At 65.0% G+C, this 57,671-nt stretch carries 46 protein-coding genes and 1 pseudogene (1 of these 47 running past the window's edge); 30 read left to right on the forward strand and 17 right to left on the reverse strand.

Annotation, left to right across the window (positions count from 1 at the left end):
* From QMA10_RS14470 to QMA10_RS14500, 7 genes and pseudogenes are all read left to right on the forward strand, one after another.
* Positions 1-868: pseudogene (locus QMA10_RS14470) on the forward strand (bifunctional glutamine-synthetase adenylyltransferase/deadenyltransferase); the annotation flags it as partial.
* Between the two features lie 145 nt (positions 869-1,013).
* Complete coding sequence (locus QMA10_RS14475) at positions 1,014-2,483, forward strand: amino acid ABC transporter substrate-binding protein/permease (RefSeq protein ID WP_290169424.1); 1,470 nt, start codon at positions 1,014-1,016, stop codon at positions 2,481-2,483.
* Complete coding sequence (locus tag QMA10_RS14480) at positions 2,480-3,208, forward strand: amino acid ABC transporter ATP-binding protein (protein ID WP_290169427.1); 729 nt, start codon at positions 2,480-2,482, stop codon at positions 3,206-3,208. Before QMA10_RS14475 ends, QMA10_RS14480 begins: the two co-directional genes overlap by 4 nt.
* A 740-nt stretch (positions 3,209-3,948) precedes the next feature.
* Positions 3,949-4,305 carry a PadR family transcriptional regulator gene (locus QMA10_RS14485; protein WP_290169429.1) on the forward strand — a complete coding sequence of 119 codons (357 nt, stop codon included), beginning with the start codon at positions 3,949-3,951 and terminating at the stop codon, positions 4,303-4,305.
* On the forward strand, positions 4,302-4,664 hold the full coding sequence (locus QMA10_RS14490) for a DUF1048 domain-containing protein (RefSeq protein ID WP_290169430.1): 363 nt from the start codon (positions 4,302-4,304) through the stop codon (positions 4,662-4,664). The genes QMA10_RS14485 and QMA10_RS14490 overlap by 4 nt, the downstream gene beginning before the upstream one ends.
* 21 nt (positions 4,665-4,685) lie before the next feature.
* Positions 4,686-5,471, forward strand: a complete 786-nt coding sequence (locus QMA10_RS14495) for an ATP-binding cassette domain-containing protein (protein WP_290169431.1) — start codon at positions 4,686-4,688, stop codon at positions 5,469-5,471.
* Positions 5,468-6,232, forward strand: coding sequence for an ABC transporter permease (locus QMA10_RS14500; RefSeq protein WP_290169432.1), 765 nt, complete (start codon positions 5,468-5,470; stop codon positions 6,230-6,232). The genes QMA10_RS14495 and QMA10_RS14500 overlap by 4 nt, the downstream gene beginning before the upstream one ends.
* 100 nt (positions 6,233-6,332) lie before the next feature.
* Here QMA10_RS14500 and glnA read toward each other — a convergent pair whose 3' ends face one another.
* Entirely contained in the window at positions 6,333-7,757 is a 1,425-nt protein-coding gene (glnA, locus tag QMA10_RS14505) for a type I glutamate--ammonia ligase (protein WP_290169434.1), read from the reverse strand.
* 249 nt (positions 7,758-8,006) lie between these two features.
* Between glnA and QMA10_RS14510 the strand changes: the two genes are divergently transcribed.
* A complete protein-coding gene (locus QMA10_RS14510) occupies positions 8,007-8,447 on the forward strand; it encodes an RDD family protein (protein WP_290169436.1) in 441 nt (146 codons plus the stop codon).
* Positions 8,448-8,546: 99 nt separating this feature from the next.
* Here the strand turns inward: QMA10_RS14510 and QMA10_RS14515 are convergent, their stop codons facing one another.
* From QMA10_RS14515 to lipB, 3 genes are all read right to left on the reverse strand, one after another.
* The gene (locus QMA10_RS14515) at positions 8,547-9,299 is read right to left on the reverse strand and encodes a DUF4191 domain-containing protein (RefSeq protein ID WP_290169439.1); all 753 of its coding nucleotides are present in this window, start codon (positions 9,297-9,299) and stop codon (positions 8,547-8,549) included.
* Positions 9,300-9,409: 110 nt separating this feature from the next.
* A complete protein-coding gene (gene lipA / locus QMA10_RS14520) occupies positions 9,410-10,414 on the reverse strand; it encodes a lipoyl synthase (protein ID WP_290169441.1) in 1,005 nt (334 codons plus the stop codon).
* Positions 10,411-11,133 carry a lipoyl(octanoyl) transferase LipB gene (lipB, locus tag QMA10_RS14525; RefSeq protein WP_290169444.1) on the reverse strand — a complete coding sequence of 241 codons (723 nt, stop codon included), beginning with the start codon at positions 11,131-11,133 and terminating at the stop codon, positions 10,411-10,413. Before lipB ends, lipA begins: the two co-directional genes overlap by 4 nt.
* Before the next feature lie 131 nt (positions 11,134-11,264).
* Between lipB and QMA10_RS14530 the strand changes: the two genes are divergently transcribed.
* The 4 genes from QMA10_RS14530 (at position 11,265) to crcB (ending at position 17,521) form a co-directional block, all read left to right on the forward strand.
* Positions 11,265-12,890 (forward strand): protein kinase, encoded by a 1,626-nt coding sequence (locus QMA10_RS14530; RefSeq protein WP_290169445.1) that lies wholly within the window; start codon positions 11,265-11,267, stop codon positions 12,888-12,890.
* Positions 12,891-12,927: 37 nt separating this feature from the next.
* Complete coding sequence (locus tag QMA10_RS14535; RefSeq protein WP_290169447.1) at positions 12,928-16,500, forward strand: S41 family peptidase; 3,573 nt, start codon at positions 12,928-12,930, stop codon at positions 16,498-16,500.
* 197 nt (positions 16,501-16,697) lie between these two features.
* A complete protein-coding gene (locus QMA10_RS14540; protein ID WP_290169449.1) occupies positions 16,698-17,147 on the forward strand; it encodes a CrcB family protein in 450 nt (149 codons plus the stop codon).
* On the forward strand, positions 17,144-17,521 hold the full coding sequence (gene crcB / locus QMA10_RS14545; RefSeq protein WP_290169451.1) for a fluoride efflux transporter CrcB: 378 nt from the start codon (positions 17,144-17,146) through the stop codon (positions 17,519-17,521). Before QMA10_RS14540 ends, crcB begins: the two co-directional genes overlap by 4 nt.
* Before the next feature lie 36 nt (positions 17,522-17,557).
* On the opposite strand, the gene QMA10_RS14550 is transcribed toward crcB, so the two are convergent.
* A complete protein-coding gene (locus QMA10_RS14550) occupies positions 17,558-18,574 on the reverse strand; it encodes a LacI family DNA-binding transcriptional regulator (protein WP_290169452.1) in 1,017 nt (338 codons plus the stop codon).
* Positions 18,575-18,719: 145 nt separating this feature from the next.
* Here QMA10_RS14550 and QMA10_RS14555 point away from each other — a divergent pair, with 145 nt between their 5' ends.
* The 5 genes from QMA10_RS14555 to QMA10_RS14575 are packed head-to-tail and all read left to right on the forward strand — an operon-like array spanning position 18,720 to position 25,529.
* Positions 18,720-19,991, forward strand: a complete 1,272-nt coding sequence (locus QMA10_RS14555; protein WP_290169453.1) for an extracellular solute-binding protein — start codon at positions 18,720-18,722, stop codon at positions 19,989-19,991.
* Positions 19,992-20,000: 9 nt separating this feature from the next.
* Positions 20,001-21,026, forward strand: coding sequence for a sugar ABC transporter permease (locus tag QMA10_RS14560; protein WP_290169455.1), 1,026 nt, complete (start codon positions 20,001-20,003; stop codon positions 21,024-21,026).
* The gene (locus QMA10_RS14565; protein ID WP_290169456.1) at positions 21,026-21,898 is read left to right on the forward strand and encodes a carbohydrate ABC transporter permease; all 873 of its coding nucleotides are present in this window, start codon (positions 21,026-21,028) and stop codon (positions 21,896-21,898) included. Before QMA10_RS14560 ends, QMA10_RS14565 begins: the two co-directional genes overlap by 1 nt.
* 8 nt (positions 21,899-21,906) lie before the next feature.
* A complete protein-coding gene (locus tag QMA10_RS14570; RefSeq protein ID WP_290169458.1) occupies positions 21,907-24,279 on the forward strand; it encodes a glycoside hydrolase family 3 N-terminal domain-containing protein in 2,373 nt (790 codons plus the stop codon).
* Positions 24,276-25,529, forward strand: coding sequence for an endo-1,4-beta-xylanase (locus QMA10_RS14575; protein WP_290169460.1), 1,254 nt, complete (start codon positions 24,276-24,278; stop codon positions 25,527-25,529). Before QMA10_RS14570 ends, QMA10_RS14575 begins: the two co-directional genes overlap by 4 nt.
* Positions 25,530-25,652: 123 nt before the next feature.
* Here QMA10_RS14575 and QMA10_RS14580 read toward each other — a convergent pair whose 3' ends face one another.
* The 5 genes from QMA10_RS14580 to QMA10_RS14600 all read right to left on the reverse strand — a co-directional run bounded on the left by QMA10_RS14580 (position 25,653) and on the right by QMA10_RS14600 (position 31,665).
* Positions 25,653-26,081: an OsmC family protein gene (locus QMA10_RS14580; RefSeq protein ID WP_104054652.1), complete on the reverse strand. Its 429-nt coding sequence runs from the start codon at positions 26,079-26,081 to the stop codon at positions 25,653-25,655.
* 93 nt (positions 26,082-26,174) lie between these two features.
* On the reverse strand, positions 26,175-26,522 hold the full coding sequence (locus tag QMA10_RS14585) for a hypothetical protein (RefSeq protein WP_290169462.1): 348 nt from the start codon (positions 26,520-26,522) through the stop codon (positions 26,175-26,177).
* Between the two features lie 133 nt (positions 26,523-26,655).
* Positions 26,656-28,428 (reverse strand): 2-oxoglutarate dehydrogenase, E2 component, dihydrolipoamide succinyltransferase, encoded by a 1,773-nt coding sequence (gene sucB, locus QMA10_RS14590; protein WP_290169464.1) that lies wholly within the window; start codon positions 28,426-28,428, stop codon positions 26,656-26,658.
* Between the two features lie 120 nt (positions 28,429-28,548).
* Complete coding sequence (lpdA, locus tag QMA10_RS14595) at positions 28,549-29,931, reverse strand: dihydrolipoyl dehydrogenase (RefSeq protein WP_290169465.1); 1,383 nt, start codon at positions 29,929-29,931, stop codon at positions 28,549-28,551.
* A gap of 204 nt (positions 29,932-30,135) precedes the next feature.
* Positions 30,136-31,665 (reverse strand): leucyl aminopeptidase, encoded by a 1,530-nt coding sequence (locus QMA10_RS14600; protein WP_290169466.1) that lies wholly within the window; start codon positions 31,663-31,665, stop codon positions 30,136-30,138.
* Between the two features lie 341 nt (positions 31,666-32,006).
* Here QMA10_RS14600 and QMA10_RS14605 point away from each other — a divergent pair, with 341 nt between their 5' ends.
* The 4 genes from QMA10_RS14605 to QMA10_RS14620 all read left to right on the forward strand — a co-directional run bounded on the left by QMA10_RS14605 (position 32,007) and on the right by QMA10_RS14620 (position 37,534).
* A complete protein-coding gene (locus QMA10_RS14605; protein WP_290169467.1) occupies positions 32,007-33,068 on the forward strand; it encodes a PAC2 family protein in 1,062 nt (353 codons plus the stop codon).
* Between the two features lie 15 nt (positions 33,069-33,083).
* Positions 33,084-34,469, forward strand: a complete 1,386-nt coding sequence (locus QMA10_RS14610) for an MFS transporter (RefSeq protein WP_290169468.1) — start codon at positions 33,084-33,086, stop codon at positions 34,467-34,469.
* Between the two features lie 117 nt (positions 34,470-34,586).
* Positions 34,587-35,900 carry a DUF4192 domain-containing protein gene (locus tag QMA10_RS14615; RefSeq protein WP_290169469.1) on the forward strand — a complete coding sequence of 438 codons (1,314 nt, stop codon included), beginning with the start codon at positions 34,587-34,589 and terminating at the stop codon, positions 35,898-35,900.
* Between the two features lie 344 nt (positions 35,901-36,244).
* Positions 36,245-37,534, forward strand: a complete 1,290-nt coding sequence (locus tag QMA10_RS14620; RefSeq protein WP_290169470.1) for an RNA polymerase sigma factor — start codon at positions 36,245-36,247, stop codon at positions 37,532-37,534.
* 181 nt (positions 37,535-37,715) lie between these two features.
* Here the strand turns inward: QMA10_RS14620 and QMA10_RS14625 are convergent, their stop codons facing one another.
* Entirely contained in the window at positions 37,716-37,940 is a 225-nt protein-coding gene (locus QMA10_RS14625) for a hypothetical protein (RefSeq protein ID WP_104054643.1), read from the reverse strand.
* Between the two features lie 252 nt (positions 37,941-38,192).
* On the opposite strand from QMA10_RS14625, the gene QMA10_RS14630 reads away from it, so the two are divergent.
* Positions 38,193-40,304, forward strand: coding sequence for a DNA topoisomerase IV subunit B (locus QMA10_RS14630; RefSeq protein WP_290169473.1), 2,112 nt, complete (start codon positions 38,193-38,195; stop codon positions 40,302-40,304).
* Positions 40,305-40,367: 63 nt separating this feature from the next.
* Here QMA10_RS14630 and QMA10_RS14635 read toward each other — a convergent pair whose 3' ends face one another.
* Positions 40,368-41,336 (reverse strand): M56 family metallopeptidase, encoded by a 969-nt coding sequence (locus QMA10_RS14635; RefSeq protein ID WP_290169474.1) that lies wholly within the window; start codon positions 41,334-41,336, stop codon positions 40,368-40,370.
* 29 nt (positions 41,337-41,365) lie between these two features.
* Positions 41,366-41,743: a BlaI/MecI/CopY family transcriptional regulator gene (locus QMA10_RS14640; RefSeq protein WP_290169475.1), complete on the reverse strand. Its 378-nt coding sequence runs from the start codon at positions 41,741-41,743 to the stop codon at positions 41,366-41,368.
* A 220-nt stretch (positions 41,744-41,963) separates the two neighbouring features.
* On the opposite strand from QMA10_RS14640, the gene QMA10_RS14645 reads away from it, so the two are divergent.
* The 4 genes from QMA10_RS14645 to QMA10_RS14660 are packed head-to-tail and all read left to right on the forward strand — an operon-like array spanning position 41,964 to position 49,115.
* Positions 41,964-43,604 carry a cytochrome ubiquinol oxidase subunit I gene (locus QMA10_RS14645; protein WP_290169478.1) on the forward strand — a complete coding sequence of 547 codons (1,641 nt, stop codon included), beginning with the start codon at positions 41,964-41,966 and terminating at the stop codon, positions 43,602-43,604.
* A gap of 18 nt (positions 43,605-43,622) precedes the next feature.
* A complete protein-coding gene (gene cydB / locus QMA10_RS14650) occupies positions 43,623-44,642 on the forward strand; it encodes a cytochrome d ubiquinol oxidase subunit II (RefSeq protein WP_290169479.1) in 1,020 nt (339 codons plus the stop codon).
* The gene (gene cydD, locus QMA10_RS14655) at positions 44,639-48,085 is read left to right on the forward strand and encodes a thiol reductant ABC exporter subunit CydD (protein WP_290169482.1); all 3,447 of its coding nucleotides are present in this window, start codon (positions 44,639-44,641) and stop codon (positions 48,083-48,085) included. Before cydB ends, cydD begins: the two co-directional genes overlap by 4 nt.
* A 34-nt stretch (positions 48,086-48,119) precedes the next feature.
* Positions 48,120-49,115, forward strand: a complete 996-nt coding sequence (locus QMA10_RS14660) for a GNAT family N-acetyltransferase (protein WP_290169483.1) — start codon at positions 48,120-48,122, stop codon at positions 49,113-49,115.
* Positions 49,116-49,154: 39 nt separating this feature from the next.
* Here QMA10_RS14660 and QMA10_RS14665 read toward each other — a convergent pair whose 3' ends face one another.
* From QMA10_RS14665 to QMA10_RS14675, 3 genes are read right to left on the reverse strand one after another with little or no spacing between them, the layout of a single operon-like run.
* Complete coding sequence (locus QMA10_RS14665; RefSeq protein WP_290169486.1) at positions 49,155-49,850, reverse strand: metal-dependent transcriptional regulator; 696 nt, start codon at positions 49,848-49,850, stop codon at positions 49,155-49,157.
* A gap of 51 nt (positions 49,851-49,901) precedes the next feature.
* Positions 49,902-50,384: an SRPBCC domain-containing protein gene (locus QMA10_RS14670; RefSeq protein WP_290169487.1), complete on the reverse strand. Its 483-nt coding sequence runs from the start codon at positions 50,382-50,384 to the stop codon at positions 49,902-49,904.
* 10 nt (positions 50,385-50,394) lie between these two features.
* Positions 50,395-51,483 carry a hypothetical protein gene (locus QMA10_RS14675; protein WP_290169489.1) on the reverse strand — a complete coding sequence of 363 codons (1,089 nt, stop codon included), beginning with the start codon at positions 51,481-51,483 and terminating at the stop codon, positions 50,395-50,397.
* A gap of 35 nt (positions 51,484-51,518) precedes the next feature.
* Here QMA10_RS14675 and QMA10_RS14680 point away from each other — a divergent pair, with 35 nt between their 5' ends.
* The 4 genes from QMA10_RS14680 to QMA10_RS14695 all read left to right on the forward strand — a co-directional run bounded on the left by QMA10_RS14680 (position 51,519) and on the right by QMA10_RS14695 (position 55,152).
* Positions 51,519-51,905: a VOC family protein gene (locus tag QMA10_RS14680; RefSeq protein WP_290169491.1), complete on the forward strand. Its 387-nt coding sequence runs from the start codon at positions 51,519-51,521 to the stop codon at positions 51,903-51,905.
* Between the two features lie 104 nt (positions 51,906-52,009).
* Positions 52,010-52,414, forward strand: a complete 405-nt coding sequence (locus QMA10_RS14685) for a metal-sensitive transcriptional regulator (protein WP_356835231.1) — start codon at positions 52,010-52,012, stop codon at positions 52,412-52,414.
* 60 nt (positions 52,415-52,474) lie between these two features.
* Positions 52,475-52,696 (forward strand): heavy-metal-associated domain-containing protein, encoded by a 222-nt coding sequence (locus tag QMA10_RS14690; RefSeq protein ID WP_290169493.1) that lies wholly within the window; start codon positions 52,475-52,477, stop codon positions 52,694-52,696.
* A gap of 65 nt (positions 52,697-52,761) precedes the next feature.
* Positions 52,762-55,152 (forward strand): heavy metal translocating P-type ATPase, encoded by a 2,391-nt coding sequence (locus QMA10_RS14695; RefSeq protein ID WP_290169495.1) that lies wholly within the window; start codon positions 52,762-52,764, stop codon positions 55,150-55,152.
* A 314-nt stretch (positions 55,153-55,466) separates the two neighbouring features.
* Here the strand turns inward: QMA10_RS14695 and QMA10_RS14700 are convergent, their stop codons facing one another.
* Positions 55,467-57,671, reverse strand: partial view of a DNA topoisomerase IV subunit A gene (locus tag QMA10_RS14700; protein ID WP_290169498.1) — the 3' portion only. It continues 321 nt past the right edge of the window; the window shows 2,205 of its 2,526 coding nt (coding positions 322-2,526); its start codon lies off the right edge, out of view; it ends in the stop codon at positions 55,467-55,469.

Below are 57,671 nucleotides of genomic sequence, written 5' to 3' on the forward strand. Positions count from 1 at the left end.
GGTGGCCATGGGCCGGCAGGGCGGGCGGGAAATCGGCTACGGATCCGATGCGGATGTGCTCTACGTCCACCGGGCGCTGCCGGGCGCCGAGCCGGGTGCTGCACAGTCCCAGGCCGAGCGGATTGTCGGCCAGCTCTCAGCCCTGCTGCAGCAGCCGTGCACCCCTGCCATCCTGGCTGAAAAAGTACTGGTCCTGGATGCAGGCCTGCGCCCTGAGGGGCGCAACGGGCCGCTGGTCCGCAGCCTGGGTTCCTACCGCGAGTACTACAGCCGCTGGTCGCTGATCTGGGAAGCGCAGGCACTGCTGCGGGCCCGGCCCATGGCCGGCAGCGATAACCTCGCCGCCGACTTCATCGCCCTGATCGATCCGATCCGCTATTCGGCGGGTGTCAGTGAGCAGGACATCGTTGAGGTCCGGCGGATCAAAGCACGCGTCGAAAATGAACGCCTGCCCCGCGGCGCCGATCCCTCGCGGCAGCTCAAACTTGGCCGGGGAGCGCTGAGCGACGTCGAGTGGCTGGTGCAGCTGCTGCAGCTGGAACACGCCGGAGCCCATCCTGAACTGCGCACCACATCCACGCTGCCGGCCCTGGACGCTCTGGCGGCGGCAGGCCTGCTGCCCGAGGCGGATGCGGGAATCCTGCGCGAGGCGTGGCTGCTGGCAAGCAGGATCCGCAGTGCCAATGTCATCCGCGGCGGAAGGTACCCGGACGTGTTGCCTTCGTCACGCCAGGAGCTGGAAGCGGTAGCCCGCTGGTGCGGTTACGGTTCCGGCCAGGGCGGCGACCTGGAGGAGGACTACCTGCGGATTACCCGCCGATCCAGGGCTGTTTTCGAACGTTGGTTCTACGGCTACAACACCCACTGACTCTGTTTCCGGCGCGGTTCCGACAGCAGGCTGTCAGATTCCCGGCGGTCTCCCGGTTAGTTCCTGAGCCTGACGCTGGGTAGGCTCTATGAGGCATTATCGGCATTTCTTTGCCGATTCGGAACTTCTAGGAGACGTTTTCACCTTGCACACTGGCAAACGGGCCCCCAGGGGCCGGGCTAGGTTCGCCGCGCCCTTCATCGCGGTGACCGCGGCCCTCGCACTGCTCCTTGGCGTCCCCGCAACCGGGGCATTTGCAGCAGAAGCCCCCAAGACCGCGGAGGGCGAGAGCTACTCCGTCGGCACCGATACCACCTTTGCCCCCTTTGAATTCCGCCAGGACGGCGAACTGGTGGGCATCGACATGGACCTGATCAACGCCATCGCCGAGGAGGAGGGTTTCAGCGTAGACATCCGCTCCCTCGGCTTTGACGCGGCACTGCAGGCACTGCAGTCCAACCAGGTGGACGGCGTCATCGCCGGCATGTCCATCACTGAGGAACGCCGGAAGGTGTTCGACTTCTCCGACCCGTACTTCGAGTCCGGCATCCAGATGGCTGTCGCCGAGAGCAACAATGACGTGTCCGGCTACGAGGACCTGGCCGGCCAGCGTGTGGCGGTCAAGACCGGCACCGAGGGCCAGACCTTCGCGGAGTCGATCAAGGATCAGTACGGCTTCACCGTTGTGGCCTTCGCCCAGTCGGCGCAGATGTACGACGACGTGAAGTCCGGCGGTTCGGTGGCAGTCTTCGACGACTACCCGGTTCTGGCGTACGGCGTGGCATCCGGCAACGGGCTCAAGACCGTTACGGAGAAGGAGGCCGGTTCCTCCTACGGCTTCGCCGTCAACAAGGGCACCAGCCCCGAGCTCCTGGAAGCCTTCAACTCCGGCCTCGCCGAGCTGAAGGCCAGCGGCGAATACGATGAGATCCTGGACCGCTACCTCGAAGCCGGTGCCAAGGATTCCAGTTTCTGGTCCCTGCTCACGGAGAACATCCCTGCCTTTGCCAAGGGCATGGGCCTGACGCTGCTGGCCACTGCGCTGTCGCTGGTCTTCGCCCTGATACTGGGTGTTCTCTTCGGCTTCTTCAAGGTGAGCTCCAATGTGATCCTGCGCGGCATTGCCACCACCTATGTGAGCATTTTCCGCGGCACCCCGGTGCTGGTGCAGGCGTTCTTCTTTTACTTCGGACTGCCGCAGCTGATCGGCCAGCCGGTTGACGTACTCACCGCCGGCGTCCTGACCCTGTCGCTGAACGCCGGTGCCTACATGACGGAGATTGTCCGCGGCGGTATCCAGTCCGTGGACCCGGGACAAATGGAGGCTGCCCGGAGCCTGGGCCTGGGTTACGGCAAGACCATGCAGAAGGTCATCATTCCGCAGGCCGTGAAGATCATGACCCCCTCCTTCATCAACCAGTTCGTCATTACGCTGAAGGATACGTCGCTGCTGGCAGTCATTGGCTTCGCCGAACTGACCTACCAGGCCCAGCAGATCTACGCCGTGAACTTCCGCACCGCTGAGGTGCTGCTGATCGTCGGTGCCCTGTACTTCATCGTCATTACGCTGCTGACCAAGCTGGCGGACGTCTTGGATAAGAGGTTCAACAAGTGAGCAAGATCCAAACCCGCGGACTGCGCAAGTCCTACGGCTCCAATGAGGTCCTCAAGGGCCTGGACGTCACTGTCGCCGAGGGCGAGGTGGTGTGCGTGATCGGCCCGTCAGGCTCCGGCAAGTCCACCTTCCTGCGCTGCCTGAACAAGCTCGAAGACATCACCGCCGGCGAGGTGGAGGTCAACGGTTTCAACCTGACCGATCCCAAGGTGGACCTGAACAAGGTGCGCCAGAATATCGGCATGGTCTTCCAGCACTTCAACCTGTTCCCGCACATGAGCGTGCTGCAGAACGTCATGCTGGCACCGCTGGAACTGAAGAAGGGTTCCAAGGCCGAGGTCCGCGCCAACGCCCTGCGCCTCCTGGACCAGGTGGGCCTGGCGGACAAAGCCGACGCCCGTCCGGCGCAGCTCTCCGGCGGCCAGAAGCAGCGTGTGGCGATTGCCCGTGCGCTGGCGATGGCTCCTGACATCATGCTGTTCGACGAAGCCACATCGGCCCTGGACCCGGAGATGGTGGGCGAGGTGCTGCAGGTGATCCGCGACTTGGCCAAGGCCGGCATGACCATGGTGGTGGTGACCCATGAGATGGGCTTTGCCCGTGAAGTAGCCGACCGTGTGATCTTCATGGCCGACGGCTACATTGTCGAGGAGGGTGTGCCGGAGAAGCTGTTCTCCCAGCCCGAGCAGCCGCGCCTGCAGGACTTCCTCGCGAAGGTGCTTTAACCCGCATACCCGGTGCCCGCGGATTCTCCGCGGCACCCGAGCGACGGCGGCCGTCCCCGGTAGGGGACGGCCGCCGTCGTCGTTTCTGCCGGACCGGCGGAGGGTGCAGTGACCAGACCCACGTTGTGGAAGTTCCGAAAGGCTCCTAGGCTTTTAACAGACAGGGATTGCGGCGCATCGGCCTTCGCCGAAAGACGCCGCCCTGCACTGCAGCGGCCGCGCTGTACGTCAAAGACTGCACTGCAGCAGCCGCACTGCCTTCCCGGCAGGAGCAGTATCCGCATTCCCCATTCGGCGCAGAGACGCCGCATCCGTGCGCTTGCATGCCAGCCGGAAGGCATCCGTTCACGAAGGAATGCACCACCAATCGATTGGAGATTCACCCATGCTGAAGCATGTCGCCAAGACCCGCCGCAGGACGAATTCATCAGTAAAGGCACAAATGGCAGCCATTGTCCTTGGCTGCACCCTTGTAGCCGGAGGGGTTTCGGCCGCTGAAATCAGTATGCTGAACAGCGCTACCGCAGATCCCTCGGTAAGCACCGGGATGTTGTCCTGACGAAGTGCCGGGAATCCCGCCCGGATACCAACCGCAGCTTTTAACGCCAACCCGCTGGCCCTGACCGGATTCATCCCCGGGGGGCTTGCGGGTTTTTGTGTGCCCCGGACCCCTTGACCCTCAACTACATAGCGTTACTATTTAGTGGTAGTTAGTAACACCAAGTACAGGGCGGGACCGCATGGGTAAGCAAATGACCGAGATGCTCAAAGGCACCTTGGAGGGCATCGTCCTTGCCCTGCTGGCTGTGCGGCCGGCGTACGGCTACGAAATTACCGCCAGGCTGCGCGAACAGGGGTTTTCGGACATTGTGGAAGGCACCGTGTATGCGCTGCTGGTCCGAATTGAGAAGCGCGGACTTGTGGACGTTGAAAGGATCGCGTCGGAAAAGGGGCCGCCCCGCAAGGTCTACTCGCTAAATGCCGCAGGCCGGGAGTACCTCGAAGACTTCTGGGGATCCTGGGACTTCCTGGCCGGGCGGATCAGAGAGCTTCACCGCATGGCGGAGCACACGCAGGAGGAAGGGCTGTCACCATGACCGCAAAATGGATCGGGCAGGTCATCGGCGTGAGTGAGGACAAGAAGCGCTGGCGGAAGTACAAAGCCCGCAAAGCCCAGCTGCCTCCGGGGTACCGCACGGCTATTGAGGGGCTGGAGCGCTACATCACGTACGCCGGAACGATTGCAAAGAGTGATGTCTTCCTGCAGATGGTCGAGGATCTTGCCGACCTGTTTGAGGGAGCAGCTGCTGACGGAACTCCGATCCGCGGCATCGTCGGAGAGGACCCGGTGGAGTTCGCCGAGGACTTTCTCCGGAACTATACGGACGGTCAGTGGATCAACAAGGAGCGCAGGCGCCTCAACGAGGCCATTGACCAGGCCGCAGAGGAAGCGTAACCACGGCGGAAGGCCGGGACCATGACGCAAAACCAAGCCACTGCACCAGCGGTACGGGTTCGGGGCATCGAAAAATCGTTTCACAATGTTCGCGTGCTGCGTGGCGTGGACTTTGAGGTGGCGGCCGGGAGCATCTTTGCGCTGCTGGGGTCCAACGGCGCCGGCAAAACCACGCTGGTGCGCATCCTGGCAACCACCCTGAGGGCCGACGCCGGCACCGCCGCTGTCTGCGGCTTCGACGTCGGCAGTGAACCCGGGCGGGTGCGCGAATGCATCAGCCTGACCGGACAGTTTGCCGCTGTCGACGAGGTGCTTACCGGCAGGGAGAACCTCGTCCTCATGGCCAAACTTCGCCGGCTCGACGGCCCCGGCGGAATCGCCGACGGCCTCCTGACCCGTTTTTCGCTCTCGGATGCAGGCGGTCGGAGGGCAGGCACCTACTCGGGCGGAATGCGCCGGCGGCTCGACATTGCCATGAGCCTGACGGGTAATCCACCGGTCATCTTCCTGGATGAGCCAACCACCGGGCTTGACCCCCAGGCGCGCAACGAGGTGTGGCGGATGGTCCGCGAACTCGCGGGCAGCGGCACCACAGTGCTGCTCACCACCCAGAACCTCGAGGAGGCCGAGCACCTGGCCGACCGGATTGCGGTCCTCCACCGGGGCGCCGTGATCCAAAGCGGCACCCTTACTGAGCTGAAGCAGCTCCTTCCCGCGGCCAAGGTCGAGTACATCGAGAAGCAGCCCTCGCTCGAGGATGTTTTTCTTGCCCTCGTGGGTGACGACGGCGGAAAGGACCAGCCATGAGCTCCCTTATGCTCAACAACACGCGGGTGCTGACCGGGCGGTCGCTGCGCCACATTCTGCGCAGCCCGGACACGGTCATCACCACCGCCGTCACTCCGGTGGCTCTGATGCTGCTCTTTGTGTATGTCCTGGGCGGCGCAATTACCACCGGATCCGGTGAGCCGTACCTGGACTACATGCTTCCCGGCATCCTGCTGATCACCATTGCCTCCGGTGTCGCCTACACATCCTTCCGGCTGTTCATGGATTTGCAGGGCGGCATCTTCGAACGCTTTTCCTCCATGCCGATAGCCAGATCCAGTCTGCTGTGGGCTCATGTGTTCACGTCACTGGCAGCAAACCTGGCCGCCGTCGCCGTCGTTCTGGCAGTGGCGCTGATCATGGGTTTCCGGACCGGCGCGTCCGTTGCCCCCTGGCTCGCGGTTACCGGAATCCTGGTGCTGTTTATCCTGTCGTTGACCTGGATTGCTGTCCTGGCCGGGCTCTCGGCAAAAACCGTGGACGGGGCGAGTGCGTTCAGCTACCCGTTGATCTTTCTCCCGTTCATCAGCTCGGCGTTTGTGCCCACCGATTCGATGCCGGGCCCGGTGGGGTGGTTTGCACAGCACCAGCCCGTCACGTCCATCGTGGACACGCTCCGGGCCCTGTTCGAACAGCAGCCGGTGGGCAGCGGAATCTGGGCAGCCCTCGCCTGGCTCGTGGGGATCCTGCTGCTGGGATACGTCCTCGCGGCTGCCAAGTACCGCCGCAAGGTTGCCTGACTTTCGCGGGCGGAAAGGAAAGAGCCCGCACCGTCGGCCGGAGTTTGGCAGACGGTACGGGCTCTTCAGCGGGCGGACCCGCTGCCTTGCGCGCTAGGGCTTAGCAGCCGTAGTACAGCTCGAACTCGTACGGGTTCGGGCGCAGCATGAGCGGCTTGATCTCGTATTCACGCTTGTATTCGATCCAGGTATCGATCAGGTCCTGGGTGAAGACGCCGCCGGCCTGGAGGAACTCGTTGTCGTTCTCCAGGGCGTCGAGGGCCTCTTCGAGGGATCCGGGGGCCAGCTGGATGCCGCGGGCCTCTTCCGGGGGAAGCTCGTAGAGGTCCTTATCGATCGGGTCGGCGGGCTCGATGCGGTTCTTGATTCCGTCGAGGCCGGCCATCAGCTGTGCTGCGAACGCCAGGTACGGGTTCGAGGAAGCATCCGGAGCGCGGAACTCAATGCGCTTGGCCTTGGGGTTGGAACCCGTGATCGGGATGCGGATACCGGCGGAGCGGTTGCCCTGCGAGTACACCATGTTGACCGGAGCCTCGAAGCCCTTGACCAGCCGGCGGTAAGAGTTAACCGTCGGGTTGGTGAAGGCCATGACGGCGGAAGCGTGCTTGAGGAGGCCGCCAATGTACCACCGCGCGACGTCGGACAGGCCGGCGTAGCCCTTCTCGTCGTAGAACAGGGGAGTGGAGCCGTTCCACAGCGACTGGTGGCAGTGCATGCCCGAGCCGTTGTCACCGAAGACGGGCTTCGGCATGAACGTAGCGGACTTGCCCCAGGCGTCGGAGACGTTCTTGACGATGTACTTGAACTTCAGCAGGTCATCGGCAGCATGGGTCATGGTGGTGAACTTGTAGTTGATCTCGGCCTGGCCGGCGCCGCCAACCTCATGGTGGGCGCGCTCAACCTCAAGGCCGGCGTTGTCCAGCTCCACGCAGATCGCGTCGCGAAGGTCCGCCTGCTTGTCCACGGGAGCCACCGGGAAGTAGCCGCCCTTGAACGGAGTCTTGTTGCCGAGGTTTCCGCCCTCTTCCTCGCGGCCGCTGTTCCACGGTGCCTCAATGGAGTCCACCTTGTAGAAGCTGCCTTGCGGAGAGGACTCGTACTGCACGTTGTCGAAGACAAAGAACTCGGCCTCGGGCGCGAAGAATGCGGTGTCGGCGATGCCGGTGGAAGCCAGGTACGCTTCGGCGCGCTCGGCGACGCCGCGCGGGTCGCGGTGGTAGGGCTCGCCGGTGCGGGGATTGACGATGGAGAAGTTCAGCGCCAGGGTCTTTTCCATGCGGAACGGATCCAGGAACGCCGTGGTGACGTCCGGAATCAGCTGCATGTCGGATTCGGCGATGCCCTGGAACCCGCGGATGGAAGACCCGTCGAAGAGCTGGCCGTTGATGAAGAAGTCGGCATCTACGGACTTCGCCGGTACGTTGAAGTGCTGCTGCACTCCGGGGAGGTCGGTGAATCGGATGTCGACGAACTTCACATCTTCGTCAGCGATGAACTTGAGGACTTCGTCCGCAGTTTTGAACATCGGTACTTTGCTCCTTTTACACAATTGGGTGGATGACTCCGGACTGCACATCCTGACCTGCAGCGGGCTGGAAACGGGATCCCTGTCAACTGCTAAGAACTCTAGGGCCAACTAATTTCTCATCCGTGACGGCTGTGTTTCAGCCAAGTTACGCAACCGAAGTCTCCCCTCCACCCTAGCGTGAACGGGACAGAGGCGGGCATTTACATCTCGGGCCGCCGCAACACACGGGCCGGGTAGTCTTAAACGGTGGTTGACAGAAGAAGTTTAGGTTCGTGGCTTGAAGGCCCTCCCTCCGACGAGAATTCCTGGCCGGGCAAGCGCCTGGGCCGGCCCAGGACCGGTCCCGGCAGCATTGGGCGCGTGGGCCCGAGGCTGGGCGCGATCATCATTGACTGGGCCATCGCGTCCGTGATTGGTTACGCGTTTTTTGACGGCTCCTCCACCGCCATCCTGGCCATTTTTGCGGTGGAACAGATCGTGCTGGTGTCGCTGCTGGGATACAGCATTGGCCACCGCGCGTTCAGCCTGCAGGTTCAGAAGCTTGACGGCCGGCCCGCCGGGCCGCTGGCCGCCGTCGTCCGCACCCTGCTGCTGTGCCTGGTGATTCCCGCCGTCGTGTTTGACGAGGACCAGCGCGGACTGCACGACCGCGCCATGGGAACCGTCCTGGTGAAGGTCAAGCACTAGGGTTGTCCGCGCCGCCCCGAGGCGGGAAGGCACCGGCATAAACAATGAAGGACCCCTCCGCCGGAGGGGTCCTTCATTCGTTGAGCGTTTGTGGAGGCTCTACCGTCCGCGTGAAGCTTTGCGGTCCGGGCGGGCCTTGTACGGGTCAATGCCCTTGGGGATCGGCAGGCGCGTGCCCAAGGCGGCAAGGCGCTTGTTGACGGCCTGGACTTCCTGCTTGGTCAGTGACTTCGGCAGTTTCTTGGCCTTCTTGGCGACCTGCGAGAGCGGGGTCAGGTTTTCGCCCTGCCCGGTCTGGATGACATGTACGGGTACGTTGGGTGCAATGCGGTTCATGCGGCGGCGTTCGCCGTCGGCCAGTGCCTTGGCACGGCCCGGGGAACCTTCAGTGACCAGGACGATGCCCGGGCGGCCGATGGCACGGAAAACGGCTTCCTGGCTGCGCGGGTTCACGGCTACGGGCTGCTCTTCCAGGATCCAGCCGCGGCGCAGGATGCTCAGCGCTGCACCGGAAGCACCGGGCTGGCCCTCAATCTGGGTGAACGCGGCTCGTTCGGCGCGGCGGGACAGGATGAACACAGCGGCCAGGAGGCCCAGCGGGACCGCGATGATGAGCATCGTGATCCAGTTGTTGATCAACAGGCCGATCAGCAGCCCGACGGCGACGATGCCCAGGAACGCGCCTGCCATCACCCACACGAGGTTGGGGTCGTTGCGCCGCGTCATCTTGAAGACGTCGGCGATCTGCTTCATGCGCCCCGGGCCTTTTTTCTTCTTCTCTGCTTTGGGTTTGCGGGAGAAGAGGCCGCGGCGGGCGCTCTTGGGTGCGTCGGAATCTGTGCTGTTGGCCATAGTGGTTCAATTCTACGTGATCGCCGTGTCCGGTCCGTGCCGTGAACCGGCGCGGGATGAAGAACTCCGGCGGTTTGGGGGTACCGGTTCGCGCCCGGCGTACAGAGCGGTCAGCGCCGGGCGAGAATGGAGGAGGCCTCCTGCAGGGTTGAGCCCGAATCCTCGATGTGCGCCAGCTCCGGGGGGAGGTCAAGGCCTTTACGGCGCATGGCACCCGCCCACAGCCGTCCCGCCCGGTAGGAAGAGCGGACCAGCGGGCCGCTCATCACGCCAAGGAAACCCAGCTCGGTGGCTTCGTCGCTGAGCTCCACAAACTCCTGCGGCTTCACCCACCGGTCCACCGGCAGATGGCGCTCGCTGGGGCGCAGGTACTGGGTGATCGTGATCAGGTCGCAGCCGGCGTCGCGCAAGTCCCGGAGCGCACCGGAAATCTCCTCGCGCGTTTCCCCCATCCCCAGGATCAGGTTTGACTTGGTGACCATGCCCAGATTCTGCCCCTGGGTGATGACGTCAAGTGAACGCTCGTAGCGGAACGCGGGCCGGATGCGCTTGAAGAGCCGCGGCACGGTTTCCACGTTGTGGGCAAAAACCTCGGGTCGTGCGTCGCAGATGGCCTCGATGTGCTCGGGCTTGCCGGAAAAGTCCGGAATCAGGATTTCGACGCCGGTGCCCGGGTTGAGTTCGTGAATCTTCCGGATGGTTTCGGCATAGAGCCAGACGCCCTCATCTGCGAGGTCGTCACGGGCCACGCCGGTGACCGTTGCGTAGCGCAGGTTCATCTTCTGCACCGAACGGGCAACTTTGGTGGGCTCGAAAAGGTCTATGGCTGAAGGTTTTCCGGTATCGATTTGGCAGAAGTCACAGCGTCGTGTGCATTCGGAGCCGCCAATCAGGAAGGTAGCTTCCTTGTCCTCCCAGCATTCGAAAATATTGGGGCAGCCGGCTTCTTCGCAGACAGTGTGCAGGCCTTCCTTCTTGACCTGTTCCTTCAGGTGAACGTACTCGGGGCCAATGGTTACCTTGGCCTTGATCCACTCCGGTTTGCGTTCCACGGGTACGGCCACGTTGCGCTGTTCAATGCGCAGCAGACGGCGTCCTTCGGGGGCGAGAGTCATAGAAGGGATCCTTTCGACCGGCCCGGCGCCGCGGCAGCCGGTTCCGGGGAGATGGTGTCCGTGGCCCGAACTGGATGTTCGCGGACAAGGCGGTCGCTGCGGCGTCGGAGTTCGTCCTCTACCCGGGCCACCAGATCGGCAGGCGTGACAAGCCGGCCGGTTTCGGCCGAGAGGGAGGTGGTTCCCGCGTCGGTAATTCCGCAGGCCACAATCTGGGCATAGGGAGCCAGGTCATTGCTGCAGTTCAGCGAGAACCCGTGCATCGTCACCCCGTGGTCAACACGGATGCCGATGGCGGCAATCTTCCGGTCAGGGCCGCCTCCGCGCACCCACACTCCGGACCGCCCGGCAACCCGTTCACCGGTGACGCCGTAATCGGCGAGCACCGCAATGATCGCGTCCTCAAGCGTGGCCACATAGTCTGCGACCCTGCTGGGGTCGGGCAGTCGAAGGATGGGGTATCCCACCAGCTGGCCCGGGCCGTGCCAGGTGAGCTTGCCGCCGCGGTCCACGGGGATTACGGGTGTTCCGTCAAAAGGCCGTTCATGATCCTCGGTCCGCTTGCCGGCTGTGTATACCGGGGAATGCTCCAGCAGCAGGACCGTGTCCGGGGCAGAACCGGCCCGTACACGTTCATGCAGCGAACGTTGCCGGTCCCAGCCCTCCAGATAATCCACGTAATCCGGGGCAAGACCGATGCGCAGGAACTCCAATGCCATGGGGACAGCCTAGACTGCCTCAGCGGAAGTTCCGACTATGGTCTTCATCACATCCTGATTCAGGGGCGGTTCCGGGCGGGCGTTGTGGATAACTTCTGCACGATGCCGCGGTTCGGACTACAACAGAGTGCATGGAGCTCAACGAACCGGCGGTTCCGGCCCGCCCCCCGGAAGTGGATGAGGGATACCGGGCCGAGCATCTGCTGGGCTCGGGTGCGGCGGCCCGGGTCTGGGCGGCAGTGCGGGAGAGCGACGGCGCCCGCTTTGCGCTGAAAGTCCCCGCTGCCTCGCCGGGCGGTTCCTGGACCACCTTCGAAACCCGGCGGGAGCTGAACATCCTGTCCCGTTTCGAGCATGAAAACCTGCTGCGCGTGCACACCGTCCTTGATACCGATCATGGGCCGGCGCTGCTGATGGAGCTGGCCCGGGGAGGTTCCCTTGGCCGGGTGCTGCAGGCCCGCGGTGCCCTCCACCCGGGCGAAGCGGTGACGGTGCTGGTGGGGGCGGCGTCAGTGCTCGCTTATCTGCATTCCCTGAACGTCTGCCACGGCGGGGTGTCGCCGGGCAACATCCTGTTCACTTCCAGCGGCAAACCACTCCTGGCTGATCTCGGCACAGCGGGTCTGCTGGGAACGGAACGGACATCAGCCGCTTCGAAGGAGGGTGACATCCTGGCCCTGGCCATGGTGGGATGGCTCATCCTGACGGGACGTGCGCTGCCGCCGGCCGAACGGCGCCTGCCGCTGTCTGTTCTGGTTCCGGACCTCCCGGCAGCGCTCGCCGAGGTGATTGATGCGGGACTGCAGGAGGACGCTGAACTTCGGCCTGATGCTGCGGAGTTTGCCCGCCGGGTGTTTGAATCGATCCCTGCTGAGCCGCTGGACCTGGCCCTGGCGAAGGAGCCGGGTCCCGCTGGTGGATTGAACACGCCCCGGTCACGGCTGGAGCGGGGACGCGGCGCCGGGGGTTTGCGGCGCCGCGTCCGGAGTGCACCCCGGGGGCAGAGACGCAGGGAATCCTCTCCGGAACACCGGGAAGAGAAGCACCAGCCGAACCGGGTACTGCTGGGCGCGGCTGCCGCGCTCGTGGCGGCCACCGTGGGGTTGGGGGCTGTAGCGGTAGCCGCACCGCAGATGCTGCAGGGCGCAGCGCCGGGGGAAGCCGTGATCCCTCCGACTGCGTCCGGCGCAGCCACCGTTACTGAGGCGGACACAGACCCGGGCCTGCGCGCGGACGCGGACCCCGATTCGGAAGCCGGCACCCCCGCTTCTCCGGGTGCAGGCGGACCGGCAACGGAGCCGGGCGAAACCGCCGAACAGTTTTCGCTGGCCCGGACTGAGGTTTCGGAGCTGCGGCTCATGGTCAGCGGCAGCGATCCGGTGGCGGCCGTGCGTGCCCTCGCCGAATTGCGGGCACGTGCCTTCGCCGAGGCTGACGCGGCTCTGCTCAAGGACATCAACGCGCCGCGCTCGCCGGCCATGCAGGCTGATCAGGCGGAAATCGCCAAACTCCAGGCAGCAGGCACGGAGCTCTCCGGACTGGCCGTCGAGATTGTGTCTGCGGGGGAGGCCGTCCCGGAGCCGGAAGGCAGAGTCAGCATAGGGGCCGTCGTCTCCACCTCCGCCTACGCAGAACGTGACGCGCGCGGTGCAGCGGTGCGGAACGTGGCGGCGGTTTCCCGCCAGGACGTGGTCCTGGTACTGGTACAGGCCGCTGACGGCTGGCGCATTGAGGACATTCTGGCACCGCCTGCATGAACCGGGCCGGCGGTCCCCGAAAGATAGGATCGTTTCCATGAGTCCAACTGCTTACCTCCGTTACCCCGATCTGCATGGCGACCTCGTCACTTTCGTGGCTGAAGACGACGTCTGGATGGCTCCGGTCGCCGGCGGACGTGCCTGGCGGATCTCCTCCATGCAGCTGCCGGCCCGCAGCCCCAAGTTCTCACCCGACGGAAAGCATCTGGCCTGGCAGGTGGTCCAGGGAGGTGCCCCGGAGATCGTCACGGCGGACGTTGACGGCGGCAACTTCCGGCAGCTGACTTTCTGGGGCAGTCAGAGCACCCGGCTGAAGGGATTCAACGCTGCGGGGCAGGTCATGGCCACCACGTCCGTGGAACAGGAGGACAACCGCCTGCGCTGGGCCTTCACGGTTCCGCTGGACGGGGCGGCGCCGGCAAAGCTTCCGTACGGCCCGGTGGAAACCATCGCTGAAGGACCGGCCGTGGGCGACGAACGCCCGCTGGTTATCGGCAGCATGCTCACCCGTGAGCAGGCCTGGTGGAAGCGCTACCGCGGAGGAACAGCAGGGAAGCTGTGGATTGATGCGGACGGCAACGGTGAATTCGAACGCCTCGTTCCTGAACTGGACGGCAATCTTTCGGACCCCATGTGGATTGACGGCCGGGTGGTTTTCCTGTCCGACCACGAGGGATACGGAAACCTGTACTCGGTGACGCCCGCGGGCAGTGACCTCCGCCGGCACACGGACTTTGACACCTTCTACGTCCGCCATGCCTCCACGGACGGCAGCCGCATTGTGTTCGAATCGGCGGGACGTCTGTGGCTCCTGCCTTCACTGGACACTGAAGCCCAGCCGCTGGACATAGCCCTCGGATCCGCGGGCACCGCCCGGCGCCCGCGCCCGCTGGACGTTGCCCGGCATCTCGCCGACGTTGTTCCCGATGCCGCAGGAAACGCCAGCGTGGTGGAAACCCACGGCACACTGCATTGGCTCACCCACCGCGACGGACCTGCGCGGGTCATTGAGGCTGACTCCGCTGTCCGTGCCCGCCTCGGCCGCCCGCTGGGGAATTCGCGGGCCGTTTACGTGGCCGACCGCCACGGAGAAGAGGCCATCTATATCAAGGACGTCTTCGCCCAGATATCGCTTGGCCCCGCTGCCGGCTCCGGGCCTGCGCAGGCAATGCCCGCCCCGGAACCTGCCGCCGGCGACGCCGACGCGGGCCTGGTTCTGCCCAGCCCGGTATCCGCGGCCGGGTCAGCTTCATTGCCGCGCACACCCGGGCACACAACACCTGCGGCTCCGGAGTCCCGCACGGGCGTTCCGGCGTCCGTGGCTCCGCCGTCTGAAGCCGCCGTCAAACCGGCGGAGAACACTGTCCGCGTGGAGTTCGAGCGGCCCACCAGGGTCAGCCAGCTGGTGCCGAGCCCGGACGGAAAGCGCGTGGGTGTGGCCACCGAGTACGGAGAAGTCTTTGTGCTTGACGTCGCCTCGGCCCGGTTGTCCCCGGTGGCCGCCACCGGCTTCGGTGCCGTTGACCAGCTCGCCTTCTCGCCGGATTCGCAGTGGCTTGCCTGGGCGGAACCGTCCAGTGCGGACGGCCGCACCCGGATCCGGATCCGGTCCGTGCTGGATACGGAGGCACCGGCCATTGATGTGACGGACGGCCGGTTCTCCGACCACGATCCTTCGTTCACCCCGGACGGCCGTTACCTGGCTTTTCTCTCCGAGCGCAGCTTCGATCCCGTCTATGACACTCACCGCTTTGATTTGAGTTTCCCGTCCTCCACCAAGCCGTTCCTGGTAGCGCTGGCGGCGGGCACGCCGTCGCCGTTTGGTCCTTCCGTCTCGGGTAATGCGGCAGTTGGCGCAGCGGATGAGGTCAAAGCTGAAAGCGGAAACATTGCCGCTGCGGTTCCACCTGTGGTGGTGGACGCTGAACGGATAGGGGACCGGATTATTGCTGTCCCCGTCCCGCAGGGACGCTATGAGAAGCTTCGGGCGGCTGATTCCGCCCTGCTCTGGCTGGCGGCGGACATCTACGGGGTAACCGGCGACGGCCGGGCCACCGCCGCGGACCGGGACCCCGCCCCGCGGCTGGAACGCTTCGACTTGGCGAAGAAGGAGCTGTCCGTCCTGGTTCCGGCCCTGGACGGCTTCGAGGTCAGCGGCGACGGCGCCAAGGTGGTGCTGCGCCACGACGGCGGCGTCCGGGTGGTTCCTGCCGCAGACAAGATAGCCGAGGACTCCGGTGACAACGTGCGGGTGGACCTGGACCGCATAAGGGTGCGGATTGATCCGGTCCGGGTGTGGGGGCAGGCTTTTGACGAAGCCTGGCGGCTGCAGCGGGATTTCTTCTGGGCGCCGGACATGGGTGGGCTGGACTGGGAAGGCATCCACGCCCGCTACCGCCCGCTGGTGCAGAACCTTGGCGGCCATGATGATCTGGTGGACCTGCTCTGGGAAATGCACGGAGAGCTGGGCACCTCGCACGCCTATGTCACTCCGGTTCCGGTCACGGAACCGGGCTGGGGAAGCCAGGGTTTCCTCGGAGCCGACCTGCGTCCCGGTGCCGGCGGCTGGGAAGTGGTGCGTATCCTCGGTGCCGAGTCCTCGGACCCGCAGGCCGCGTCACCGCTGAGCGCTCCTGGAGCGGACGTTCACCCCGGCGACGTCATTGCCGCTGTTGACGGACAGCCGGTCCCGGCCAGCGACGGCCCGGCTCCGCTGCTGGCGGGGGCAGCCGGCCGCACCGTGGAGCTGACCATTGTCCGTGCAGACGACGACGGCGCACCCTCCCAGCGCCGCATCGCCGTCGTGCCGCTGCGCAGTGAGGAACGCCTCCGCTACCAGAACTGGGTCCACGCCAACCGGCGCATTGTCCGTGCAGCCTCCGACGGTGCTTTTGGTTACCTGCACATCCCGGACATGGTGGCCAACGGCTGGTCGCAGCTGCACCGGGACCTTGACCAGGAAGCCTCGAAGGCAGCCCTGGTGGTGGACGTCCGGCGCAACCGCGGGGGACACACGTCCCAGCTGGTGGCCGAACTGATCGGCCGAAAGGTGACAGCCTGGGCGAACCCCCGCGGCGGAAAACCGACTCCCTATCCGGACCATGCTCCGCGGGGGCCGGTGGTGATCCTGACTGACGAATTCGCCGGTTCCGACGGCGACATCATCACCCAGGCGACCAAGCTGCGCAGCATCGGACCCGTGATCGGCACCCGGACCTGGGGCGGCGTCGTTGGCATTGACGGCCGGTTCCGCCTCGTGGACGGTACCGCCGTCAACCAGCCGCGGTACGCCTTCTGGTTTACCGGAGGCGTTGGCTGGGATGTGGAGAACCGGGGGGTGGAGCCGGACATCGAGGTGGCCTTCCCGCCGCACGCCTACGTGGCCGGCGATGACCCGCAGCTGGAGCACGGGGTTGGCATCCTGCGTGAAATGCTGTCCGAGATACCCACCGATCAACCTCCGGCCATGACCGGCTACCGCTCGCTTCAACCGGCTCCGCTTCCCCCGCGTCCGCAGGCGGCCGCAGGGTCAGCGGCAGGGACAGCAGCATCGGAAGGAGCGGTTCCGGGTCCGGTTGCGGCCTCGGCTGCGGTTCCGGGCCGGCACTAGGCCCAGCCCGGTCCCCGCCCAGGCCTGCCGGAAGCGGACTGGCCGGCCTCCGGCCGGCCACCCGAGACCGGAGGCGGGGAATGCAGGAGCGGCGTCCGGGAGAGGTACAGTTGCCCCGGACGCCCGCAGAATTTCACCGCTGCAGCCGTCCCGGACCGTAAAAACCCGGCTGCCGAGCAAGGAGCGAGAACCCCGCTATGCGCCCACCACATCTGCGCCGGGGATCGATCGGGCTGGTCTTCTTCGGAGGTGCCGCAGGTGCCGCCGGGCGCGGAGGGTTGTCCCTGGCCATCCCCAACCTCGGCGAGGTGCCGGCGGCCATCCTGATCATCAACCTGGCCGGCGCTTTCCTCCTCGGCTGGCTCTATGAGGCCGTCACCCGTCCGGACAGCGGGCGCCCCGCCGCCGGGAACCTGAAGCTGCTTCTGGGCACCGGGTTCTGCGGCGGTTTCACCACGTACAGCTCGCTGGCCACCGATACCGCGCTGTTCTTTCTGGGCGGACGGCCTGGGGCTGCAGTCATCTATCCTCTTGCCACCGTGATCATCGGAGCCTGCGCCACCTGGGCGGGTATTGCCGCTGCAGCAGCGGTCACCGGACGCGGCCCGGGACACCCGGGTGGCAATCGGCAGCAGGACGCAGCATGACCCCCGGGATCTTTCTTCTGCTCACTGCGGCCGGCGGAGCCGGAGCTGCGGTGCGCTTCATGGCGGACGGCTTCATCCGTTCCCGGCAAAAGTCCTCTTTCGCCTGGGCGACGACGATTATCAATGTCTCGGGCTCCCTCGGGCTTGGCTTCCTGACCGGCCTGACTCTTGAACATCTGGCGTTTGCTGCCTTCAGCATCGTGCTCGGCACCGGGTTTCTGGGCGGTTACACGACCTTCAGTACGGCGAGCTACGAAACGGTGCAGCTGATCAAAAAGGGCCGCTACGGTGCTTCATTCGTGAGCGGCATTGGCATGCTCGTGCTTTCCGTTGCCGCCGCAGTGATTGGCCTCTGGGCCGGTACGGAACTGTAGGGCTGCGCCGGGGGATGAGCCTGACTTCCCCGGCCGTCAGTCCGCAGCCGGTGCGGCCGTGCTGTCGCGGATGACGAGCCGGGTTGCGAGGTCCATCCGGGGGATGGTTTCGAGGGCGCCCTCACTCATGCGGATCACGAGCCGCGCCGCCTCCTCGGCCATCTCCGTCAGTGGTTGATGCACGGTTGTGAGGGCGGGACTGGACCACTGGGCGAGCTGCAGATCGTCGTAACCGACGATGGACACGTCAAGGGGCACCCTGAGCCCGAGGGTTCTGGCAGCCTCGATGACGCCAAGCGCCTGGAGGTCGCTTCCCGCGAAGATCGCTGTGGGGCGGTCCGGCAGCGTCAGGAGTTCGAGTGCGATGCGGCGGCCGCCGTCGACCCGGAAGTTGCCGAATCGGACGAAGCGTTCATCGATCTCAAGTCCGGCCGAGTTCATGGCGGATCGGTATCCGTCGACGCGGGCGAAGGAGCACATCATGTCGTCGCGGCCGGTGATCGCGGCAATCCGGGTGTGTCCCAGTTCGATGAGATGGCGGGTGGCAACGAGGCCGCCTGACCAGTTCGCCGACCCGACCGCAGGGACATCTGGGGCCGGATCGCCGGCCGGGTCGATGATTACGAAGGGAATGGCACGTGACTTGAGGGCCGCTTTCGCTTCCGCCGCGAGATCGGCGAAGAGCAGCACCACACCGGCCGGGCGCCGGCGGAGAACCCCGGTGATCCAGGCCGGGGACGGGGAATGGCGGTCACCGGACTCGGTAAGTACGACGCTCAAATCGTTGGCCCGGGCGACATTTTCGACTCCTCGGATGATCTCCATGGCCCAGGCAGTCTCGAGTTCGGGGAAAACGAGCTCGATCAAGCTGTCTCTGTTCGGCAGGCCCGGGCGCCGCTGATATCCGTGCTTGCCGAGGAGCTCCTCGATTTTTGCCCGCGTCTGTGCGGACACGTCTGATCGTCCATTGAGGACTTTCGAAACCGTGGAGAGTGATACTCCCGCCTCGACGGCCAATTCGTTGAGTTTGACCTTGCCGCCTGAGTCGGCCATGGGGGTCCAATCTGTATTAGTTACGAAAAACCCTTGTGTTTAAATGTGCCACTGCTAGGCTCACACCACATTAGATGCTTTCGGCGTAAATGTCGAAACTTTCGAGAGGCGTTCAAAGATGAACAAGTACGGTATCAGGAAGCTGATGACAGTCGGGGCGGCGGCCGCAATCGCCCTCGGAGGTCTGTCAGCGTGTGGCTCCGACAGCGGAGCAACAGAAGACGGTGACGTCACCATGACGTTCTGGCACAACTCAACGACGGGCGCCGGCAAGGCGCACTGGGAGAAGACGGTCGCGGCGTTCCAGGAGGCGAACCCCGGTGTAAAGATCGAGATCCAGTCCGTCCAGAACGAGGAAATGGACGGGAAGCTCCAGACGGCGCTGAACTCCGGCGATGCGCCCGACATCTTTATGGCGCGGGGCGGCGGCAAGCTTGCGGATGTGGTGGCGGCCGGACAGGCCATGGATATTACCGATTCCATCGACGACGCCACCAGGGCCGCTGTGCCCGAAGGCGTACTGAAAGCCTTCGAGGTCGACGGCAAGATTTATGGCATGCCGACCGCCGTGCTGCCCGGCGGCATCTTTTACAGCCAGGACCTCCTGACCGAAGCCGGCGTCGACGCGGCTCCGACGACAATGGACGAGCTCGGTTCCGCCGTAGACAAACTCAAGACTGCCGGAATCGCCCCCGTCGCCGTCGGCGCCAAAGACGCCTGGCCTGCTGCCCACTGGTACTACTTCTTCGCGTTGCGCTCATGCTCGCAGGACACGATGAACGAAGCGGCCGAGTCGAAGAAGTTTGACGACGAGTGCTGGGTCGAGGCCGGAAAAGAGATGGAAGCGTTCGTGGAAACGGAACCGTTCAACGACGGATTCCTCACCACCTCGGCCCAGCAGGGAGCAGGAAGCTCTGCTGGTCTGCTGGCGAATCACAAAGCAGCCATGGAACTCATGGGTGCCTGGAACCCGGGCGTCATCGCATCGCTGACCCCGGACCAGGAGCCGCTGGCAGACCTGGACTGGTTCCCGTTCCCCGCCGTTGACGGAGGCGACGGTGCTGAGGGTGCCATGATGGGCGGAGTCGACGGATTCACCTGCTCGGCGCAGGCGCCGCAGGAAGAATGCACGGCATTCCTGAACTTCTTCATGCAGCAGGAATACCAGGAGGACTACGCGGATGCGTTCCAGACCCTCCCCGCTAACCAGGACGCCCAGGAAGCTGTCACCGACCCGGCGCTCCAGTCGATCCTCCAGGCCTACAACGACGCGCCGTACGTGACGGTGTGGCTGGACACCCTGTTCGGCCAGAACGTCGGTAACGCGCTGAACAAGGGCGTGGTGGACATGCTCGCCGGCCAGGGCTCTGCCGAAGATATCGTCTCCGCTGTGAACGACGCAGCGGCCAAGGGATAGCAGTAGACAATGACTGAACCTGCAGGCGGCGCTCCGTTGATGACGGACGCTCAGCCGCCGCGGGGCACGGTTACGGCAGGGGACGGCGCCCGCGCGGCGTCCCCTGCCGCACCGCGGCCCAGGCGGCGTGCAACGGACTGGCGCAAACGTCTCGAGATCACGCTATTGGCCGGGCCGGCCATCTTCGTTTTTGTCGGCTTCGTCATCTTCCCGGTCGTCCTCGCCGGCTACTACGGCTTCTTCCGCTGGAAGGGCTTTGGTCCGGCCACAGACTTCGTCGGCTTCGACAACTACAAGATCATTTTCCAGGACAGCGCGTTCCACGACGTGCTGCTCCACAACGGGTTCATCCTGGTGCTCTCCCTGGTTATCCAGGGCCCCATCGCCGTTGTCCTCGCCCTCCTGCTCAACCGGAGCATCCGGGGCCGGTCACTCATCCGGGTCCTCATCTTCGTCCCGTACATCATCTCCGAGGTCATTGTCGGGATCGGCTGGGGTCTCATGCTACAGACCTCCGGAGCCGTCAACGGGCTGCTCGACAGCATCGGGCTGGGAGCGCTCAAGGCAGACTGGCTCTCTGATCCGAGCATCGCCATCTGGTCCCTGATGGTGATTATCTCGTGGAAGTACATCGGATTTGCAGTCATTCTTTTCCTCGCCGGACTGCAGAGCATTCCCAGCGAATTGTTCGAGGCAGCCGCCATTGACGGCGCCAGCTACTGGCAAACCCAGCGCGCCATTACGCTGCCCCTCCTCGGGCCGACCGTGCGGATCTGGGCGTTCCTGTCCATCATCGGGTCGCTGCAGTTGTTCGACCTGGTCTTCATCATCTGGGGCCAGTACGTCGCCTCCACTGCCGGGACCTCGACCATGGCCACCTACATGGTCGCCAACGGACGCACATCGGGCAACTTTGGCTACGGCAGCGCTGTCGCCGTCGTCATGTTCCTGATCTCCCTCGTCATCGCATTGATCTACCAGCGGTTCGTTCTTCGGCGCGACACCGACGGTGCCCTCACGTCAGGAAAGAAGTGATGACCGCTATCGAAACCCGCACGCCCCTGCGCAGAAAGCGTCAGCCTAAGGAGCGTCAGCCGTGGGGCAGCCCAGCGACCTACTTCGTCGCCTTTGTCTTCATCTCACTGTGCCTCGGGCCCGTCATCTACATTATTCTCGGCGGCTTCCGAGACAATTCGCAGATCACCAATTCGCCCGAGGGACTCCCTAACCCGTGGAATTTCGACAACTACGCGGAGGTGCTTGCCAGTCCGACCTTCTGGCAGCAGGTTGGCAACTCGGCAATTGCCGCGATTGCCACGACCGTCGGCGTGGTGGTGCTCGGGCTGATGGCCAGCTTCATCCTGGCGCGGTACAACTTTGCCGGCCGCGGTGCGATGTATTCACTCTTCGCCGCCGGACTCATGTTCCCTATGACGGTGGCAATCACGCCGCTCTATATCCTCGTCAGGGACCTGGGTCTGATGAACAGCCTGGGCGGCGTGATTCTCCCGCAAATCGCCTTCGGTCTGCCGGTGACGATCATCATCCTGGTTCCGTTCCTCAAGGCTATCCCCGATGAAATCGAAGAGGCTGCGGCAATTGACGGGACCAGCCGGCTGGGCTTCTTCTTCCGGATGGTGGTTCCCCTGTCCCTGCCGGGCGTGGTGACGACGGGCATTCTTGCTTTCGTGGCGAGCTGGAACAGCTATCTCCTGCCGCTGTTCATCCTCAGCGACCAGGCGTCGTACACGCTGCCGCTCGGTGTTCAGGCGTTCGCTTCGCAGTATTCGGTGGACACGGCAAAGGTACTCGCCTTCACCTCCCTGTCCATGATTCCAGCACTGATATTTTTCACGCTGTTTGAGCGCCGCATTGTCGGCGGACTCACCGGCGCGGTCAAAGGTTAGGACCTTCCTTGAGCAACACAACATCCACGACGACGGCGCCGGCATGGCGCGACGTCAGCGCATCCGCTTCGGACCGCGCCGAAGCACTCCTCGCCGAGCTCACGCTCGAGGAGAAGACCGCCCAGCTGTTCGGCGTCTGGGTTGGCGCGTCCAATGAGGGCGGGGACGTTGCCCCGCACCAGAACGACATGGACGACCTCGTTGACCTCGACGCGCTCCTGCCGAACGGGCTCGGCCAGCTGACCCGGCCGTTCGGCTCGGCTCCGGTCGACCCGGCACTCGGAGCGCTGTCCCTCCTGCGCAGCCAGCGCCGGATTGCGGCATCCAACCGGTTCGGAATCCCGGCCGTTGCGCATGAAGAATGCCTGGCCGGCTTCGCCACCTGGGGAGCGACAGCCTATCCGGTGCCCCTGGCCTGGGGCGCTTCCTTCAATCCCGGACTCATTGAGCGGATGTCCCGCCGCATCGGGTCAGACATGCGCTCGGTCGGTATCCACCAGGGCCTCGCCCCGGTACTCGACGTGGTGCGGGATGCCCGCTGGGGACGCGTCGAGGAAACCATCGGTGAGGACCCGTATCTCATCGGCAGCATCGGAACGGCATACGTCCGCGGCCTCGAGTCCGCAGGGATAGTCGCAACCCTCAAGCACTTTGTCGGTTACTCGGCGTCGAAGGCCGGCCGTAATCTCGCTCCGGTCTCGGTTGGGCCGCGTGAACTCGCTGACGTTCTCCTCGTTCCGTTTGAAATGGTCATGCGTGAAGGCAAGCCGCGTTCGGTCATGCACTCCTATACTGACCTCGACGGCGTGCCCTCGGCGGCTGACGAGTCGCTGCTCACCGGTCTCCTGCGCGACATCTGGGGTTTCGACGGCACCGTCGTTGCCGACTACTTCGGGATCGCCTTCCTGAAACTGCTTCACGGCGTCGCAGGTTCATGGGGTGAGGCGGCCGCTCTGGCACTCACTGCCGGCGTGGATGTGGAACTGCCGACGGTGAAGACCTTCGGTGTGCCGCTGATCGAAGCGGTCCGGTCAGGTTCCCTGCCCGAGACTGTCATCGATCGTGCCCTCCGGCGCGTACTGCGCCAGAAGGTCGAACTGGGACTGCTTGATCCTGACTGGGATGCGGTGCCCGAAGCGCTGCGGAACGTCGACGTGGACAATGCCGAAGGCATCCGCGGCACCGTCGATCTGGACAACGCCGGTAACCGGGCGGTCGCCCGTGAGATCGCCGAACAATCCATCGTACTTTTGAGCAACGACGGGATCCTTCCGCTCGCTGCCCCGCGCCGGATTGCCGTCGTCGGACCGACGACGGATGACCCCTTCGCCGTTCTCGGCTGCTATTCGTTCCCTGCGCATGTTGGCGTGCAGCACCCCGACACACCCCTCGGTATCGAACTGCCCACCCTGCTGGAGAGCCTCCGCACCGAGTTTCCCGAAGCCGCCATTGAATACGTTCCCGGCACGACGATTGACGGAGGAGAAACCGCCGGCATCTCTGCTGCGGTGGATGCCGCAGCGCGGGCGGACGTTGTCATTGTCGCCCTCGGTGACCGGGCCGGGCTCTTTGGCCGCGGCACGAGCGGTGAGGGCTGCGACGTCGAGTCGCTCCGTCTGCCCGGTGCCCAGCAGAACCTCCTCGACGCCGTCCTGGCAACCTCAACTCCCGCCGTCGTCACCCTGCTCGCCGGACGGCCGTACGCTCTGGGATCCGCCGTTACGGAAGCCGGTGCGATTGTGCAGGTGTTCTTTGCAGGCGAAGAGGGAACATCCGCGCTTGCCGGCATTCTCTCCGGCCGGGTCAATCCGAGCGGACGCCTGCCTGTCAGCATTCCGGCCTCAGAGGGGACGCAGCCGTCCACCTACCTGGCCGCACCCCTGGGCCGCTCCAACGGAGTGTCGAGCATTGACCCGACGGCCGCCTTCGCGTTTGGGCACGGGATCGGATACACGGCCTTCGAGTGGAGTGCCGGCCAGCACGGGCCGGACAAGATCGGCGTCGACGGCACAGCCACCCTCGGCCTCCGTCTGCGCAACACCGGGGACCGTCCAGGGACGGAAATCGTCCAGGTTTACGTCCACGATCCGGTCGCCTCAGTGGTGCGCCCGGTACAGCGTCTGGTCGGTTTCCAGCGCGTTGACCTGCTGCCGGGCGAGTCCGTTGAGCTCTCGATCCACGTTCCCGCAGACGTCACCAGCTTCACCGGCCGAAACGGCGAGCGGGTCGTGGAACCGGGGGAGATCGTCCTTGGTCTCGGAGCATCCAGCACCGACATGCGCGTCACACAGTCGGTGCAGCTCTCCGGTGAAGCACGTGCCGTCGGCTTTGACCGGACCTTTCACCCGAGCTTTAGGGAGATTTCGCGGAGCACACCATGAGTGTCGATCACCGTCGGGCGACCGCGCTGGTCACCGTGCTGGACCCGGCCGGCAACCCGGTGCCCAACGCGGAGGTCATTGTCGAGCAGCAGCGTCATGACTTCGCGTTCGGCAACATCGGTTTCGACTTCATCCCGCTTGCGAACGGGGAGACCGGGCAGGATGCGGCCGCGAAGCCCGTTTTTGGCGGGGCAGGGGCCGGTCTGCCGGATCTCAAGACGATGTGGCTGGACCTCTTCAACACTGCGACCCTTCCGTTCTACTGGCGGGGTTTTGAGCCGACACCCGGCAAACCTGACACCCGAAGGCTTCTTCGGACCGCCTCGTGGTTCGCTGAGCACGGAGTGGCGGCCAAGGGCCATCCGCTGACTTGGCACACGCTTGCGCCCGAGTGGCTCACGGGTTTGTCCGCGGCGGAGATAGAGCAGCTGCTGCGAGAGAGGATCCGACGCGAGGTGACGGACTTTTCCGGGGTCATCGACGCCTGGGACGCCATCAATGAAGCGGTCATCATGCCGGTGTTTACGGCGGAGGAAAACGGTATCACCCGGCTGGCCCGGAGCATCGGCCGCGTGCCCATGATTGAGCTCGCGTTCGGAGAAGCCCGGGCAGCGAACCCTTCGGCGACGCTTGTCCTGAACGACTTCGACCTCTCCAGCGACTACGAAGCCCTGATCGGGTCCGTGCTGGAAGCGGGGATCGCCGTGGACGCGATCGGCCTGCAGACGCACATGCATCAGGGGTACTGGGGAGAGGAAGCCATGCTTGCGATGGTCGACCGGTTCGCCCGCTTCGGGCTGCCCCTCCATTTGACCGAGACAACCCTGCTTTCGGGGGACCTCATGCCGTCTGAGGTCATCGACCTCAATGACTATCAGATCCCCTTCTGGCCGTCGACGCCGGAGGGAGAAGCCAGGCAGGCGGAGGAGATCGTGCGCCACTACCGCTCGCTCGTCGGACACCCGGCAGTGCAGGCCATTACCTATTGGGGGCTCACCGACGACGGAGCCTGGCTCGGTGCGCCCGGCGGATTGGTTCGCGCCGACGGCACGCCGAAACCCTCGTATGACGCGCTGCGGTCGCTGATCAAGGGCGAATGGTGGCTGCCGCCAACGACGATGCGCACTGATCACGACGGACGCCTGTCGATCACCGGTTTCTTCGGTGACTACGTGATGACGCACGGCGGGCAGAGCTGGCCGGTCCCGCTCAAGCGGGGACGCGAGACGGCCACCGTACGGTTGCGCTGACGCCGGCGCGCGGGCTGCGCGCGCACCGTTGACGAAAAGGCCCGTGTTGTCCCTGGCTGGCCAAGGAGAACACGGGCCTTTTCAGTTGGCGCTGAAGGCGCCTGAGCTTGCTGCTCCCGGGTCTTAGGACTCCAGCGTGGCGTCCAGCGAGATCTTAATGCCGGCGAGGGCCTGGGAAACGGGGCAGCCGCTCTTGGCGGCCTCGGCAATGTCCGTAAACTCCTCGGCGGTCAGGCCGGGAACCACGGCAGTGACCTTCAGACGGCTCTCGGTGATGCCGGTGCCGGGTACAAAAGTGACGTCTGCGGAGGTCTCAATGCGTTCGGCGGTCTTGCCGGCCTCCGCCAGTCCGTTGCTGAAGGCCATGGAGAAGCAGGCCGAATGCGCGGCGGCAATCAGCTCCTCGGGGCTGGTCTTGCCGTTGGCCTCTTCAGCGCGGGCCTTCCAGGTGACGTCGTAGGTGCCAAGGCCGGAGCTGTCGAGGGTCACATCGCCCTTGCCGTTGAAGAGGTCGCCGTTCCAGACGGTATGGGCTGAGCGGACTGTAGCCATGGGAAGCTCCTTAAAAGCTGATGGGATGAAGGCCGGCAGGCGCCGGCACTTCATCCCATCCTATTCAGTGACCTGCAACGGTTCTACCGTCTGTTACCACATGGTGGCGACGGCGATGTTGACCACCGTCAGGATGCCCACGCCGTTGGCCAGGCCCTTGCTGACGGTCTCGCCCTTCTTGTACTTGCGCTGGCCGATGAAGGCCATGACGGCAATGACCAGGGCCAGGCTGAGCTTGACGGCAATCTTGATGTGGTTGACATCAGCCCCATCCATTTCAGCCAGGCCGACCAGCATGATGCCGGTGACCAGCTGCAGGAGTGCACCATGGAACTGTCCGGGCATCACCGTGGGGTTCTTGATCTTGGCGAACCAGATACCAACGATGATTGCGGCGCCAAGAATGTGCAGGAAGACGAGAAAGCTCTGTAGGAAGTCCATATATCCAGCTTACCGACACCATGTCAGCATTCCCGAACTGAGGGGTCTGAACCGCGGTAACTATTCGACAACATGTAGAAAAGGGCGCCTCCCCTGCGGGAGGCGCCCTTGGCCGGCTTTCACCGGGCGGGAACTAGAGGCCCAGATCAGCCTCGAAGTTGCCTTCTTCAAGCCGTGCCTTCAGCGTCTGCAGGAAGCGTCCTGCATCGGCGCCGTCCACCAGGCGGTGGTCGTAGGACAGGGACAGGTACATCATGGAGCGGATGGCGATGGTGTCATTACCCTCGGCGTCGGTGAGGACGACGGGACGCTTGACGATCGCGCCGGTACCCAGGATGCCTACCTGCGGCTGGTTGATGATCGGGGTGTCGAACAGCGCGCCCACGGAACCGATGTTGGTGATGGTGAAGGTTCCGCCGGACAGCTCATCCGGGCCAATCTTTCCGGCCTTGGTGCGTGCACCGACGTCGCCGATGCGCTTGGCCAGGCCGGCAATGTTCAGGTCGCCGGCATCCGCGATGACGGGAACCAGCAGGCCCTTTTCAGTGTCCACTGCAATCGCAAGGTGCTCAGCGTCGTAATACGTGATCTGCTGGGCGTCCGAGTCGTAGGAGGCGTTCAGCTTCGGGTGCTGCTTCAGTGCCTCGGTGACGGCCTTGGCGATGAAGGGCAGGAAGGTGAGCTTGGCGCCGTTCTGCTCCTGGAAGGAGTTCTTGGCCGAGGCGCGCAGCTTGGCGATGCGCGTCATGTCCACTTCCTGGACCTGGGTCAGCTGCGCCGAGACCTGCAGGGATTCGACCATGCGGCGGGCGATGGTCTGGCGGATCCGCGGTGCCTTGACCGTGGTGCCGCGCAGCTTCGCGCTCTCGTCGCTGATCTTGGCCGGGGCTGCCTTGTCCGAAGACGAAGCAGCTGCAGGAGCAGCGGCAGCAGGCTTGGAATCAGCAGCCTTCTTGGCCTCGGCAGCTTCCAGGACGTCCTGCTTGCGGATACGGCCGGCAACGCCGGAGCCCTTGACGGTGGAGAGGTCCACGCCGTGCTGGTTGGCGAGCTTGCGTACCAGCGGGGTGACGTAGGTGCCTTCGGACTCGGAGGCAGCGGGAGCTTCCTGCTTCGGGGCTTCCTGCTTGGGAGCTTCAGCCTTGGGCTCAGGCTTCTTCTCCTCCTGCTTCGGGGCCGGCGCCTCTTCCTTCTTGGGCTCGGCTGCCGGAGCTTCACGCTCATCCTTGGAAGCTGCTGCCACCGGCTCGGCTTCCTTGGGTTCGGCCTTGGCCGGAGCAGCGGAGCCGGAACCGATGACGGCGAGGACAGCGCCAACCTCGGCGGTGTCATCCTCGTTCACCCGGATTTCCAGCAGCTTGCCGGCAACGGGGGAGGGGATCTCGGTGTCAACCTTGTCGGTGGAGACTTCCAGGAGCGGCTCGTCCATCTCGACGTCGTCGCCCACGGCCTTCAGCCAACGGGTGACGGTGCCCTCGGTAACGGACTCGCCCAGCGCCGGGAGGGTGACCTCGGTGCCTTCGCCGCTGCCGGAATCCGCGGATCCGGAGTCGTTGGACTCGGCCGGGGCTTCCTGCGCCGGAGCTTCCTCCCGGGCGGGAGCCTCTTCGGCTGCGGGTGCTTCTTCAGCGGCGCTGCCGCCGTCATCCTTGGCACCGGCGGAACCGGAACCGTCGCCGATGCGCACCAGCGCCTCGCCAACTTCAGCGGTCTCGTCTTCGGCTACGAGGATTTCCTCGATGACGCCGGCCACGGGGGACGGGATTTCGGTGTCAACCTTGTCGGTGGACACTTCCAGCAGCGGCTCGTCTACCTCGACGCTGTCGCCAACGGCCTTGAGCCAGCGGGTGACGGTGCCTTCGGTGACGCTTTCACCAAGGGCGGGTAAGTTCACGGTTTCAGACATATTGTCCCCGTTTCTCCTTGTTAGATCTTCTGAACCAGCCGTACCGCTGGTGCTGGTGGTGGAAAGCCTAGTGCACCCGGGGTTTACGGGTCCGGGTGCACCGGGCGGTAATTCTTTGGCTTAGCCGTGCAGCGGCTTGCCGGCGAGGGCCATGGCGGCCTCACCGAGGGCTTCGTTCTGCGTGGGGTGGGCGTGCAGCAGGCTCGCCAGGTCTTCCGGGTAGGCCTCCCAGTTCACGATCAGCTGCGCTTCACCGATCTGCTCGCCGATGCGGCCGCCGATCATGTGGACACCCACGATGGGGCCGTCCTTCTCGCGAACCATCTTGATCAGGCCGGAGGAGCCCAGGATGGAGGTCTTGCCGTTGCCGGCAAGGTTGTATTCCTGGACCTGGACGTTGTCGTCACCCAGTTTGGCCTTGGCGGCCTTTTCGGTCAGGCCGACGGACGCGATTTCAGGTTCGCAGTACGTCACCTTCGGAATGTTGACGTCTTCGACGATGACCGGCTTGAGGCCGGCGATTTCCTCGGCGACGAAAATGCCCTGCTGGAAGCCGCGGTGGGCCAGCTGCAGGCCAGGAACGATGTCGCCCACGGCGTAGACGTTGCCCACGCCGGTGTGCAGGCGCTCGTTGGTGATGACGAAGCCGCGGTCCATGGTCAGGCCGGCTTCTTCGTAACCCAGGTTGGCGGTGACCGGGCCGCGGCCCACGGCCACGAGCATCAGGTCCGCTTCGTAGGTCTTGCCGTCCGCCAGCGTGACGACGACGCCGTCGTCGTTCTGCTGGACGTTGTCAAAGAAGATGCCGGTGCTGAACTTGATGCCGCGCTTCTTGTACGCGCGCTCGAGCTGCTTGATGATTGCCGCGTCTTCGTTGGGGACCAGCGACGGCAGGCCTTCGATGATGGTGACGTCCACGCCGAAGGAGTTCCAGACCGAGGCGAACTCGACGCCAATGACGCCGCCGCCCAGGATGATGGCGCTCTTGGGCACGGTGTCCATCTTCAGGGCCTGGTCGGAGGTAATGACCTTGCCGCCGATTTCCAGGCCCGGCAGCGAGCGGGAGTAGGAGCCGGTGGCCAGGATGATGTTGGCGCCCGTGTAGGTTTCGCCGTTGACCTCAATGGTCTTCTCGCTGGTGAGCTTGCCTTCACCCTCGATGACGGTGATGCCCTTGGACTTGATCAGGCCCTGCAGGCCGCGGAACTTGCCCGCAATGATGTTGTCCTTGTAGGAGTTCACAGCCGTCATGTCGATCGAATCGAAGGTGGCGTTGATGCCGTACTTCGATGCGGTCTTGGCGTTCTCGGCAATCTCGGCCGAGTGCAGCAGTGCCTTGGTGGGGATGCAGCCGTTGTGCAGGCAGGTGCCGCCCAGCTTTCCCTTTTCGATAAGTCCTACAGAGAAACCCAGCTCCACGGAGCGAAGGGCGGCGGCGTAGCCGCCGCTTCCTCCTCCGAGGATCAGGATGTCGAATTCTTGCGCAGTTGCCTTTTCGGCCACTTGGACGCTCCCTCGCGTAATCGGTGACGCACATGGGCGCGTCGTTTTAGTGATTTGGGCGGTTGTGATCGTCTCTCACACTATCCCGCCGGCAGGGCTGCATCCACTCAGTGAAGTCCTGCCGACGGGAAGTGTAAGGAGAAACACCACCCTGATTGTTTATTCCCGGTGGTCCGCTGTGAACTCCGGTGCTATATGCGCGTCTTAGGCGGAGCGGGCGACGACGTCTTCGGCGTAGGCCACCAGCGTGCGGACCGCGACGCCGGTACCCTCCTTGGGCGTGTAGCCGTAGGGCGAGCCCTCATTGAACGCCGGTCCGGCGATGTCCAGATGGGCCCACGGAATCTTCACGCCGTCAACTTCGCCCACGAACTCGCGCAGGAACGATGCGGCGGTCATCATGCCGCCGAAACGCTCGCCGTGGTTGGCGATGTCCGCAACCTGGGAATCCAGGGAAGCACGCAGCTCTTCGGGAATGGGCATCGGCCAGAACAGCTCTCCGGCACGGTCAGCGGCGGCCTTGACGGCGTCGCGCACCCCTTCCTCTCCCATGACGGCCGAGACGCGGTTGCCCAGGGCGATCATCTGCGCACCGGTGAGGGTGGCGACGTCGATCAGCACGTCGGGAGCCTCTTCCGAGGCGGCCACCAGGCCGTCGGCCATGACCAAACGCCCCTCGGCGTCGGTGTTCAGGACCTCCACGGTGCGTCCGCCGTAAGTGGTCATAACGTCGCCGGGACGCTGGGCGGTGCCGGAGGGCATGTTCTCGGCGAGGCACAGCCACGCCGTGACCTTGACGGGCAGGCCCAGTTCAGCGATGGCCAGCAGCGCGTTGAGGACAACGGCGGCTCCGCCCATGTCGCACTTCATGGTCTGCATTCCGGCGGCAGGCTTCAGCGAGAGTCCGCCCGAGTCAAACGTGATGCCCTTGCCCACCAGGGCAAGCTTCGCCTTGGCCCGCAGGGGTGCGTATTCAACCTTGACCATCCGCGGCGGGCGGGAGGAACCCTTGCCCACACCCATGAGGCCGCCGAATCCGTCACGCTCCAGCTTCTTTTCATCCATTACGGTGATCTTGACCTTGGCGGAGAGCGGCTTTGCCAGGTCCTTGGCCGCAGCGGCGAACGTCTCGGGGTACAGATGGCTGGGGGGCTGGTTGACCAGAGTACGGGTGGCGTTGACGGCACGGGCGAGAATGCGGGCACGTTCCACGGCCGGCTTCAGCGCCTTATCGTCAGCGGCGGGAGTGACAACAATGATGTTGCTGACCGGCGCCTTGACCTGTGTCTTGTCAGTGCGGTGTTCGCTGTAGCCGTAGGCACCGAAGAGGGCGCCTTCGGCGACGGCTGCCGCGTCGGCAACCGTGGCGGCCGGCAGGGCCAGCGCAACGGATTCGGTGCCGGCCAGCTGGCGTACGGCGGATCCGGCCGCACGGCGCAGGGCTTCGGCGCTCAGGGGATCTCCGGCGCTGACCTTGCCCACGCCGGCAAGAACGAGCATCTGGGCTTCGAGCTCGGGCAGTCCGGGAAGGCGGTGGATCTCGTCGGCCGCTCCGGTGACTCCCAGCAGGGGCAGCGATGCCGCAAGGGCGGAGGCAGCCTTGGAACTCAGCGGGCTGTCGATCAGGACAGGGCCGCCCGGCGTCTGGCCGATACCCACGACAAGGGCCTGGGCAGGCACCTTCTGCACGTCCTTGGAAATCACCGTTAGATTCGGCTCGTTCGTTTTCACCACGAAGTTACATCCTTACGTTCAAAATGTTGGCTGGTGCCGCTTTTTCGGTGCGGCCCGCGTCTGCCGGCGCGGTTCCTTGTTACCGATCGTAGTCTCTTGGCCGGAGCGGATGTTTGTCTGCCGGCTTTGTCCGGCGCAATCCGCAGGGATCTGCCGCTATCCGCACATGCGCGTGTCCTGCGCCTGCGGCGGACGGGAATGAAACCCGGGGGCGGGGACGTTTACCCTTGAGTAAACAGCGCGGCCCGCGCTCTTATGCCGTTTCGGGGGAGTGCCCCGCGGTGAAAAGAATCCACATTTGTCGAAAGTCCAACGCGCATGGAAGCACAGAAGGGGAAGACATGCTTGATCCGCTGACCCTGTTCAATCTGAATCCTGAGGTGGCTGACGACGCCGCCCTGCATGGATTGCAGCTTCTCGTGGGCTTTACCGGTTTTGCCGAGGCAGGCCACGTGGTCTCGCAGATCCGCGACGAGCTGCTGGAGAACCTGGAGCATGACGTGGTCGCATCCTTCGATTCCGACCAGTTGATCGATTACCGCGCCCGCCGTCCCCAGATCTCCTTCGTCGAGGATCACCTGACCGATTATGAACCGCCGGAACTGAACCTCTACCGGATGTATGACGGCCTTGGTGAACCGTTCCTCTTCCTGTCCGGTTTCGAACCGGACGTGCAGTGGGAACGCTTTGCCGCCGCAGTGGTGCATCTGGCCAAGACCTTCGACGTGGAAATGATGAGCTGGATCCACTCGATTCCCATGCCGGTGCCCCACACCCGTCCCGTCGGCGTCACCGTCCACGGCAACCGCCCCGACCTCATGTCCGGCATCAGCGCCTGGCGTCCCCACGCCCAGATCCAGGCGGCCGTTGGCCATGTCCTGGAGCTGCGCCTTATCCAGGCGGGCATCGACGTCGTTGGCCATGCCATGCATGTGCCGCACTACCTGGCGGAGGCGGAATTCCCGTCCGCCGCTGTAGCCGGCCTTGAGTATCTCGGCGCTTCTGCTTCCCTGGTGCTGCCGACCGACAGGCTCCGTGAAGCCGGCCGTGAGGTGGAGCGCCAGATCGCCGAACAGGTGGAGGCATCCGCAGAGGTCAAGGGCGTGGTGGCCACTTTGGAGAAGCGGTATGACGAGTACACGGACAGCACCGTGCGCCGTTCGCTGCTGGTGAAGGATAATGATGAGTTGGCGGACGCCGAGGAACTTGGCGCCGCCGTCGAAGCCTATTTGGCGAGCCCGCAGGCGGAGGAGGAATCCGTTGCCCTGCGGCCCGAGACAACAGCCGATACAACGGAGGATGCAGAAACTGGTGGGAATGCTGAAGCTTCCGGACAAGCTGGGACTTCCGAACAGTCAGACACCTCCGGCCCCTTCGACCAGGGGATGGGCCCCAAGAGCTGACACGGCGGTGCGCAGGTGAGTTCAACGCGCGCCTGGTTTGTCTGGGGGGTCAGCGTCCTGGCCTATCTGGTTGCCGTTACCCAGCGCACCACGTTCGGTGTTGCCGGACTGGAGGCCACCGAACGCTTCGATGCCACGGCATCCATCCTGTCCGTCTTTACCGTGGTGCAGCTGCTGGTCTACGCCGGACTGCAGATTCCGGTGGGTGTCCTGGTGGACCGGTTCGGCCCCCGGTTCCTGATCGCGGCAGGTGCCGCCCTCATGGTGGGCGGGCAGCTGCAGCTCGCCGCCGCTGAGTCCGTCGGTGCGGGTATTCTCGGCCGTTCCCTGGTGGGCGCCGGAGACGCACTGACTTTCATCAGTGTGCTGCGCCTGCTGCCGGCCTGGTTCAGCGGCCGCTCCATTCCGGTCCTGACCCAGTGGACCGGCATTACCGGGCAGCTGGGGCAGATTGCCAGTGCCGTTCCCTTCGCCTTTGTGCTGCACCGGTTCGGGTGGAGCACGGCGTTTGTCTCTGCCGCTTCCCTGTCCGTGCTGATCCTGGTCCTTACCCTGGTCTGTGTCCGCAACCGGCCTGCAGGTGTACCACGCCCGGCCCTTCTTCCGCTGCGCCAGAGCGCAACGTCACTGGCGGAGGCATGGCGGCAGCCCGGCACGCGGCTGGGAATGTGGACACACTTCACCATTCAGTTCCCGGGCACGGTCTTCATCCTGATGTGGGGATTCCCCTATCTGGTCAGCGCAGAGGGCCTGGACTCGGCCTGGGCTTCCGCGCTGATGACGCTTTTCGTCGTGGTGGCGATCATCTGCGGACCCTGGCTGGGCTCCTGGGTGGGCCGTCATCCGCTCCGCCGTTCCACCATGGTCCTCATCATTGCCGCAGCCATGGCCTGTGCCTGGCTGGCCGTACTGCTCTATCCGGGGCCGGCGCCGCTGTGGCTGCTGGCGCTGCTGGTGGCGGTCCTGGCCGTCGGCGGACCTGGATCGATGATCGGCTTCGATTTTGCCCGCACCTACAACCCCGGCCACCGGCTGGGAACTGCCACCGGCATCGTCAACGTGGGTGGGTTCATTGCCTCCCTCGTCTCCATGTATCTCATTGGGGTGGTCCTGGACATCCTGAATACCCGCGGCTTCTCCGGGGGAAACCTGTATGCCCTGGAGTCCTTCCGCATTGCGCTGGCAGTCCAGCTGCTGGTAATGGCACTGGGAGTGGCGGGCATCCTCCGGACCCGGGCGCGCGTGCGTGCACGGATGGCCGACGACGGCTTCAAGCTGCCGCCGCTGCGGCAGGCCATTGCCCGCGAACGCCAGCGGAGGCAGTCCGAGCGCGGGGTGCGGCAGGCTGCCCGGCAGGACCGGGAGGCGTCCGGGTCCGGAGCGGGCACGGACGCCGGTTAGGCCGGAGCCCCAGGCTGTTCCTCCACCGCAGGGATAATGCCCTCCGGCACGTCCCTCTGTCCACAACGTCAGGCCGCCTCGTTCCCGGTCCGGCATGCAAACCGGCAGCCTCGGACCATGACGAACTCACCCAGCCAGCGGTCCCGGGATCCGTTTCCCGTCAGTGGACCGGCGGACATCCTGGCCTACATTCCGCACAGCCTCGGCTTCACTCCGAAGGAGTCGCTGGTTCTTATGACCATGGACTCTTCCAGGCTGGGTGCGACGCTGCGCCTGGACCTGCCCCCTTCAGCGCTGGATTACTCGGAGTTTGCGGCCAAGGTCAGTGACATTCTTCGCTCCGATGTTTCCGCAGACGGCGTCTTGATGGCCTTGTATACGGACCGGGCCTGGAAGCGGCCGGATGCTCCTCCTTACCGGAGGCTCATCCATCAGCTCAGCCGGCGTCTTACTGCCGGCGGGCTGCCCATTCGGGACGGATGGGTCATTTCCTCCGCTGCCTGGCGGGAGTATTTCTGTTCGGACAGCCGTTGCTGTCCCTGGCCGGGCCGTTCCCTGGAGGACATCACCAGCAGCACGCTAAGCGCGGAAATGGTGTACCGGGGGAGCGCCTACGCGCCAACACTGGTGCAGGCTGTGGCTTTGGATATTCCCGAACCATGGGGCAGCTCCGGTGCAGCTGCTGCCGTACACGGTGCCGCTTACGTGCGCCGCTTGACGGGGCATTGGTGCGGATCTTCGCAGTTCTTAGCAACCCTGGATGTCTGGGCGGCGGTCTTTGGCAGCGCGGCTGCGGCAGCGGCGGGGGTGCGGCCGGCTGAACCCGAACCGGGGTTTGCGCGGCTGCGGACGGATCCTGAGACAGCAGGTTTCCTGTTGGCCAGTTTGCGTTCCCGGCCGGTGCGGGACACCCTTCTGGTAATGGCAGCTTTGGGGAAAGATCAGGCCTTTGCCGGGGCGGATGCCTGCAACCTCCTGTCGGTGGACGGCCGCGGCCCCTTATTGCCTCCGTGGCCGAAAGAGGCGGTGAAGACGGACGCCCGGGATCCGGAAGGTGAGCACTTCCCGGAGGCGGGGCGGGACTACCGTGACGTGCTGGTAGGCCAATATCCACGGTCGCCGCACTGGGACGCCGTGGATGCAGCGTTCGCTGTCTTCGCTGAACTCCTTGCGGCCGATGCCGCGGACGGTACGGCGGATCGGGAAGCTTCTTCGGCACTGCTGAGTCTGATGGGGTGGATCGAATGGGCTCGGGGGAGGGGCTCAAGGGCGCAGGTGCTCCTGACCCGTTGCCTGGAAGCGCATCCCGGTTACCGGCTCGCGGAGCTGCTCGAAGAGCTTTTGGCGACCGGCGTATTCCCGGTATGGGCCACAAACCCGGGGACGGCCTGGAACGGCTCCGAGCGCAACCCGGGTGCTGCCCGGCGATGAGGCCGGATGTTCCGTTGTCGACGGTGCTGCGGCGGCCGGAGTCCCGGGGCAGCCGGGGGAGCGGCCGCGCCGTGCAGCCGTCCGGCCATGCAAAGGGGCCTGCCATGCTGGCGGCAGCGGGAAATCATGAGACAATGGGAACCGAGACCCGGTCGGGTTCGTGTATCAAGTGTCGCTTCTTGTTCCTTTGATTGTTTTACAGGGAACAGAAACCACGGCAGATGTGTTCTTCATGAGAGCACCGCTGCTGGTGGGATCTCTTGAAAACAAGCACGGACTTGACAGGGTCATAGTGGTGTTGCCCCCAATGGCGATTCCACAGCCCGCCGTATGAAAGGTTTTCTGTGTCGCCGAGAAAGACAACTGCAGTTGAAGAGACTGACACTGCAAGCAAGCGCACTGCCGTAGACGAAGCCCAGGCTCCGATTGATGCCGCCGCCGGCGAAAAGACCGCGGTAAAGACCGTCCGCAAGGCTGCAGCGCGCAAGCCTGCAGCTGCCAAGTCAGCTACCGCTGCAGCCGGCCGCAAGACACCCGCCAAGTCGGCCAAGGCTGCAAAGGCCGCCGCCGCAGCGGAAGAGGAAGAGTCGCACAGCGACACGGATGCGGTTGAGCCGGACGCTGATGCCGCAGACGCGCCCGAAGCAGCACCCACAGGCTCGGGCTTTGTCTACTCAGATGCCGACGATGATGACGCCCCTGCCCAGCAGGTTGTCTCCGCCGGTGCAACGGCAGATCCGGTCAAGGACTACCTGAAGCAGATCGGCAAGGTTGCACTGCTGAACGCTGAGCAGGAAGTTGATCTCGCCCTCCGCATCGAGGCCGGGCTCTTCGCCGAGGAGAAGCTCGCAGCTGATCCCAACATGGACCCCAAGCTCAAGCGGGAGCTCGAGTTTATTGTCCACGACGGTAAGCGTGCCAAGAACCACCTGCTGGAGGCCAACCTCCGCCTCGTCGTGTCCCTGGCCAAGCGCTACACCGGCCGCGGCATGCTGTTCCTGGACCTCATCCAGGAAGGCAATCTGGGCCTGATCCGTGCAGTCGAGAAGTTCGACTACACCAAGGGCTTCAAGTTCTCCACCTATGCAACATGGTGGATCCGCCAGGCCATCACCCGTGCCATGGCTGACCAGGCCCGCACCATCCGTATTCCCGTGCACATGGTCGAGGTCATCAACAAGCTTGCCCGCGTGCAGCGTCAGATGCTCCAGGACCTGGGCCGTGAACCCGCGCCCGAAGAGCTGGCGCTGGAACTGGACATGACCCCTGAAAAGGTTGTTGAAGTCCAGAAGTACGGCCGCGAGCCGATCTCCCTGCACACCCCGCTGGGTGAGGACGGCGACTCCGAGTTCGGCGACCTCATTGAGGACTCCGAAGCCGTTGTTCCGGCCGACGCCGTCAGCTTCACGCTGCTGCAGGAGCAGCTGCACTCCGTGCTGGACACGCTGTCCGAGCGTGAGGCCGGTGTCGTGGCTATGCGCTTCGGACTGACGGACGGCCAGCCGAAGACCCTGGATGAGATCGGCAAGGTTTACGGGGTTACCCGTGAACGCATCCGCCAGATCGAATCCAAGACCATGTCGAAGCTGCGCCACCCCTCCCGTTCCCAGGTGCTGCGCGACTACCTGGATTAATCAAAGCCGCAAGCGCAGAACGCCCCCGGTCCGTTGCCACGGACCGGGGGCGTTCTGCGCTTAAAGGGAATCCGCGGCGGCTGGGGGCACGGACGTGAAAAGGCTCCTCCCGCGTGGGCGGGAGGAGCCTTCCAAGCTGTACGCGCTGCCGGGTCTGCCGGCTGCGTCCGTGAAGTGCGCTTTAGTCTGCGGGGACTGCTTCTGCCTTCTTCATCAGGCGGGACGTTTCATCCTGCCACTCGGAGGTCAGGGGGCGAAGGTTGGCCTCCACCGCCCGTGCATGGTGTCCGCAGAAGAGGAGCTCCCCACCCGAGGATTCAAGTACCGCACGTACGTACGCCTGCGCACCGCAGCGGTCGCAGCGGTCCAGCGTATTCAGTTCACGAGTAGCTACTGCTGCTGTCATGAAAGCCTCCTTGGGGTGTTGATACTTCATATAACCATCTTTATGCGCCGGTCCTTCGCGCATTGGCAGGTCTTTCGCTCAGCGCGTACCAATCACCTGTCCTCTTGTGAGGTAATTCACCGATGCTGAGTCGCTGGCAGACAGTGTCACCGTCGGGCCTTAACCTTGGTAGTAGCCCGGTGACATCCGGGTACGCAGCTGGATCGGCGATCTGCCGGCCAACGGTTTCAAGGCCTGAGGAGTTTCAAGCACGTGGCGCCCCCGAACACTGAGTACAACGCCCGCCATCTTTCCGTTTTGGAAGGGCTCGAAGCTGTGCGGAAGCGTCCCGGCATGTACATCGGGTCCACCGATTCCCGCGGGCTCATGCACTGTCTCTGGGAGATCATCGACAACTCCGTGGATGAAGCCCTGGCCGGCTACGGGCAGAGCATCAAGATCATCCTGCATCCGGACGGCTCCGTGGAGATCCATGATGACGGCCGCGGAATCCCGGTGGACATCGAGCCCAAGACCGGCCTGTCCGGGGTGGAGGTGGTCTTCACGAAGCTCCATGCCGGAGGAAAGTTCGGCGGCGGTTCCTACGCCGCCTCCGGGGGCCTGCACGGTGTCGGCGCTTCCGTGGTCAACGCCCTGTCCTCCCGCCTGGATGTGCAGGTGGACCGCGCGGGCAAGATCTACCAGATGAACTTTAGGCGCGGCGAGCCCGGCCATTTTGCAGACACCGGCAAATCACCGAGCCCCGACGCCAAGTTCACTCCTTTCCTGGAGAGCTCCAAACTGGAGGTGGTGGGCAAGGCCAAGCGCGGCGTCACCGGAACCCGGATCCGTTATTGGGCGGACCGCCAGATCTTCACCCCGGATGCCAAGTTCTCCTACACGGAGCTGCAGGCCCGTGCCCGCCAGACGTCTTTCCTGGTTCCCGGACTCAGGATTACCCTGCGCGACGAGCGCCGGCTGCCCGGCACGCCCGGCGAGGCAGGCCCGGTGGAAGAAGTCTTCCAGCACGACGGCGGCATCACGGAGTTTGTGGAATACCTGGCAGCGGACGCTCCGGTCACCGACATCTGGCGCCTGCAGGGCAGCGGCAAGTTCAAGGAATCAGTTCCCGTCCTGGACGAGTCCGGGCACAGCAAGATCGCCGAGGTGGAGCGCGAGTGTGAGGTTGATATCGCGCTGCGCTGGGGCATCGGCTATGAAACGAACATCCGCAGCTTCGTGAACATCATTGCCACGCCCAAGGGCGGCACGCACCAGGCCGGGTTTGAGCAGGCGCTGCTGAAGACCTTCCGCAAGGTCATCGAGGCCAACGCCCGCAAACTCAAGGCAGGCAACGACAAGATCGAGAAGGATGATGTCTTCGCCGGGCTGACGGCCGTCCTCACCGTCCGGCTGGCCGAGCCCCAGTTCGAGGGGCAGACCAAGGAAATCCTCGGCACGTCAGCGGTCCGCGCCATCGTCGCCAAGGTGGTGGACAAGGAGATTACCGCGCGGCTCAACTCCAGTGCCCGGCAGGACAAGGCGCAATCGGCCCTGCTGCTGGAAAAGGTCGTTTCGGAGATGAAATCCCGCATCTCCGCCCGCGTGCACAAGGAAACCCAGCGGCGGAAGAACGCCCTGGAGACCTCCTCCATGCCCGCGAAGCTGGCGGATTGCCGGATTGATGACAGCGAGCGCTCCGAACTGTTCATTGTCGAGGGCGACAGCGCGCTGGGTACTGCCAAACTTGCCCGCTCCTCCGACTACCAGGCGCTGCTGCCTATCCGCGGCAAGATCCTGAACGTGCAGAAGGCCTCGGTTGCGGACATGCTCTCCAACGCCGAGTGTGCGGCTCTGATCCAGGTGGTCGGTGCAGGGTCCGGGCGGAGTTTCCAGCTGGACGCCGCACGCTACGGCAAGGTCATTTTCATGACCGACGCCGACGTCGACGGCGCGCACATCCGTACCCTGCTGCTGACCCTGTTCTTCCGCTACATGCGGCCGCTGGTTGAGGCGGGCCGTGTATACGCAGCCGTGCCGCCGCTGCACCGGGTGGAGGTCATCAATCACGGCTCCAAGGCAAACGAGATGATCTACACCTACTCGGAAAAGGAGCTGCACCAGCTGCTGGCCAAGCTGGAGAAGGAAGGCCGGAACTACAAGGAACCCATCCAGCGGTACAAGGGCCTGGGTGAGATGGATGCGGACCAGCTGGCCGAAACCACCATGGACCCGAGGCACCGGACCCTTCGCCGCGTACGCATTGACCAGGCCGCTGACGCCGAACGCGCCTTTGAGCTTTTGATGGGCAGCGAGGTGGCCCCGCGCAAGGACTTCATTATTGCCGGAGCGGCCATGCTGGACCGCGACCGCATCGACGCGTAGGCGCCGGCGGTTCCCCGGGGCGGGCTGTGAGCTGTCCCCGGGGGCCGCGGCCGGGACTACCCCCTAGACAACACCCGGAGCGATCAGCAGTGTGGTGGGAACGGCGAGCAGCAGGCCGGACAGGATGAGCACTGCTGCCCGCTGCCAGGCAGGAAGCGGCGGACGGGGTGTCAGCAACCGGCTCAGGCGGTGAACCGTGCCGATTTTTTCCTGCTCCTCGGGGCTGCCCAGCAGCGGGGTGCCCCGGCCCTCGGCCGCGGCCGGATTCTCCGGGGGCGCCGCACCGCCGGTTCCGACGATCGCCACCGCCCGGATAAGTGTCTCCGGCGGCACCGTGTGCAGGGCCTCGTCATCGGCGAGCATCTCGATGAGTTCGTTAACGGACTGCTGGGCCAGTTGGGAGGTGGGCAGCCACGGCAGTGCGGCGCGCCAGGCGGCAAAGGCCCACAGCAGCAGGTGGTGGTGCTGGCCCAGATGGGCTTTCTCGTGGATGAGGACAGCGGAGAGCTCTTCGTCCGAGAGCATCTCAAGCAGCCCGTCCGAGAGCACGGTGACCGAGCGTGCGCCGCCCGGAAGGCAGTATGCCACCGGAACAGGGTGGTTGATGACCAGGGTGGCCGGCCGGGTGTCTGACGGGGAGCTCAGCAGCGCCAGCATGTCCCGGTGCCTGCGCCGGCCGCGGCGGATCCGGTAATAGGTCAGCAGGAGAGTGAAGATGAGGTGGGCGCTGAGCAGGAGGGCCGCACTAAGTGCGAACACATGCACCAGGCCCAGGGTGGTGGCCGGTTCGCCGCGCACCAGGATGCCCCAAAGGCTCCCCAGGGCTTCAAGCAGGTTGTCGCCCAGAGGCTCCAAGCCCCAGGTCAGCATGGCGCCGATCATCGAGAGCCCGCCGGCCAGGGCAATGGCCTGCCACAGCACCATGGCGGTGAAGGGGGACCGGGCCGGCCATTTGGCGCGCGAAAGGATCATGGGAACAGGCCACGCCAGCAGGAGAGCCAGTGCGGCCAGTAAGTACGAGGCCCAAAACATCGCGGCGGAGAGGGTTGGCCGCTATCCGGTCAGGCGCCGCCGAGCAGCCGGCGGAGGGTCTCCGCCTCGGTTGCCGACACTGAGCCGACAAAGCGTGCCAGCACGGCTTCACGGTCATTCACTGAGCCAAGGACTTCGTGCATTAGCTCGGCCGTGTGTTCAGCCTTGGAAGTGATGGCGCGGTAGCGGTGCGGCCGGATGTTGCGTTCGCGTTCCACCAGCCCCTTTTTCTCCAGCCGGGAGAGCACCGTGAGGATGGTGGTGACAGCAAGTCCCCTGCCGTCCCCTGTGCCGGCGGCAGGGTTGGCCTGAGCCAGCCGTTCACGCAGTTCGTTTGCCGTGGCCGCCTCGGGTGACTCCCAGAGGAGGTCCATTGTTGCCCGTTCCAACTCACCGAGGGTAGCCATTTGTGTTTCCATCCTTCAGCATCAATAGTCTACGAACCTTCGCCGGGGCCCGTGCGCTTCGGCCGGTGCCCGCAGAGAAGAGGTCCGGCTGTCCAATCTACAGGTTTTTTGTGATTGGTTCTACATCACGTAGAAATCTGTTTCGAATCTGATCTACGATCAGAAGCAGAATGATCTTCTACGCTCTGTAGAAATCTGGTTCGAATGAAGGAAACCTCCCGTGGAAGCACTCGATATTGCCCGCTGGCAGTTCGGTATCACCACCGTCTACCACTTCCTCATGGTGCCGCTGACCATTGGCCTGGGGCTGGTCGTGGCAACCCTGCAGACCATGTGGGTCCGGACGGGCAAAGATGAATACCTGCGCATGACCAAGTTCTGGGGAAAGCTCTTCCTCATCAACTTCATCATGGGCATCGCTACCGGCCTGGTGCAGGAATTTCAGTTCGGCATGGCCTGGAGCGAGTACAGCCGCTTCGTAGGCGACGTGTTCGGTGCGCCGCTGGCGCTGGAATCACTGCTGGCCTTCTTCACGGAGTCCGTGTTCCTTGGCCTGTGGATCTTCGGCTGGGGAAGGCTCTCCAAGAAGCTGCATCTTGCCTGCCTGTGGCTGGCAGTGCTGGCCTCGGTTCTGTCCGCCTACTTCATCCTGGCCGCGAACTCCTGGATGCAGCACCCCGTTGGCGTGGAAATGGTGGACGGCCGCCCCGTGCTCAATGACATCTGGGCTGTCCTGACCAACAACACCCTGCTGGTGGCGTTCCCGCACCAGATCACCGCTGCACTCTCGGTGGCCGGCGGATTCCTGCTCGGGATTGCCTGGTACCACCTGTGGAAGCGGCGCCGTGACGGGATCGACACCGTCAACGAAGACGGCACCGTGAATGTCGGTGAACGCCCGGAGACCGGCCGCGACAAGACCGATTACAGCGTGTGGATCAAGTCCCTGCGCATCGGGGCGGTGGTCGCCATGGTGTCCTTCGCCGGCACAGCGATTACCGGTGACCTGCAGGGCAAGCTGATGTTCGAGCAGCAGCCCATGAAGATGGCGGCAGCGGAGGCTGCCTGCCATGACGGAACGTCCTTCTCGATCCTCTCTGTCGGCGACGTTGGCGCCAAGAACTGCGACGATGTCAAGGCTGTAATCGAAGTTCCCGGCCTGCTGTCCTTCCTGGCGAACAACAACTTCGACACCGAGGTGAAGGGCGTCAATACGTTGATCCCGGAGTACCAGGAGGCCTACGGAACCCACATTCCGGATGATCCCAAGTACGGTGCACAGGCCGGCACTGAAATCGATTATCTGCCGGTCATGTCCGTTACCTACTGGGGTTTCCGCATCATGATCGGCTTCGGCGGCATTGCTGCAGCCGCAGCCGCCTTCGCTCTGTGGATCACCCGCAAGGGGACCGTGCCCCAGTCCAAGTGGCTGATGCGACTGGCAGTGTTCGGCATCCTGGCTCCCTTCGGCGCCAACAGCGCGGGCTGGATCTTCACCGAGATGGGACGCCAGCCGTTTGTGGTCGCGCCCAACCCGAGTTTCACCGGCATCGACCAGGTCTTCATGTTTACGGCCGCGGCAGTTTCGCCCGGTGTTTCAAGGGCGGAGATGATCTTCTCGCTCGCCTGCTTCGCCCTGGTCTATCTGGCGCTGCTGGTGGTGGAAGTCCGGCTGCTGTTCAAGTTCACCCGCGGCGGTGTTCCGTCCGCCATGCCTGAGCTGCTCAACAGCGGCGGGCACGACGGCGGCTCCTCCGGCGGCATGGATTCTGCCGGCGGCGACGACGGCACGGGCAGTGACGGCAGCGGCGGCGGAACAAGAGCCAAGCAGCCCGACGATGTCCTCGGCTTTGCCTACTAAGCGATCTGGAGCACAGAAGTGATTTCGCTACCTACCCTTTGGTTCATCGTCCTGGCCTTCCTTTGGACCGGTTATTTGTTCCTGGAGGGCTTCGACCTCGGCGTCGGCATGCTCATGAAGCTGATGGGCCGCAGCGAGAAGGACCGCCGTGTCATGCTGAACACCATCGGACCCGTCTGGGACGGCAACGAGGTGTGGCTGATTACCGCCGGTGCCATGACCTTTGCGACCTTCCCGCTCTGGTACGCGGCGCTCTTCTCGGCGCTGTACGTTCCGCTGGTGCTGGTCCTGCTGGGACTAATCTTCCGGGCGGTGTCCATCGAATACCGCGGCAAGCACAACGACGACCGCTGGCGCAGCCGGTGGGACTGGGCCATGGCCCTGGGTTCCTTCGTCTCCGCCTTCGGCGTGGGAGCCGCCCTGGCACTGACCACCACCGGGCTGCCGCTGAATGAGAACGGCGACCGGGTGGGCGGAGCCTTTGCCTGGCTCAACGGTTACGCCGTCCTCGGCGGATTCGCCGTCGTTGCGTTCTGTCTGGTTCATGCCTGTGCCTTCCTGGCGCTGAAGTCCCGCGGCGACATTGAAATGCGCGCCCGGCGCGCCGTCGTCCGCTGGCTGCCCCTGGGTGTTGTCCCGATGGCCGCCTGGGCCATTGTGGTGCAGCAGCAGAACGGAAAAGCGCTGACCCTGATCCCGCTGGTCATCGCCGTGGTGGCAGTGGTGCTCGCCTGGGTCTCGGCGCGCCGCGGACGGGAAGGCTGGAGCTTCATCTGGATCGGCGCCTTCCTGGTGGCGGGTGTGTTCACGATCTTCGCCTCGCTCTACCCGAACGTGCTGCCCTCCACCCTGGACCCGGCATGGAACCTCACCGTCAACAACGCGTCCTCCTCCGACTACACGCTGACCGTCATCTCCTGGGTCTCCCTCTTCGGCCTGCCCCTGGTGGTCCTTTACCAGGGGTGGACCTACTGGGTCTTCCGCAAGCGCATTTCCGCTGAATCCATCCCTGCGGCCCACTCGGTGACCGCTCAGTGAAACCGGTCCTTCCGGTCAGCGCCGCCAGCCGGCGGGCGCTGTATCTCCTGGGTCTGCTGGCCGCCGTCAAGGCGGCGGGCCTGGTGCTCCTGGCCACGGGTGTGGCGGCCGGAGTGGCCGGGCTTGCCGCCGGGGACCCCGATTGGCGCTGGGTGTTTGCCAACGGCATCGCCGGAGCGGTGCTGCGCTCACTCGCCGTCTGGGGCACCGAGACGGTATCCCAGCGCGCCGCAGCAGGAGTGAAGGAGGAGTTGCGTGCCTCCCTGACCAAACGGGCGCTCGACGACGGCGGCAACGTTCCAGGCATGGGCAGCGGTGCGCTGAGCGTGCTGATCACCCGGGGGCTGGACGGACTGGACAACTACTACGCCAAGTACCTGCCCGCCCTGGTGACGTGCGCCGTCGTCCCCCTGCTCGTGGGCCTGCGCATCCTCTCCGCGGACTGGCTCAGCGCGGTGGTGGTGGTCTTGACCGTGCCCCTGGTACCGGTCTTCATGATCCTGATCGGGCTGCACACCGGAGACAAGACCGCCGCCGCCGTGGATGCGCTCAACCGCCTCTCCGACAACATGCTGGAGCTGGCCAAGGGACTGCCGGTCCTCGTTGGACTGGGGCGCGCGAAGGCCCAGACCAGAGCGCTGCGCGATGTAGCCGAGAACTACCGCGTCCGCACGCTGGAAACCCTTCGCATCGCGTTCCTGTCCGCGCTGGCCCTGGAACTTATTGCCACCATCTCCGTGGCACTGGTGGCCGTCGTGATCGGCGTACGCCTGGTCAACGGCTCCATGTCCCTGGAGCTTGGACTGCTCGCCCTGATCCTGGCGCCGGAGTGCTATCAGCCGCTGCGTGACCTGGGCACGGCCCACCACGCCAGTGAAGACGGGCTGGAGGCGCTCAAACGCACCAACGCGGTGCTCGACGCTCCGCCTGCCGAGCCGCTGGTGCCGGAGGCTGCCGACAACGCGGTTGCCGGCCTGCCCGGTGCGCTGGCCTTATCCGGACCCCCGCTCTCCGTCGGCGGGCTGACCATCAGGTATGCCGGCAGGCCCCGGCCGGCCGTGTCCAATCTCAGCTTCGAGGTTCCCGCCGGCAGCATTGCAGCCCTCACCGGATCCAGCGGCAGCGGCAAGACCTCCGTGCTGGAAACCCTCGCCGGACTGCGCCGCAGCGGCGGCGACACCGTGCTGGAAGGCTCCGTAACCGGCGTCGACCGCACCGGCATTGCCTGGATCCCGCAGCACCCGGTGCTGGTGGAAGACACCGCCGCCGAAGAGATTGCCCTCTACTCCGGCTTGGGCCCGGGGGAGGAAGGGCGGCAGGCTGCGGCAAATGCGCTCGCGGCTATCGGGGCACTGCACCTGCTGGAGAGCCGCACCGCGGACCTAAGCCCCGGCGAGCAGCGGCGCGTGGCTGTGGCCCGTGCCCTGGCCAGGATTGCCTGCCAGCCCCGGGTTCGTGTGCTGCTGGCGGACGAACCCACGGCGCATCTGGATGCTGCCAGCGCCGCTGCTGTCATCCGTGCCCTGAAAGACCTGCGCGGAACCGTCACCGTCCTGCTGGTGGCGCACGACGCGGCTGCCGCTGCCATTGCCGACACCCTGATTCCCGTGGACGCCGGCATGTCCAACCTGGCGGCAGCATCGGGAACGGCGCCGGTGGCGGCCCCGCCGGGGAACGCACCCGCCGCGGCAACCCCCGCGGCATCGTCCGTCACCGGCGACGCCGCAGAGCCTGCCCCCGTGCGCTGGCAGGACGAGCTCGCGGAAACCGAGTCCCATCCGGTGCACCAGCCGCTGTGGAAGAACCTCCTGGTGCTGCGGCCCTGGAGCCCCCAGTTCCTGCTGGCCCTGCTCCTGGGCACCGGAGCGACGCTTTTTGCCGTGGCCCTTACTTCGCTGTCCGGCTGGCTGATTGTCCGGGCCAATGAACAGCCGCCCATCATGCTGCTGCTCACCGCCATTGTCGGGGTGCGGTTCTTCGGGATCGGCCGTGCCGTGCTCCGCTACCTCGAACGGCTCCGCCTGCACGACGCCGTCTTCCGCGCCACCAACACCATCCGCATCCGCCTGTGGAACGGCCTGCTGCAGCGGCCCGAGGGATGGCGCCGGCTCGCCCGCGGCGGAGGAGCGCTGGAACGGCTGGTGGGGGATGTTGACGAACTGCGGGACATCGCCCCTCGCGTTGTCTTTGCGCCGATCACCGGATTCTTCACCGCCGTCGCTGCGTGTATTGCCACAGGCCTGCTGCTGCCCGAAGCACTCGGCGTGCAGATCCTGGTCTGCGTGGTGGGCCTGGTCATTGCACCGCTGGTGGCCGTGGGGGCCGACGCGGCCGCCCGTGCTGCCACTGTGCGGCTGCAGTCACGGTCCATGGCGGCCATGGCGCGGCTGCTGGACGCGGCAGCGGATCTGGAAGCCAACAGCAGCGCCGCACCTGTGTTTGCACGCCAGCAGGAACTCGATGCGCGGGCCAGCGCTGCCGTGCGCCGCAGCGCGTGGGCCCAGGGCCTGGCCAATGCGCTTACCGCCCTGGCCTGCTCCCTGGGGTCCCTCTACGTGCTGACCGTGGCGGGGAACATTCCGGCGACGGTAGCCGCCGTCGTAGTGCTGATGCAGCTGGCGCTGATCGAAGCCTTCGTAGCCGTCAACGGTTCCATCCAGCAGTTCACCGCCTGGCGGACCCTGGGCGACAAGGTGCTCCCTGACCTTGGTACAGACACAGTGGAAGCGGACGCGGACATGGACGCCGGGGGCCGGACGCCGGTCCCTGCCGTGGATACCGTTGAACTGCGTGGTATCAGCTATACCTATCCGGGTGAGAAGACCCCGGTGTTCGAGGATCTGGACCTGGACCTTCGCCGTGGAAGCTGGCTGGCCGTGACCGGGCCTTCCGGCAGCGGAAAGTCCACCTTGCTCGGCGTCCTGCTGGGCTTCCTCACCCCGCAGGAGGGAACCTTCCGTATCAACGGCCGTGCAGCGGCAACACTGCCGCCTGCTGCACGGCGGATGGCCTGGTGCCCGCAGGAGGCCCACCTGTTCGATTCGACCCTGCGCGGTAACCTGCTGCTGGCCCGCGACCGCAGCCAGGCGCCCACCGAGGAGGAAATGGCAGCGGCCCTTCGCGCCGTCGGCCTCGGCCCGTTCCTCGCCGGTCTGCCGGAAGGGCTGGACACCCGTGTAGGCGGCGGCGGACACTTCCTGTCCGGCGGGCAGCGCCAGCGCCTGGCGGTGGCACGCGCACTCCTGACGGAAGCCGACGTCGTGCTCCTGGACGAACCCACGGCCCACCTGGACGCGGAAGCGGGGGAGCAGCTGATGGCAGACCTGTCCGCCGGACTGCGCGGCAAATCCGTGGTGGTCGTGACCCACAACCCTGCCGATGCCGCCTGGTGTTCGCGCAGAATCGTGCTGGGACAGCAGATATGCACCCAATCACACTGCTAGGAAGTCCCCGGCGCACTTGTCATAGGGTGGAAAGATGAGCATTTCAATACCTCCGGAAATTCCCGGTCCCGTTACGGGCCTGCGCTGGCGGGCCATCACGGCCGAAGACGTTGACGCCTGGCTGGAGCTGGTCCGGCGCATCGCCGCAGTGGACAAGCCGGGATATGTCCAACAGCGTGCGGACCTCGAACACGTTTTGGCTGCCAGCGCGGACAACCCGGCCAGGGACACCCTGCTGGGGCTTGACCGCAACGGCGTCCCGCGGGCCTACGGATATCTGGTCCGGACCGAAGGCTCGGACAAAATCCACGGCGCCGGGGGAGTGGATCCCGAATGGCGCAGGCGCGGCATCGGCACTGCACTGCTGCGCTGGCAGCAGCAGCGTGCGCGGGAGAGACTCCTGGAAACCGGACATGAAAAGGGTCTGCTGCGCTTTATGGCAGAGGAGGACAATGCCTCCCATATAGCGCTGTTCCATGCTGCCAACGCGTCGGTGGTGCGGTACTTTACGGAAATGAGCCGGCCGCTCGATGCGGATATCCCGGACACAAAGCTGCCGGACGGCATGGAGTATGTGACCTTCAACGAGGACATATCCGAAGCGCTGCGCGTTGCCCACAACGAGGTGTTCCGGGATCACTGGGGCAGTGAGGAACGCGACCCCGAACGCTGGAAGCACAACGTGGAACACCCGCACTTCCGTGCGGACTGGACCTTCGTGGTCATGGACACTGCTGCCGGGGAAATTGCCGGCTACAACGTTGCCTCCTTTGACCCCGAGGGCGAAAAGCTCAACGGCTACACCGAGGGCTACACGGAACTGCTCGGAGTACGGCGCAGCTACCGTGGCCTGGGGCTGGCGCCGGCCATGCTGGGAGAAGCGATGCGCCGGTATAAGGCGGCGGGCATGGAGCGTGCCGGCCTGGGCGTGGACACCGAAAACCCCTCCGGAGCCCTGGGTCTCTATGAAAGCCTGGGGTATACGCCCACTTTCCGTGAGGTGTTCTTCGACCTGCACGTTCTTCCCTAGGGATCAGTCTTTCCCCGGGGCAGGTCCGGGGCCAAACGCTCAGTCCTGCGGGGTTTGCTCCGCGCCGGGAGCCCTCAGGACCCAGATGGCCTGGGCAGCGGGAAGACCGAGTTCCAGCTGTTCGCCGCCCGCTGTGACGGTCAGGGTTCCGGCGTAGGACTGGCGGGAGAGGACGCGGACCTGCACATCCAAATGCAGCCCCAGTCCGGCCAGATACCGCAGCAGCTCCGGGTCCGTGTCCGAAACCCGCGCAATGCTCACCACGCTGCCGGGCTCGCAGCCGCTGAGCCGAACCGCGGCCAGCGGCGGGAAGCTTCCGGTGCGCGTGGGAATGGGATCTCCGTGCGGATCACGGACGGGGTAGCCCAGCCGCCGGTCCAGGGCATTTACCATCTTGTCGGAGACGGCGTGTTCGAGGTGCTCGGCTTCGTCATGGACCTCGTCCCAGCCATAGCCCAGGTACTCCACCAGGAAGGTCTCGATCAGCCGGTGCCGGCGCACCATGGCCACCGCCTCGCGGGTTCCTTCCTCCGTGAGGGTGATGGAACCGTAGCGTGCATGGGTCAGCAGTCCCTGGGCCGTCAGCTTCTTCACCGCTTCGGAGACCGACGACGGCGAATTGCCCACGTGCGCGGAGAGCGCAGAAACCGTGACCGGCGCGTCAGTCCATTCCTGGGCGGTCCAGATGACCTTGAGATAGTCCTCGGAAGCAGTTGAAAGCGAATTGGTACCCACGCCTCTACCTTACGCGGTGCGGGTCAGCCGACCGGAAAGGCCGGGGCGGGCCTATCCCTGCACCGTCTGCGCATCATCGAGCTCCCCGTACACCGCCCAGAAGCCGGCCATGGAGCGCGGATGTCCCTGCAGCAGATCTTCGAGGTACAGCAGATGCGCCTGCCAGCCGGGCGGGTAGCCGGCACTGTCATCGCCGAGTCCCTCGTGCGTCAGCGTCAGACGGGTGCTCCTGTCCTCCTGTGTGAGCACGATGCGCAGGCGTGAGAGCGGTTCGTCCGGGAACTTCCAGGTCATGGCCAGCAGCGCCGGAGGTTCACAGCGCAGGATCTCGCTGATGCAGGAATACCCTTCGGCATGCTGCACGCTCACCACGCTGCCCGGGGTGAACGCCCCGGAGCTGAGGGATCCCAGCCAGAGAGGCAGGGCCTCCGGATCCGTCAATCCCCGCCAGACGCGGTCTGCAGGAGCAGGCATTGACCACTGCAGGGTGACACGTCCGGCCCCGGGTTCGATCGCGCGGCTGATAAGAGGCATGGCCGGGAGACTAGTACACCTCTCCGGTGTGCACCAGCGTCCACGCGTCGCCGCCCGTTTGGCGGTGCCAGTGCTGCCGCGGGCTGTCGGTTTCCCGGAGGGCATCGGTGAGCCAGATGGTCCGGTCCGGATCCCAGCCTGCGATGACGGAAGCCCGGTCATCATCGAGGTGAAGTGCCCGCCCCGCGCTGCTGAGGTATCCCGCCGGCGTCAGATGGACGGCGTCCCATTCCCCGGCTACCCGCTCCCAGTCCGGGATCACCCAACGGCCGTCCCGTCCCGTGACCTGGAACCAGTCATTGCGCCGGGATGCCGTGACCTCCAGCGGGAAGGTGCGGCACAGTGCCGTCCAGTCATCTCCGGTGCGGACTTCGTACGTGCTGCCGGTGCCGCGGACCGGAATGGTGGTGGCATCTTCCCATCCCAGAGGATCTTCGATGAGATTCAGTGCTGCCGGTATCCGGCTCACGGTACCCGGAAGCCCCGGTGGAACGGACCACCAGTCACCCGACACCTTCGAATCCAGGGCGTAGCCATGTGCTCTCCACCGGATCTCGTCGGCACGGACGGCCCGCCCCCACTGTTCCAGTCTCTGCTGCGGATTCCGGTCCAGCGGTGCCGGATCATCCGGGCCGCGCCAGTCGATGGCCCACTGCTCCACCCGGCGGGGTTCTTCGCTCCGCTGCATGGCGGGCATGGCCGTCACCCGGGCGGCAAGAGGGATGAGTCCTTCGCGGATGACAGGCAGCGCGGCGAGCACGTCCTCGCCGTCCGGCGGCTGCCAATACCTGGCTGTGCCCACCGCACGCTCGAGTGCCGGCTGGATCATCTCATCCTCGACTCCGGACAGATCAAGGGTGCGGAGTGCGGCGGCCAGATGCTCCGGTGAGCCGGCGGCGGCCGAGTGTGTGCCGCCGTCGTTGTCTGTCCCGGGGGTCTCCAGGCCAAACAGCACCGTGGAGGTTCCTTTGCCGGGATCGAGCTCGTAGCCCAGCCGGAAGACAGCCCTGCTGACCTCCTGATTCAGTTCCATTGCAACCTCGAGGCACAGGCGGCGGCCCCGCGGCCCGGCGAGGAGCAATTCAGTCCCGGCGTTCATTGGCCCATCCTTGCACGGAGGCTACGCTGACCTCCATGACGGCCCTGATCTCGCATACGTCCTTTGACAGCCTCGACGCGTTTGCCCAGTCCGTGTTCTGGGGTGAAGTGCTCGGTTTCCGGGAAGATTCCAGCGATCCGAACCGTCCCGGTGACGAGGAGTGCATGATCGCCTCCGACGACGGTTCGCAGCGGCTGCTGTTCATTGAGGTCCCGGACGCCAAGCAAATCAAAAACCGGGTCCATTTGGACCTCAAACCCGCCGAAGGCACCCGGGACCGGGAACTGCAGCGCCTCCTGGCTCTGGGGGCCCGGGAAGTGGCGGATCGGCGGCTGGCTGACGGGACCGGGTGGGTGGTGCTCGCAGATCCGGAGGGCAATGAGTTCTGCATCCTGCGCAGTGACGCCGAGCGGGAGCGTTAGCTGCCGGGCCGTCGGCCTATCTGCCCCGAGATACCCCCTAGGGGTACTTGACGTATACCCCAAGGGGGTATACGTTCGTTTCAGATCGAATCTTAGGAGCGGACATGAGCATGATCCAGGAGCACGGTGCCAACGTCACCGCAGGCGCTGAAAGACCCGTCATTCAGCACGGAACCGGTGAGGACCTGAACAGCGCCGGGCAGGACCATTCCGGCGCCCACGGGTATGCCACGGACAAAGAGGCCTACCTCAAGCGGCTCCGGCGCATCGAGGGACAGGTCCGCGGGATTGCCCGCATGGTCGAGGAAGACAAGTACTGTATCGACATCCTGACCCAGGTTGCTGCCATCAACAAAGCACTGCACGCCGTGAGCCTTGGCCTCGTCCAGGACCATATGTCCCACTGTGTGGTGGATGCTGCCCGCGAGGCAGATGCCACCGGCAATCCTGAACTGGTACAGGCCAAGGTGCAGGAAGCCACCGACGCCATCGGCCGCCTCCTGCGCTGAACCAGCCTGCCGCCTTCTTGGACCCATACGAGATGCAAAACCTTACGGAAGAGAAACCCCATGGAAACCACACTGAACATTTCCGGCATGACCTGCGGACACTGCGTCGCATCCGTTACCGAAGAAATCGAAGCGATCGACGGCGTCGACGCTGTCAATGTCGATCTCAACGCGGGCGGGATCTCCACCGCCGTGGTCACCTCCAGCCGCGAACTTTCAGCCGTTGAACTCGGCGAAGCGGTGGCAGAAGCCGGCTACCTCGTAGTGGAAGGCTCCGCCTAGCGGGGAAAACGCCCAGAGCGGAAAACGCCCAGACCGGAAAACCCTTTGGAAGGACAGAAACGCCCATGAGTACCCACAAACTGCTCCAGCAGTCGCAGCCGCGCATCATCGACCTCTCGGTCGAGGGCATGACGTGTGCTTCGTGCGTGGGCCGGGTGGAGCGGAAATTGGGAAAGATCGAAGGCGTTCACGCCACGGTCAACCTTCCGCTGGAATCCGCCCGGGTCAGCGTCCCGGACGGCGTAACCGACGAACAGATCCTGCACGCCGTGGATGCGGCCGGATACAAGGCCCGGCTGGTGCGGTCCGCAGTATCATCTCCCGCCGGCGGCGGCAAGCATGCCGGAGCGGACAACAGCTCAGCGCACGGCGGCCGCGAAGACTCCGGCCGCGACGATCCTGAACGCCACGGTTCAGGCACCAAAAACTCCGAGCACTCCGGTGAGGAGCACATGAGCCACGGCGGAACGGCCGCCGTGCTGCGTCCGCGGCTGATCCTGGCTGCCGTCCTCACGGTTCCGGTGTTTCTTGTGTCGATGATTCCGGCCCTGCAGTTCAGTAACTGGGGCTGGTTTGCCGCGCTCCTGACCCTGCCGGTGGTCACCTGGTCCGCCTGGCCCTTCCACCGGGCGGCGGCCGTCAACGCCCGGCATTTCGCCTCCACCATGGACACTCTGGTTTCGCTGGGCGTAACAGCGTCCTATCTGTTCTCCCTGGGTACCCTGCTGGCAGATCCGTCACTGACCGCCCACACCGGCATGTCGGATATGCCGGGCATGGCCGAGGGCGGACACGCCAACCTCTACTTCGAGGTTGCCGCCGTCGTCGTCACCTTCCTGCTGCTCGGACGGTATCTTGAAGCGAACGCCAAAGCCCGCGCGGGTGACGCCCTGAAGGCGCTGCTCAGCCTGGGGGCAAAGGACGCCGCCGTTCTGCGCAACGGCGCCGAGGTCCGGGTGCCGGCGCAGGATTTGGCCGTCGGCGATGTCATAGTGGTCCGGCCGGGTGAAAAGATTGCCGCCGACGGCGTGGTGCTGGACGGTCATTCGGCAGTGGACACTTCCCTGATTACGGGTGAATCCGTTCCGGTGGAGGTGGGCCCGGGCGACACGGTCACCGGTGCCACAGTCAACACGTCAGGACGGCTGATGGTCACCGCCTCCCGCGTGGGCAGTGAAACCACGCTGGCCCAAATGGGGCGCCTGGTGAGCGATGCTCAGTCCGGCAAAGCGCCGATCGCCCGGTTGGCGGACAGGATCAGTGCCGTCTTCGTTCCCATTGTGCTGGGTATCGCCGTCCTGACTTTCGTTTTATGGCTGGTCTTCAGCGGTGATCTCCAGGCTGCGTTTACCGCCGCCGTCGCGGTGCTTGTCATCGCGTGCCCGTGTGCCTTGGGTCTGGCCACGCCCGTGGGCCTGCTCACCGGCACCGGGCGCGGGGCCCAGCTGGGCATCCTGATCAAGGGTCCGCAGGTGCTTGAAGACACCCGCACTGTGGACACCATTGTGCTGGACAAGACCGGAACGGTGACCGACGGCCGGCTTTCCGTTGTACGGACGCTGACCCTGGAACCGGCCATTGACGAGGAGGAGCTGCTGCAGCTGGCAGGCTCCGTGGAGGCTGCGGGGGAGCACCCGATCGCCGTTGCCATTGCTGCGGCTGCCCAGAATGCAGCGCCCGACGGCGCACTCGCCCCGGTGAGCGGGTTCGACTCGGCGCCCGGCGGAGGTGTCCGCGGAACAGTGAACGGACGCGCCGTCGTCGCCGGCCGTTCCGGCTGGCTGGAGGAAAACGGCGTTGTCCTGCCCGGGACAGCGTCGGCGATGCTGCGAACGGAACAGGAGGCCGGATCCACCGCCGTCCTGGTGGCTGTGGACGGACGGGCCGCCGGGATTATTAGCCTGCAGGACAACCTCAAGCCCGGATCCGTAGCGGCCATCGCACGGCTGCGGGCCCTGGGACTGCGGCCCGTGCTGCTCACCGGGGACAATGCCGTGGTGGCTGCACGGGTAGCCGAAGCCGTCGGGATCGCCCCGGGGGACGTGCTGGCCGATGTCCGGCCGGAGGGCAAGGTTGAAGCCGTCAAGAGGTTCCAAGCCGACGGGGCAACTGTGGCCATGGCAGGCGACGGCGTGAACGATGCCCCGGCGCTGGCACAGGCGGATCTTGGCATCGCGATGGGCTCCGGCACCGACGTCGCCATTGAAGCGGCGGACCTGACCGTGATGGGCAACGACCTGGGTCAGGTGGCCACGGCCATCGAGCTGTCCCGGCGGACCCTGGGCACCATCAAGACCAACCTGTTCTGGGCTTTCTTCTACAACGCCGTTGGCATCCCGGTGGCAGCCCTGGGTCTGCTGAATCCCATGATCGCCGGTGCAGCCATGGCGGCCAGCTCCGTGCTGGTGGTGGGCAACTCGCTGCGGCTGCGCAACTTCGGCAAGCACGGTGCGTGAATCCGGCGCCGTAAGCGGGAGAGCGAAGACGGCCTAAAACACTGCACCTGCCGATTCCTTGGGAACGGCAGGTGCAGCTTGTTAATGCGCTTGTTAACCGGCGGCATCCTTCGTGCAGATTACGGGCCTTGGCGAAATCCCTCGTGCAGATCAAGGGCTCATACGGGCTGATACGGCGCAAATGGTCCCATCAGCTGCACGAAGGATTCAGCGGAGACCTGATGGGGCCCGAGAGCTGCACGAAGGATCCCCGCGGCACGTGCGGCAACGGCGGCCGCCCAGAAAGCCCGGGACAGCCGCCGGAAAAGCAAGCGTCAGCTGGCCGCCGGATCCACGCCCGGTTCAACCGGTGTGTTGCTCGGCCCCACCTGATCCACCCGGTTGGTCAGCGGAATGCCGGAGCCGTCCCGCCGTCCGTGCTCAGTGGGCAGTGCCCGGGCCACACCGTTGGCAGCGGCGGCCTTCGCCGGGCCGTGACCGGCCCACGCCACTGTAAGGGCATCCTCGCCCTTCAGGAACCGGTGTGCCCGAACGCCGCCGGTGGCACGGCCCTTCACCGGGTATTCGGCGAATTCGGTTACTTTCACCGATCCGCCGGGTGTCCCGGGCAGGGTCTCGGTGCCGGTGGAGACGGTAACGACGACGGCGGCCGGATCATTCTGCGCCACCACCCCGAAGAACAACACATGGTCATCGGTACCGAGCTTGATGCCGGCAACACCGCCGGCGGTGCGTCCCTGCGGACGGACCAGCGAGGCACTGAAACGCAGCAGCTGGGCCTGTTCGGTGATAAACACCAGTTCGTCGGTGTCCTGGGCCGCCACTCCCAGACCCACCACTTCATCCTTGGGCTTGAGCGTGATGGCTTCCCAATCGTCACGGTTCAGCGGGTACTCAGGATTGACCCGTTTCACGATGCCGTTCCTGGTGCCCAGCGCAATGATCTCGTTCAGCGGCACCAGGCCTATCAGCTTTTCGCCCTTGCCCAGCGTCATGAAGTCCTTGACGGGAACCCCTCCGGCCATGTTCGGCAGGCCCGACGTGGGCGGCAGGGCCGGCATGTCGAGGACCTGGACCCGGATCATCCGGCCCGACGACGTCACTGCCCCGATCTCGCCGCGCGCCGTGGTCTTCACGACCGAGCGGAACACGTCGTGGCGCACCCGCTGGCCGGCCTCGGTGAGCGGCTCCTGGTCGGCGGTGCGGGCCAGCTGGCCGGAACTGGTGAGGATGACCCAGCAGGGATCATCGGCAATCTCCAGGGGCAGTGCGGCCTTGGCGCCCTTGCCGGTGACGGCGGGAGCGGCGGCAACACCCTTCAGCGGTGATGCGGCCTCAGATTCCAGCAGCACTGTCCGCCTCGGGGTGGCATACTTGGCCGCCACTTCACCGAGTTCGTCGGAGACCAGGGACCGCAGCCGCTGCTCGGAGTCGAGAATGGCCTGCAGTTCCCTGATCGCCAGTTCCAGCTCGTCCTTCTCCTTCTCCAGCTCGATGCGGGAGTACTTGGTCAGCTGGCGCAGGCGCAGTTCCAGGATGTGGTTGGCCTGGATTTCCGTCAGGTCATAAATGGCCATCAGGCGTTCGCGGGCCTGGGCCGTCTCATCCGAGGAGCGGATGATCTGGATGACCTCGTCGATATCCACGATCGCAATGAGCAGGCCTTCGACCAGGTGCAGCCGGTCCTGCTTCTTACGCAGCCGGAAAGCGGTGCGGCGCCGCACCACACCGAGGCGGTGTGCCACGTAGACCTGCAGCAGCTCCACCAGCCCCAGGGTGCGGGGCTGTCCGTCCACCAGGGTGACGTTGTTGATGCCGAAGGAATCTTCCATGGGTGTGTACCGGTAGAGCTGGGCCAGCACGGCGTTGGGATTGAAGCCGTTCTTCAGCTCGATCACCAGGCGCAGGCCGTGGCTGCGGTCCGTTAGGTCCACCACGTCCGAGATGCCCTGCAGCTTCTTGGAGGTGACCGCGTCCTTGATTTTCTCGATGACCTTTTCCGGGCCCACCATGTACGGCAGTTCGGTAATCACCAGTCCGGTGCGGCGGGCGTTGAGCTGCTCCACCTCCACCTTGGCGCGGGTCTTGAAGGAACCGCGGCCGGAGGCGTAGGCGTCGCGGATCCCGTCCAGGCCCACAATCCGGCCGCCGCTGGGCAGGTCCGGACCGGGAATGAACCGCATCAGCTCATCCAGCGTGGCCCCGGGGTTGGCAATCAGGTGCCGGGTGGCGGCAATGACTTCACCCAGGTTGTGCGGGGCCATGTTGGTGGCCATGCCCACGGCGATGCCGGTGGTGCCGTTGACCAGCAGGTTCGGGAAGGCAGCAGGAAGGACCTCCGGCTGCATCAGCTGGTTGTCATAGTTGGGGACAAAGTCCACCACGTCTTCATCCAGGTGGTCCGTCAGCGTCAGCGCGGGCGCAGCCAGCCGTGCCTCCGTATACCGGGCGGCGGCGGGGCCGTCGTCGAGCGAGCCGAAGTTTCCGTGCCCGTCGATCAGGGGCAGGCGCAGCGCCCA

This window comes from Arthrobacter sp. APC 3897 (genome assembly GCF_030407495.1).
In the GTDB taxonomy this organism is placed as follows: Bacteria; Actinomycetota; Actinomycetes; order Actinomycetales; family Micrococcaceae; genus Arthrobacter_B.

Coding starts and splice junctions, on each gene's coding strand:
- QMA10_RS14485 (WP_290169429.1), top strand. CDS start 3,949: ATGGGTAAGCAAATGACCGAGATGCTCAAAGGCACCTTGGAGGGCATC.
- QMA10_RS14490 (WP_290169430.1), top strand. CDS start 4,302: ATGACCGCAAAATGGATCGGGCAGGTCATCGGCGTGAGTGAGGACAAG.
- QMA10_RS14495 (WP_290169431.1), top strand. CDS start 4,686: ATGACGCAAAACCAAGCCACTGCACCAGCGGTACGGGTTCGGGGCATC.
- QMA10_RS14500 (WP_290169432.1), top strand. CDS start 5,468: ATGAGCTCCCTTATGCTCAACAACACGCGGGTGCTGACCGGGCGGTCG.
- glnA (WP_290169434.1), bottom strand. CDS start 7,757: ATGTTCAAAACTGCGGACGAAGTCCTCAAGTTCATCGCTGACGAAGAT.
- QMA10_RS14515 (WP_290169439.1), bottom strand. CDS start 9,299: ATGGCCAACAGCACAGATTCCGACGCACCCAAGAGCGCCCGCCGCGGC.
- lipA (WP_290169441.1), bottom strand. CDS start 10,414: ATGACTCTCGCCCCCGAAGGACGCCGTCTGCTGCGCATTGAACAGCGC.
- lipB (WP_290169444.1), bottom strand. CDS start 11,133: ATGGCATTGGAGTTCCTGCGCATCGGTCTTGCCCCGGATTACGTGGAT.
- QMA10_RS14530 (WP_290169445.1), top strand. CDS start 11,265: ATGGAGCTCAACGAACCGGCGGTTCCGGCCCGCCCCCCGGAAGTGGAT.
- QMA10_RS14535 (WP_290169447.1), top strand. CDS start 12,928: ATGAGTCCAACTGCTTACCTCCGTTACCCCGATCTGCATGGCGACCTC.
- QMA10_RS14540 (WP_290169449.1), top strand. CDS start 16,698: ATGCGCCCACCACATCTGCGCCGGGGATCGATCGGGCTGGTCTTCTTC.
- crcB (WP_290169451.1), top strand. CDS start 17,144: ATGACCCCCGGGATCTTTCTTCTGCTCACTGCGGCCGGCGGAGCCGGA.
- QMA10_RS14550 (WP_290169452.1), bottom strand. CDS start 18,574: ATGGCCGACTCAGGCGGCAAGGTCAAACTCAACGAATTGGCCGTCGAG.
- QMA10_RS14555 (WP_290169453.1), top strand. CDS start 18,720: ATGACAGTCGGGGCGGCGGCCGCAATCGCCCTCGGAGGTCTGTCAGCG.
- QMA10_RS14560 (WP_290169455.1), top strand. CDS start 20,001: ATGACTGAACCTGCAGGCGGCGCTCCGTTGATGACGGACGCTCAGCCG.
- QMA10_RS14565 (WP_290169456.1), top strand. CDS start 21,026: ATGACCGCTATCGAAACCCGCACGCCCCTGCGCAGAAAGCGTCAGCCT.
- QMA10_RS14575 (WP_290169460.1), top strand. CDS start 24,276: ATGAGTGTCGATCACCGTCGGGCGACCGCGCTGGTCACCGTGCTGGAC.
- QMA10_RS14580 (WP_104054652.1), bottom strand. CDS start 26,081: ATGGCTACAGTCCGCTCAGCCCATACCGTCTGGAACGGCGACCTCTTC.
- QMA10_RS14585 (WP_290169462.1), bottom strand. CDS start 26,522: ATGGACTTCCTACAGAGCTTTCTCGTCTTCCTGCACATTCTTGGCGCC.
- sucB (WP_290169464.1), bottom strand. CDS start 28,428: ATGTCTGAAACCGTGAACTTACCCGCCCTTGGTGAAAGCGTCACCGAA.
- QMA10_RS14605 (WP_290169467.1), top strand. CDS start 32,007: ATGCTTGATCCGCTGACCCTGTTCAATCTGAATCCTGAGGTGGCTGAC.
- QMA10_RS14615 (WP_290169469.1), top strand. CDS start 34,587: ATGACGAACTCACCCAGCCAGCGGTCCCGGGATCCGTTTCCCGTCAGT.
- QMA10_RS14625 (WP_104054643.1), bottom strand. CDS start 37,940: ATGACAGCAGCAGTAGCTACTCGTGAACTGAATACGCTGGACCGCTGC.
- QMA10_RS14635 (WP_290169474.1), bottom strand. CDS start 41,336: ATGTTTTGGGCCTCGTACTTACTGGCCGCACTGGCTCTCCTGCTGGCG.
- QMA10_RS14640 (WP_290169475.1), bottom strand. CDS start 41,743: ATGGCTACCCTCGGTGAGTTGGAACGGGCAACAATGGACCTCCTCTGG.
- QMA10_RS14660 (WP_290169483.1), top strand. CDS start 48,120: ATGAGCATTTCAATACCTCCGGAAATTCCCGGTCCCGTTACGGGCCTG.
- QMA10_RS14670 (WP_290169487.1), bottom strand. CDS start 50,384: ATGCCTCTTATCAGCCGCGCGATCGAACCCGGGGCCGGACGTGTCACC.
- QMA10_RS14675 (WP_290169489.1), bottom strand. CDS start 51,483: ATGAACGCCGGGACTGAATTGCTCCTCGCCGGGCCGCGGGGCCGCCGC.
- QMA10_RS14680 (WP_290169491.1), top strand. CDS start 51,519: ATGACGGCCCTGATCTCGCATACGTCCTTTGACAGCCTCGACGCGTTT.
- QMA10_RS14685 (WP_356835231.1), top strand. CDS start 52,010: ATGAGCATGATCCAGGAGCACGGTGCCAACGTCACCGCAGGCGCTGAA.
- QMA10_RS14690 (WP_290169493.1), top strand. CDS start 52,475: ATGGAAACCACACTGAACATTTCCGGCATGACCTGCGGACACTGCGTC.
- QMA10_RS14695 (WP_290169495.1), top strand. CDS start 52,762: ATGAGTACCCACAAACTGCTCCAGCAGTCGCAGCCGCGCATCATCGAC.